Here is a 55,520-nt window from a genome sequence, read left to right as displayed (position 1 = left end):
TAACCTTCCGCGCTTTCTGTTCGGCCAACGCATCCGCAATGTCGCGCGGCGGCAGCCCCTCGGCCAACATCGAATCGCGGATCATCTCTTCATCGACACGGGCGACCTCAACGCGATGCGGAACGCCTGCGTTTTGCAGCAGCCGGTGGCGGATCTCCGAACCAGAGGCGAGGATGATGGGCGCGGACATGTGCGTGAACCTGTGGATCGCTTGGGGTGGATGTGTGTGAAGTTTTGGCCAAATCGGGGATATCTCTCCGCTCTGCCGGAAGTGCGGCTATTTGGCAAGATTACGGGGTGATTTATCCACGGTGGATAATGATAAATCTGATCTGTGCAGAGTGTGCGTATAGCGTTTTGCCCAGAAATTCCCACACGGTTTCATTCACAGGTGCAATATACTAATCCACTGATATTGTTCATATTTACAGAATTATCCAATACCTCAGGAACTTATCCCAATTTTATCCCCATCAAAGAACCTTCTGCATGACTCTGTGGAGGATTCTTTAATCCCAAGATTTCGGCCTCCCTACAAAATCATCATCTTTTCTTTTATATATAATTATTATTAGAAGGGCGCAGACCGTGTATGGGGATAACCGGAATGTCTGACCTTCTTATTGATCTATATCCCTGGACCAAAGTGCTCCATGTGATTTCGGTGATCGCTTGGATGGCCGGGCTGTTCTACCTTCCCCGCCTGTTTGTCTATCACGTTGAAGAGGTCGAACAGGGCTCAACCACCGAAGCGTTGTTTCAGAAGATGGAAGTCAAACTGCTGCGGGTCATCATGAACCCGGCGATGACTGCCGCGTGGGTCTTTGGCCTGCTTTTGGTCTTTACCCCCGGTGTTGTCGATTGGTCGGCCATCTGGCCCTGGACCAAGGCCGCCGCGGTTCTGGCTATGACATGGTTCCATCACTGGCTTGGCTATCGGCGCAAGGATTTCCTGCGCGGCGAAAACACCGTGACCGGGCGACGCTATCGCTTGATGAACGAGGTGCCGACCCTGTTGCTGATTGTCATCGTCGTATCAGTCATCGCGCGACCCTTCTGAGGTCGATTGACTTAAACACCCGTGACGCTTATCTAACATCCAAACCAGCCGTCCGGCTGGGTAGATTCCCATTCAGAAAATATTCCATCGCCGTCAGGCGAGGTCCGAGAGTTTGATATGACCCAAGAACGCCTGTCCCTTGCAGAGCTGAAAGCCCACACGCCGAAAGACCTTCTTTCGATGGCCGAAGAGCTTGAGATTGAAAACGCGTCCACCATGCGGAAGGGCGACATGATGTTCGCCATCCTCAAGGAACGCGCCGACGAAGATTGGGAAATCAGCGGTGATGGCGTGCTTGAGGTTTTGCAGGACGGCTTCGGCTTCCTCCGCTCGCCCGAGGCGAACTATTTGCCCGGTCCGGATGACATCTATGTTTCGCCTGACATGATCCGGAAGTTTTCGCTGCGCACCGGGGATACCGTTGAAGGTGTCATTCAAGCGCCGCGCGACAATGAAAACTACTTCTGCATGACGGGCGTCACGGCGATCAACTTCCAGGAACCGGAAAAGGCCAAGCATAAGATCAACTTCGACAACCTCACACCGCTTTACCCGGATGAGCGTCTGAAGCTTGAGATTGAGGATCCGACAGTCAAAGATAAAACTGCCCGCGTGATCGATCTGGTCGCGCCAATCGGGAAAGGCCAGCGGTCATTGATCGTGGCACCGCCGCGCACCGGTAAAACCGTGATCTTGCAAAACATCGCACATTCGATCGAACGCAATCACCCGGAATGTTACCTGATCGTGCTTCTGATCGACGAACGCCCGGAAGAAGTCACCGACATGCAGCGTTCCGTGAAGGGGGAGGTTGTGTCCTCCACCTTTGATGAACCCGCGACCCGTCACGTAGCGGTTGCGGAAATGGTGATCGAAAAAGCGAAGCGACTGGTCGAACACAAGCGCGACGTTGTGATCCTGCTCGACTCCATCACCCGCCTTGGCCGCGCTTACAACACCGTTGTGCCTTCCTCGGGTAAGGTGCTGACCGGTGGTGTCGACGCGAACGCCCTGCAGCGCCCCAAACGCTTCTTTGGTGCCGCCCGGAATATCGAGGAGGGTGGATCGCTCACCATCGTGTCGACCGCGCTGATCGATACCGGCAGCCGGATGGACGAAGTGATCTTTGAAGAATTCAAAGGCACCGGTAACTCTGAAATCGTGCTGGATCGGAAAGTCTCCGACAAGCGCGTGTTCCCGGCCATCGACATTCTGAAATCCGGCACCCGAAAAGAAGACCTGCTGATCGACAAGATCGACCTGCAAAAAACCTTTGTTCTGCGTCGGATTCTGAACCCGATGGGGACCACGGATGCCATCGAATTCCTGCTGTCGAAGCTGAAGCAAACCAAGACGAACTCAGAGTTCTTCGATTCCATGAACACCTAAATTATCGTTTAATTACAGATAGTTAAATAGATGGATACGATCTACGCCCTTGCAACCGCCCGCGGCAAGGCGGGCGTCGCCGTGGTTCGGATCTCCGGGCCGCGCGCCCGTGCTGTGGCGGCCGATATAGCGGGCGAGATTCCTACACCGCGTGTCGCGACGCTCCGCGTAATCCGGGATGATGAGGGCGGGCGTCTGGATGAGGCGCTGATCCTGTGGTTCGAAGACGGCCACAGCTTTACCGGCGAAGAGGTTGTGGAGCTTCATCTGCATGGCAGTCAAGCCACCGTTGCCGCTGTCCTGCGCGACCTGTCTGGTCGCGATGGTTTGCGCTTGGCTGAACCGGGCGAATTCACCCGCCGTGCGCTTGAAAATGAACGGCTTGACCTTGCCCAGGTCGAAGGTCTCGCCGATCTGATCGATGCCGAAACTGAGGCGCAGCGCAAGCAGGCGCTTCGGGTTTTGTCTGGCGCGCTTGGCGCCCGCGCTGAAGGATGGCGCAGCCAATTGATCCGCGCCGCAGCCTTGATGGAAGCGACGATTGATTTCGCTGATGAAGATGTGCCTGTGGATGTCTCGCCTGAAGTCCTCGACCTGATTGGGGCTGTCCGGGCGGAGTTGATTGAGGAGGTGGATGGCTCCCGCATCGCTGAACGTATCCGCGACGGGTTTGAGGTCGCGATTGTCGGCCCGCCGAATGTTGGAAAGTCCACACTCCTCAACGCGCTTTCCGGGCGAGAGGCTGCGATCACCTCGGAATTCGCCGGAACCACCCGCGATGTGATTGAGGTGCGGATGGACCTCAACGGCCTGCCCGTCACAATCCTCGACACAGCCGGCCTGCGCGCCACGGACGACCATGTCGAAGGTATCGGCATTGCGCGGGCGATTGAGCGGGCGAAGGCGGCAGATTTGCGTGTTTTCCTGATGGATGGCGACAGTTCGTTCTCAGAACTTGAACCAAGTGGCGACGATATTGTTCTTGATGGAAAGGGTGATCTTGGGCGCGGCGATGGCCCGTCCATCTCCGGCAAAACCGGGCAGGGTGTTTCGGATTTGGTCGCGCGGATTACCACAATCCTCGAAGCGCGCGCGGCCACGGCAGCCATCGCTACGCGTGAACGACACAGAATCGCAATCTCTCGCGCGGCGGAGGCTTTAGAATCAGCGCAGGATGAGGTAAGCAGCGGTTCAGAACGCGCAGAACTGGCGGCAGAAGACCTCAGATCAGCGATCCGGGCCCTTGATTCATTGATCGGTCGTGTCGATGTAGAAAACATTCTGGACGAGATTTTCGCCAGCTTCTGCCTTGGAAAATAGAGGATGTTTCACGTGAAACATTTGGATTTTGACGTCATCGTGGTCGGCGGAGGCCACGCCGGAGCAGACGCGGCCCTTGCTGCGAACCGGATGGGTGCGCGCACCGCGCTGGTCACGCTTGGCGTGGATTCCATCGGCGTCATGTCCTGCAACCCGGCGATTGGCGGCCTTGGAAAAGGCCATCTTGTCAGAGAGATAGATGCGCTTGGCGGCGTCATGGGTGAAGCTGCGGATGCGTCTGGCATCCAGTTCCGGCTGCTTAACCGTCGCAAAGGCCCAGCCGTTCAAGGCCCGCGCGCGCAGGTCGATCGGGCGCTGTATAAGCAGGCCGTTCAGAATGAAATCGCCGCCGCCCCAAATATCACCGTTGTTTCTGGTGAGGTGGTTGACCTTATCATGGGCGGTGACCGCGCCGCCGGAATCGTTCTGGCGGACGGGGCCAAGTTGCGGAGCCGGGCAGTCATTCTGACAACCGGCACGTTCTTGCGCGGCGTTATTCATATCGGCGATGTGTCCCGCCCCGGTGGGCGGATCGGCGATAAGCCGTCTGTCCGGCTTGCGGAGCGCATTGACAGTTTCGGCCTCGACCTCGGGCGGCTTAAAACCGGAACGCCGCCGCGCCTGTCCAGCCGGTCGATCAACTGGGACGGACTTGAGATGCAGCCGGGCGACGATGTCCCGACGCTATTTTCCTTCATGTCCGATGCGCCAGCGGCGCGGCAGATCTCTTGCGGGATCACCCATACGAATGAGCGGACGCATGAAATTATCCGTGAAAACCTTGGCCGATCCGCGATGTATGGCGGGCGAATCGACTCCGTCGGGCCGCGCTATTGTCCTTCGATCGAAGACAAGGTTGTGCGGTTTGAGGAGAAGACCTCCCACCAGGTTTTTCTCGAACCCGAGGGGCTGAACGACGACACGATTTATCCGAATGGCATTTCAACCTCGCTGCCGGCCGAGGTTCAGACAGACTACGTTCGATCCATCAAAGGCCTTGAAAACGCTGAGATTTTGCAACCCGGCTATGCGATCGAATACGATTATGTCGATCCCCGCGCGCTACGGGCCACGCTGGAAACCCGCGCAGTGCCGGGGCTGTTCCTTGCCGGGCAAATCAACGGCACGACGGGATATGAGGAGGCTGCGGCCCAAGGCCTCGTCGCGGGCCTGAATGCCGCGTTGATGGTGTCTGGGCGCGATGCGGCAAAGTTTAGCCGCACCACCTCTTATATCGGCGTGATGATCGATGACCTCGTGACGCGCGGCGTGACGGAGCCCTATCGTATGTTCACATCGCGGGCGGAGTTCCGGCTTTCGCTTCGTGCCGACAACGCGGACCAACGACTGACGCCGCTTGGGATTGCGCTTGGTTGTGTGCCCGAAGATCGCCGGGCGCGGTTTTCTGAGAAGATGGAGCGCCTCACATCTGGCCGCGAAAAACTCGGTGCGCTTAGCCTCACGCCAACGGCGCTTGCCGCGCAAGGCGTGAAGATCAAGCAGGATGGCGTTCGCCGCACGGGCTACGACCTGCTGGCTTTCCCGGGCGTCAGCTTTTCGCAGCTTTGCGAACACGACGCCTCACTGGCTGAAATTGACGATGAAACGCGCGAACAGCTTGCCCGCGACGCACTTTACGAAAGCTACATCGACCGGCAAAAGCGCGATGTGGATGCGATGCAGCGGGACGAAGACCAGAAGATCCCCGAAGATTTCGATTACTCGGACCTTCAAGGCCTGTCGCACGAGCTGACAGCGAAGCTCATCAAGACGCAGCCGCAAACGCTGGCACACGCCGCGCGGATCGACGGAATGACCCCGGCGGGCCTCACCGTCATCATGGCAAAGCTTCGGCAGGGCCGGAGGAAGCAAAGCGCCTGATGCCCGTGACCGGAACGGAAGAATTTCAACGACTTGCGAATGTTTCACGTGAAACAATGGAGCGTTTGGCGATTTACGCCGATCTGCTGAAAAAGTGGAATCCGGCAATAAATCTGGTGTCGAACTCATCGCTCGATCATCTTTGGACGCGGCATTTCCTCGACTCGGCGCAGGTCTTCGATCTGGCGCCAGAGGGGGTATCGCACTGGGCCGACTTAGGCGCGGGCGGAGGATTCCCCGGCTTGGTCGTCGCGGTAATTGCGAAGGATCGGACGCCTGACATGGCGATCACCCTCGTCGAAAGCGATCAGCGGAAGGCGACGTTTTTACAATCAGCGGCGCGAGAGATGGGGCTGACTGTCGCAGTTGTTGCCGACCGGATCGAAGCTGTCGCGGCGCTGAACGTTGATATCTTGTCCGCCCGCGCCCTCGCGCCCCTGAAAGCCCTGCTGAATTATGCTGAGCGGCACCTCGCCGCCGAGGGTATCGCGCTTTTCCCGAAAGGCGCCAAAGCGCAGGAAGAGGTCGACGAGGCGCTTGCATCCTGGCGCTTTGTCGTCGAAAGTTTCCCCAGCAAGACAGACGCCAACGCGGCAATTTTGAAAATCGGAGGCATCACCCGTGTCTGACCCCACGCGCCCACATGGGGCGAGAATTATTGCTGTCGCGAACCAGAAAGGCGGGGTTGGCAAGACGACGACCGCCATAAACCTTGGCGCGGGGCTGGCGAAGATTGGGAAAAAGGTGCTGCTGGTCGATCTTGACCCGCAGGGGAACGCCTCGACCGGGCTTGGGGTGGATTCGGATCGGCGCAAATTTACGACCTACGATCTGTTGCTTGGCGATACGTCACTACAAGATGTGGTGCAAAAGACGGAACTGAAACGGCTGTCCATCATCCCGGCAACGACCGACCTCAGCTCTGCGGATATTGAACTTTACTCGAACGAAAAGCGGCTTTTCCTTCTTCACGATGCGCTGCGGCAGAGGGCGATTGATGGGTTTGGCTTTGATTATATCCTGATTGATTGCCCGCCCTCGCTGAACCTTTTGACGGTCAACGCGATGGTTGCCGCGCATTCCGTTCTAGTGCCGCTTCAGTCCGAATTTTTCGCGTTGGAGGGCTTGTCGCAACTGATGCTGACGATCCGCGAAGTGCGTCAGACCGCAAACAAGAACCTCAGGATCGAAGGCGTTGTGCTGACGATGTATGACAGCCGTAACAACCTGTCGCGGCAGGTTGAAAACGACGCGCGCGAAAACCTCGGCGATCTCGTGTTCAAAACCGTCATCCCCCGGAACGTCCGTGTGAGCGAGGCGCCGTCATTCGCCATGCCGGTGCTGGACTACGATCCGACATCGAAGGGCAGCCAGGCCTACCGGGCGCTGGCGAGCGAGCTTTCAAAGCGACATAAATTGGTCAAAGCGTAAGGTAGGGGTAGGGACATGGCAGACAAAAAACAGGAACGCCGGGGCCTGGGGCGCGGGCTGTCTGCGCTGATGGCCGATGTTGACGTGGCAGAGCAAACGTCGGGCGACACCAAACCGCAGCCGCGCCGGGCAGACGATCAGATTCCGATTGAAAAGATCGAACCAAACCCGGACCAGCCCCGGCGTGAATTTTCCGAAGACGACCTGAAAGAGCTCGCCGCATCGATTCGAGAAAAAGGCATCATCCAGCCGCTGATTGTTCGGAAAAACCCAGCAAGATCAAGCGATTACCAGATTGTCGCGGGAGAACGTCGCTGGCGGGCAGCGCAGATGGCGCAGCTTCATGAAGTGCCGGTGGTGATCCGCGAATTTTCGGACACCGAAGTGCTGGAAATCGCGATTATTGAGAATATTCAGCGCGCCGACCTTAACCCGGTTGAAGAGGCGATGGGCTATCGCCAGCTTATGGATCGATTCGGGCATACTCAGGAAAAGCTCGCGACCGCGCTGTCGAAAAGCCGCAGCCACATCGCCAACCTGATGCGCCTGCTGCAGCTGCCGGAAGATGTGCTGGCCTACTTGCGCTCCGGCGCGCTGTCCGCCGGCCATGCCCGCGCGCTGATTACGACGGACGATCCCTCCAGCCTTGCCAAACAGGTCGTCGATCGCGGCCTATCGGTGCGAGAGACGGAGCGTTTGGCAAAGCAACCGACGTCACCGACGCCAAAAGCGAAAACGCGCACCACAGAAAAAGACGCCGACACCAAGGCGCTTGAGGGCGACCTGTCCGCCAACCTCGGCATGAAAGTCACCGTCGATCACAAGCCGGGGCAGGAGGCGGGGAATGTCACGATCCGCTACAAATCGCTTGATGATCTGGATGAGATTTGCCGCGTGCTGACGGCTATGCCTCGGGACGAGTCCAGATAAAGATCAGAACGCAGCACAGCACCGCCGCCTGAATCGTCAGGACCAGCGGTCGCACGCCCATAGTCAGCGGAATGATAAAGGCGATGGCAATCGACACGGTCGCGATCTTCTTGGCGCGTCGGTTGATCGCGCCGCTGCGGTTCCAATCCTCAATCGGCGGGCCAAGCACGGGATGGGTGACCAGCCAATTATGCAACCGCTCGGACGATCGCGCGAAACAGAACGCGGTGAGCAGCAGCAGTGGCACCGTCGGCAAGAACGGCACTGCCATGCCGACAAACCCAAGCGCGAGAGAGACCATTCCGCAAATCGCCCAGACCCAGCGCATCTAGGCGTCCGCCATCAGCGTGCGCAACACGCCGTTTAGGATCGCCCGACCGTTATTTGTGGCGCGGAGCGTTTGCCCCGAATTTTCGACCAGACCCAGATCGGCCAGCTCGGCGATTTTGCCCGGATCAACCGGTGCGCCCGCCATTGCTGCATATCGCGCGGTATCGACACCTTCGGCCACACGCAGACCCATCATCAGATATTCCGCCGCTTGTTCGCTTTGCGGAACGATTGCGCCGCCCGTCTCGCCGGAGCCGTTTTGTTCGACCGCGTTTAGCCAGCTTTGCGGCATCAGATGTGTTTCCGTCGCGCGCTTTTCGCCACCCAAGGTCAGCCGCCCATGCGCACCCGGCCCGATCCCGGCATAATCGCCATAGCGCCAGTAGATCATATTGTGCCGCGATTCATTGCCGGGCGCAGCGTGGTTCGACACCTCGTAAGCGGGCAGGCCGGCATCGGCGCAAAGCGCTTGCGTCAGGTGATACATGTCGGCGGCGGTATCTTCGGCGGGCAGCCCCGGCAAACGCCCCCGTGCGAAGCGGTCACCGAAGGCGGTGCCGTCTTCGACGGTCAGTTGATACAGCGACAGGTGGTCAGGCTGAAATGACAAGGCTGTTGTCAATTCGTTGCGCCAAGCTTCAAGCGTCTGATCCTGCCGCGCATAGATCAGGTCAAAACTGACCCGGTCAAACACCTCACGCGCTACACCCAGCGCCGCGGTTGCCTCTGCCACCGAATGAAGCCGCCCGAGTTTACGCAGCGCCGCGTCATCCAGCGCCTGAACGCCCAGCGACACTCGATTGACTCCCGCGTCGCGATACCCGCGAAAGCGGTCAACCTCCACCGATCCGGGGTTCGCCTCCAGCGTGATTTCCGCGTCGTTCGCCAGCGCCCAGGTCTCGCGCACTTTTTGCAGAATCGCGGCAACAAGGTCAGGCTCCATCAGGCTGGGTGTGCCGCCGCCGAAGTAGATCGTGTTCAGCGCACGGCCTTCGGTTAACGCGCCGACGCGTTCAATTTCGGACAGATACGCCGCCTTCCACCGGGTCTGATCTATCGATTCAGACACATGGGAATTAAAATCGCAGTAGGGGCATTTCGACTGGCAAAACGGCCAATGTAGGTAGAGGCCGAAGCCCCCATTCTGCCAGTCTTCAGTCAAAGCACGCATCGACAAGTTTGCGGAACGCGTCGGCCCGATGGCTCATCCCGTGTTTCTTGTCGGGGTCCATTTCGCCAAAGGTTTCAACCTCGCCATTCGGCAGGAACATCGGGTCATAGCCAAAGCCGCGATCGCCCCGCATTGGCCAGACCAGTCGCCCATCGACCTTACCGACGAACAGTTCTTCGTGCCCGTCGGGCCACGCGAGGCAAAGCGTGCTGTTGAACGTCGCGGTCCGGGGTTCGGGTGCGTTCAGCGCTTCGAGCTTCTCCCAGACCTTTTCCATCGCCATCGCGAAATCGCGGCCATTTGGCGTTTCGGCCCAGTCCGCCGTGTAGACCCCCGGCGCGCCACCCAGCGCGTCAACGGAAATCCCGCTATCGTCCGACAGCGCGGGTAAACCGCTTTCGCGCGCGGCGTAATGCGCCTTGATCCGGGCGTTGCCGGCGAAGTTGTCTTCGGTCTCCTCCGGTTCATCCAGACCCAGCTCTCCGGCGGACACGACCTTGATGCCGTAGGGCTTGAGCAGCGCTGCGATCTCGGTCAGCTTGCCCGCGTTATGGGTGGCAACGACAAGTGTCTTGTCACTAAAGCGCCGCATCAGCTGGTGGCCGCCAATTGCGCGGCGTTGAGTTCCGCCGCGCCCTTTTCGGCGAGGTCCATCAGCGCGTTCATCTGGTCACGGGAAAACGTCGCGCCCTCGGCGGACATCTGCACTTCGATCAATTTCGACGGCCCGGCCATGACAAAGTTGCCGTCAACGCCCGCCTCGGAATCTTCGGGATAGTCGAGGTCAAGCACCGGCTGCCCGGCATAGATGCCGCAACTGATTGCCGACACCGGCGCGATCAGCGGGTCGGAAATCACCTCACCCGATTTCATCAACGCGTTGACCGCCAGCCGCAGCGCGACCCAGCCGCCGGTGATTGACGCGCAACGGGTGCCGCCATCCGCCTGGATCACGTCGCAGTCGATGGTGATCTGGCGTTCGCCCAGCGCGACGCGATCCACTCCGGCCCGCAGGCTGCGCCCGATCAGACGTTGAATTTCAACGGTGCGCCCGCCTTGCTTGCCTGCCGCCGCCTCACGCCGCATCCGTGTGTGGGTTGCGCGGGGCAGCATCCCGTATTCCGCAGTGACCCAGCCAAGGCCGGAGTTCTTCAGAAACGGCGGTATCCGTGATTCAAGCGATGCAGTGCACAGCACATGGGTTTCGCCCATCTTGATCAGGCAAGACCCTTCGGCATGTTTCGTCACGCCTGTTTCGATGGAAACGGGGCGCATTTCGTTGGTTTCGCGGCCAGAGGGGCGCATGACAGATCCTTTCTTTCGGGTTGCACCGGGGATACCTGCCCGCCTGCCGGGAACGCAAGCAGGATTGACGCCGCCGCAACATGGATTTTAATGGCACAGCGCATATATCGGATAGGCTATGACCGACAGCCAGACCATTCTGGAAGAAATGAACGACCGCTCGCGCGAAGTGTTTCGCCGCGTCGTCGAAAGCTACATCGAAAGCGGGGAGCCTGTGGGCTCTCGCACGTTGACGCGTGTTCTGTCGGAAAAGGTCAGCGCGGCGACCGTGCGCAACGTGATGCAAGACCTCGAATTTCTTGGTCTGCTCGACAGCCCGCATATCTCGGCGGGGCGGGTGCCGACGCAGCAGGGCTTGCGGATGTTTGTCGATGGCTTGCTTGAGGTTGGCGATCTTTCGATGGGCGACCGCGAAAAGATCGACGCGACGATGGGGTCGAACGAACGCGATGTCGGATCAATGCTGGATCGGATCGGCTCTGCGCTTTCGGGCCTCACACATGGGGCGAGCCTTGTTTTAGCCCCGAAACATGAGGCCCCGATCAAGCACATCGAATTTGTCCACCTTGGCGCAGACCGCGCGCTGGTCGTGCTGGTTTTTGCCGACGGCCACGTTGAAAACCGCGTTTTCACCCCGCCGGTCGGGCAAACCCCGTCATCCATGCGCGAGGCTGCGAATTTCCTCAATGCGCTGGCCGAGGGTAAAACCCTGTCCGATCTGCGCAAGGCCGTCGAACATGAAATCAAACGCCGCCGTCAGGAAATCGACGTGCTGGCCCGCGACCTCGTCGAAAACGGCATGGCGCTTTGGGAGGGCGAGGGCAGCCCTTACGAACGGCTGATCGTCCGGGGCCGCGCGAATCTCCTCGAAGATGAGTCGGAAGCAGAGGATCTTGAACGCATCCGCAGCCTGTTTGATGACCTTGAACGCAAGCGCGACATCGCTGAATTCCTCGAACTGACCGAAGAAGGCGACGGAGTTCGCATTTTTATCGGGTCAGAGAACAAACTCTTTTCACTTTCGGGTAGCTCTTTGGTGGTGTCTCCCTATATGAACGCTGATCGAAAGATTGTCGGCGCGGTCGGGGTCATCGGCCCCACGCGGCTCAACTATGGGCGGATCGTGCCGATTGTGGACTACACTGCACAACTGGTCGGAAAATTGATATCCGACCGGGGCTAAGGATTGAGAGTTATGGCGGACGCGAAGAAAGACGAATTCCTCGACGATATCGAAGCGGCAGAAGCCGAGATGTTCGAGGATGAGCAGATCGACATCACCGAAGAAGCGGCCGAAGAGGATGAGCTCGCTGCCGTGACCGCAGAGCGGGACGAATACAAAGACCGCTTCATGCGCGCACTGGCGGATGCGGAAAACGCCCGCAAGCGCAGCGAACGCGACCGGCGCGAGGCTGAACAGTACGGCGGCTCCAAGCTGTCGCGCGACATGCTGCCGGTCTATGACAACATGAAACGCGCGCTTGAGGCCGTGACCGAAGAGCAGCGCAAGGAAAACGCTGCGCTGCTCGAAGGGATTGAGCTGACGATGAAAGAGCTTCTGAACGTCTTCAAGAAGCACGGCATCGAACGCATCGCGCCCGAGGTCGGCGACAAGTTCGATCCGCAGCTTCACCAGGCGATGTTCGAAGCGCCCGTGCCCGACACCAAGGCCGGCGACATCATCCAGGTATCCGCCGAAGGGTTCATGCTGCATGACCGCCTGCTGCGCCCGGCGCAGGTCGGCGTTTCGTCAACGCCCAAGGGCTGATCCTAGGACTTCTCGGACAATTCTTTCAGTTCGTAGATCAGGTCGAGCGCGGCTTTCGCCGACAGCTCGTCCGGCTCCACGGACTGAAGTTTTTCCAGCGCGGCTGAGGGTTTCTCGGCGGGCGTAGCGGCTTGCGGCACGGCAGAGAATAGCGGCAGATCGTCGATCAGCGCCTTGTGCGCCTTGCCGCCCTCGCGTTCGCCCTTTTCCAGCGTGTCAAGCACGACCCGCGCCCGCTCAACCACCGCATCCGGCAACCCGGCCAACCGCGCGACCTGCACACCATAAGACCGATCCGCCGCGCCCTTCCTGACTTCGTGCAGGAAAATAACGTCGCCTTCCCATTCCTTCACCGCAACGGTCGCGTTGGCGACGCCCGGCATCTTGTCGGCAAGCTGCGTCATCTCGTGATAATGCGTGGCGAACAACGCGCGGCATTTGTTGACATCGTGCAGATGTTCCAGCGTCGCCCATGCAATTGACAGCCCGTCATAGGTCGCCGTCCCACGCCCGATTTCATCAAGGATCACGAAGGCCCGATCGTCCGCCTGGTTAAGAATCGCGGCGGTTTCGACCATCTCGACCATGAAGGTCGACCGCCCCCGCGCCAGGTCATCCGACGCGCCGACGCGGCTGAACAATTGCGACACCAGCCCGACCCGCGCCTGTGCCGCCGGAACAAAGCTGCCGATCTGGGCGAGAAGGGCGATCAGCGCGTTCTGCCGCAGGAAGGTCGATTTACCGGCCATGTTCGGACCGGTCAGCAGCCAGATCGAAGACCCCTCACCCGGCGCGAAGGCGCAATCGTTGGCGATGAACGGCCCGCCCGCCTGTTTACGCAGCGCGATTTCAACGACCGGATGCCGTCCCGCCGTCACCTTGAACACGCGGCTGTCATCGACCACCGGGCGGCACCAGTTTTCGCCCGCCGCAAGGTCGGCCAGCGCGGCGGACAGGTCAATCTCCGCCAGCGCCGCGGCGCAGGCGTTGATCGCGTCGGCCTCATCCAGAATCTCGCCTTTCAGGGCGGAATAGAGCCGCTTTTCGATCTCCAACGCCCGCCCGCCCGCGTTCAGGATCTTCGTCTCAAGCTCCGACAATTCGACCGTGGTGAACCGGACCGCATTGGCGGTCGTCTGGCGGTGGATAAAGGTCTGTGAGAGTGGTTCGGACAGCATTTTCGCCGCGTGGGTTGCTGTGGTTTCGATGAAATAGCCCAGCACGTTGTTATGCTTGATCTTCAGCGACGAAATCCCGGTCTGCGCGGCAAAGTCGGTCTGCATCGCGGCAATCACACCGCGCCCTTCGTCGCGCAAGCGCCGCGCCTCGTCCAGATCGGCGTCATACCCCGGCGCGATAAACCCGCCATCCCGCGCCAGCAGCGGCGGATCGGCCACAAGCGCGCCCTCCAACAGCGACAGCAGCGTATCATGGCCGACCAGCGCCTCCCCCCCCTCCGAAATAACCTCCGGCGCGTCATACCCCGACAGCATCCCAGAAATCACCGCCGCTTGCGCCAATCCACCCCGGATTGCCGCCATATCGCGCGGCCCGGCCCGGTCGATGGCCAGCCGCGACAGCGCCCGGTCCATATCCGGCGTCTTGCGCAACGCATCGCGCAGCTTCGCCGCCAATCCGGCATGTTCGACACAAAATGCCAACGCATCCTGCCGTGCGCGGATCAAGTCAAGGTTCATCGACGGCCCCGACAGTCGCCGCTCCAACAGCCGCGCGCCGCCTGCCGTCACCGTCCGATCAATCGCCGCGATAAGCGACCCGTCGCGCCCGCCCGATAAGCTTCGTGTCAGTTCAAGGTTACGCCGGGTCGCCGCGTCAATCTGCATGACGCTTTCGGCGCGTTCCTTGACCGGAGGACGCAGCAGCGGCAGTTTGCCCTTCTGCGTAATCTCCAGATATTCGACAATCGCGCCCAGCGCCCCCAGCTCCGCTCGGCCAAAGCGGCCATAAGCATCGAGCGATCCGACATTGAACAGCCCCGCCAGCCGCTTTTCCGCCGAAGTGCTGTCAAACGCCGACCGCGCCAGCGAGGTCAGCGCGACACCCAGATCAGTCACTAAATCGGCGTAATCGCCCTCATCCTCTTCAAGGATCAGCAATTCCTGCGGGGCGAGCCGCGCAAGCTCCGGCCCCAGCCGCACGCGTGGGCAGGCGGCCACATGCAGCGCGCCCGTGGAAATATCCGTCCAGGCCAGCGCCCCTTCATCGCGCACCTCGACGTAAGCCGCCAGAAAGTTATGCCGCCGCGCGTTCAACAGGCTGTCTTCGGTCAGCGTCCCCGGCGTCACCAGACGCACGACGCCGCGTTTCACCACGGATTTCGATCCGCGCTTTTTCGCCTCAGCCGGGTCTTCAAGCTGTTCGCAGACCGCGACGCGAAACCCTTTGCGGATCAGCGTCAGAAAATACCCTTCGGCGGAGTGCACCGGAACCCCACACATCGGAATGTCTTCGCCCAGATGCTTGCCGCGTTTCGTCAGCGCGATATCCAACGCCTCGGCCGCCGCGACAGCATCGTCAAAGAACATCTCATAGAAGTCGCCCATCCGGTAGAACAGCAGCGCATCCTTATGCTCTGCCTTGATTTCAAGGAATTGGGCCATCATCGGCGTCACGTTGCTTGTGGCGCTTTTGGTCATTGCGATGCGTTCTCACTCAATCTCCGTCTGCGCGGGACTGTGCCTTATATCGCGCCGGACTGCATCGCAAAAATGAACCGGGTGTCAGTGGCCGATGAACGGCGCGTTATTGCCCCAAAGCTGCTGCACACGCTGGTCGCGCCCGCAGGCTTGACGATAGGCTTTGTAGGCGTCGGCCTGCCGCTTGATCCCGAACCGGGTCACGACCCGGCTGCGGCCACGGTAGTAATCCTGATGATACTCTTCCGCCGGGTAGAACGTCTGAAGCGGCAGGATCGGCGTGACGATCTGACGGCCCAAGGCCCGCTGCGCTTCGGCCTTTGCCGCCTCTGCCGCCTGGCGCTGGGACTCATTCGCATAGAAAATCGCGGTGCGATAGCTGCTGCCCCGGTCGCAGAACTGCCCGCCCGCATCCGTCGGATCGACCGAGCGGAAGAAAAGCTGCATCAGCTGCGCGTAAGACACCTGATTGGGGTTGAACTGAATCTGCACCGCCTCGTAGTGGCCGGTGCCGCCGCGCGTCACCTGCTTGTAGGTCGGGTTTGCGACGGTTCCGCCGGTATAGCCTGATACGGCTTCGCGCACGCCACGCACGCTTTCAAAGTCCGACTCAACACACCAAAAGCAGCCCCCGGCGACCACCGCCGTGTTGCCGGATTGGGCGTGAGCGTTGCTGCATGACAGCGCAAGACCCAGCATGATGGCCAATGAAAGAACCAGTATTTTCGGTGTTTTAAACGATGCAGTCATGGTTTTTCTCCTGTTGGCACGACACTGCGCCTTGCGGCCATTCGCGGGCAAGACGCAGTTGCGTGATCTCACGCGAAGGTGAGCGTATTTTATCGCTTGGCCTCTGCCCGCACCGGCACTAACGTCCGCCGAAGGAGGAGCCGATGACCGAACACGTAACCACCCACCAGGCGGAGGAAGACGCCCGCAACGACAGCATCCTGATCTATGTCGACGGGAAGATCTTGCCGAAACACGAGGCGACGGTCAGTGTCTATGACAGCGGCTTCATGCTGGGGGACGGTGTGTGGGAAGGTCTGCGGCTTTACGACGGGCGCTGGGCGTTTCTCGACGAACACATGGACAGGCTGTTCGAGGCGGCGAAGGCGATCGACCTTGATATCGGCATGGATCAGCAAGGCGTGATCGACGCGCTGGAGGCAACCCGCACCGCGAACGGGATGGAAACCGACGCCCATGCCCGGCTGATGGTGACGCGGGGCGTGAAGGTGAAGCCGTTTCAGCATCCGTCGTTGTCCCGCTCCGGCCCGACGATGGTGATTATCGTTGAACATTCGATGCCGAAGATTCCGCGCCCGATCCGGCTGGCCACCGTGCCGCATCTGCGCGGGCTACCGATGACGCAGGACCCGAAGCTGAACAGCCATTCCAAGCTCAACTGCATCCTCGCCTGCATCGCCGCCGAAAAGGCCGGCGCGGACGAGGCGCTGATGCTTGACATCAATGGCTTCGTGAACACCACCAACGCCTGCAACTTCTTCATCGTCCGCAAGGGCGCGGTTTGGACCAGTACGGGCGATTACTGCATGAACGGCATCACCCGGCAAAAGGTGATCGACCTCTGCCGCGCCGACGGCATCCCGGTTTTTGAACGGAACTATTCGCTCGTCGATACCTACGGCGCGGATGAAGCATTCCTGACCGGCACGTTCGGCGCGCAGACTCCGGTCGGCGAAATCGACGGTCGGGTGATCGGGACCGGGCAGATGGGGCCGATGACCGAACGCATCCGCGCGCTTTACAAATCTCACGTGGCCGAAACGTTGGCGCGGTGATGTGCACAAAAGTCCGACACATGTCCGACAGGAATCATATGTGAATCATACGAGGAAAATTGCATGAAAATCGCCATGTGGTCCGGCCCCCGGAACCTGTCGACCGCGATGATGTATGCTTTTGGCAACCGCCCGGATTGCTCCGTGGTGGATGAACCGCTCTACGCCGCCTACCTCACCGCAACCGGGATTGAACACCCGATGCGCGAGGAAATCCTGGCCTCCCAACCCGCCGATCCTGCAGAGGTTATTCGCCAGATAACAGGCTCTAATCCAGCCGGAAAGCCGCATTTCTACCAAAAACACATGGCGCAGCATATGGTCGATGGGGTGGATCGCGGCTGGTTGACCGATGTCACGAACGTCTTTCTCATCCGCCATCCTGCCCGCGTTGTCGCAAGCTACGCCGCGAAACGCGAAGCGCCGAGCTTTGATGATATAGGATTCTGGCAACAGACTGAATTATATGACGAAATCACCGCTCGCGGTGGCAGACCCGTTGTGATTGACAGTCACGACATCCGCGAAAATCCCGAGGCGATGCTGCGAAAGCTCTGCGACGCGATCGGCTTGCCCTTCGATCCCGCCATGCTGCACTGGCCCGCCGGGGGCCATGCTGACGACGGAGTCTGGGCCGCCCATTGGTATGGCGCAGTTCACCGCTCCACCGGCTTCGCCGGGGCCGAGGGGCCGCTGCCGGAACTCGATGGCGCCTATACCGAAATCGTCGATCAGGCGATGCCGCATTACAAGACGCTACAGGCGCTTGCCCTATAGGTCGCGGATCAATTCAACCTCGTCATAGGCGATACGCCCGGTGCGTCGATAGCCCTGATTTTCATAGTATTTTACCGCGCTTCCCGGCCCGTCAACCGATGTCAGGTTGATCCGCGTAAAGCCCCAATCCCGCGCCTGTTGCTCGGCAAACGCCAGCGCCGCGCGGCCGTATCCTTTGCCCTGATGTCTGGTATCAATCAGCAACCGCCAGACATGCGCCGCGTCGTTTAAGCAGCAATCGTCGGCTTCTTCCGCCTGACCGGGATGCACCATTCCAAGCAACCCAACAGCGGTTTCGCCATCCCACAACCCCCAGACATAGGCGCCGCGATCATAGGCGGCTTCGGCGATTGTGTATTCGGTGCCTGCGATCAGGTGTCGCCGATCCTTAGCCACGTTGAGTTGAAAGAGCGCCCGCAAATCTTTCCGTTCGACCGGGCGCGCCTCCATCACTTCAACCGACGATTCCGCATCGCGATCAGTCTCAAACGCAGGGCATTTAGCTTGATAAAGCCCGCTGCGTCCTTCTGATCGTAGGCGCCTGCGTCATCCTCAAACGTGACGTGCTCTTCGGAATAAAGCGAGTGATCCGACCACCGTCCGACCGTCCGTGCGGAGCCTTTGTAAAGCTTCAGGCGCACGGTTCCGGTGACGTGTTGCTGGCTGTGATCGATGGCCGCCTGCAGCATTTCACGCTCCGGGCTGAACCAAAACCCGTTATAGATCAGCTCCGCGTATTTCGGCATCAGCTCATCCTTCAGGTGCATCGCGCCGCGATCCATCGTGATCGATTCAATGCCGCGATGCGCCTCAAGCAGCAGGGTGCCGCCGGGGGTTTCGTAAATGCCGCGGGATTTCATGCCAACGAAGCGCCCTTCGACAAGGTCCAGACGTCCGCAGCCGTGTTTGCCGCCAAGTTCGTTGAGCTTTGTCAGGATCTCAGCCGGGGACATTGCTGCGCCGTTGATCGAAACCGCATCGCCCTTCTCAAAGCCGATTTCGATGAATTCAGGCTCGCTCGGGGCATCTTCCGGGTGCACGGTCCTTTGGTAGACATAGTCGGGCGCGTCAATCGCCGGATCTTCCAGCACTTTGCCCTCGGAGGATGTATGCAGCAGGTTGGCATCCACGCTGAACGGCGCTTCGCCGCGCTTGTCTTTGGCGATCGGAATCTGGTTCTGTTCGGCAAAATCAATCAGCTTGGTGCGGCTGGTCAAATCCCATTCCCGCCATGGCGCGATCACCTTGATGTCGGGGTTCAGCGCATAAGCGGCGAGTTCGAACCGCACCTGATCGTTGCCCTTGCCGGTCGCGCCATGCGCAACGGCATCCGCGCCGGTGGCCTCGGCAATTTCGATCAGCCGCTTGGAAATCAAGGGCCGCGCGATTGACGTGCCAAGCAGGTAAAGCCCTTCGTAAACCGCATTGGCGCGGAACATCGGAAAGACGAAATCACGCACGAATTCTTCGCGCAGGTCTTCGATATAGATGTTGTCCGGCGCGATCCCCAGCAGTTCGGCTTTCTTGCGCGCGGGGTCAAGTTCTTCGCCCTGGCCCAGGTCGGCGGTGAACGTCACGACCTCGCACCCGTATTCGGTTTGAAGCCATTTCAGAATGATCGACGTATCCAGTCCGCCGGAATAGGCCAGGACAACTTTTTTGGGCGCGGACATCGGCGGGCTCCTGCATGAAAACAATCGCTCGGCGATTAACTTGTTTCGCTAAGAAGGGCAAGCGCCCGCGCCAGCCTGTCAGCTATGCGCGGTGTCCCTGTGTTTCAGGAATTCAACGCGCGATGCTTCGTAGACTTCGACAAGCTTTCGAAGGTCGACAAGATCAGGCCGCCCGCCCGCTGCCGCGCGTTCGCCATCTTCGCACACAGCCGTCATCGCCTTGAAGCCAAGGTTCAGCGCGCTTCCCTTCAAGAAATGCATGTCATCCTCTAGCTGCGCCATGTCTGGCAGGCGTTTCAGGCGGGCGACGGTTTCATCGACCTCTTCCAGAAACACCTCAACAACTTCGCTAAAATCATCTTCGCCAACTTCCGACCTCAGGTCGGCGACCCTATCCCAACTAATCAACTCAAACTCCAACACCAATAAACGCCCCCGATGCTGACCCTAGCGATGAGAGTGTTAACGGTTGGTAAGTGTGGCCAGAGAAGCGCCGCGCATTTTAGGCTTCACCGGCTGTTAAACGATTGCGGGCTAGATCGGGGTGGGATCGAACGCGATAGGACCAGGGATGGCGGCCTCCGTAGATGCCGGGCCGACACCGGCGGACAATGACGAAACACCTGACATGCGGCCGGAACGCTCTGTTCTGGTCGTCGATGACAGCCGTGTGCAGCGAAAGATTCTGTCGGCCTTGCTGAAACGCTGGGGCTACCGGGTTCTAGAGGCCGCATCGGGCGCCGAGGCGTTGGAGATTTGCAAGGCCGATACGCTCGATCTGATTATCAGCGATTGGATGATGCCGGGGATGAATGGCCTCGATTTCTGCCAAGCCTTTCGGCAGCTTGATCGCGGCGGATACTGCTATTTCATCCTGCTCACCTCAAAAAGCGAGAAGGGGGAGGTCGCGCATGGCCTCGACATGGGGGCCGATGATTTTCTGATCAAACCGGTGAACGCGAGTGAGCTTCGATCGCGCATGGCCGCGGGTGAGCGTATTCTGGCGATGGAGCGGGAGCTGACCCGGCAGAACCGGCTGGTGAGTTCGACGCTCGCCGAGCTGCGCACGCTTTACGACACGATTGATCGCGATCTGATCGAGGCGAAAAAACTGCAGCAATCGCTGGTGCGGGAACGGTTCAAGGATTTCGGAACCGCGCAACTGTCGCTGGTCCTGCGGCCCAGCGGGCATGTGGGGGGTGATCTGGTTGGGATGTTTCCGATCAATGACGGGCACGTGGGGTTTTTCGGCATCGACGTGTCGGGGCACGGGATTACTTCGGCGCTGATGACGGCGCGGCTGGCCGGGTATTTGTCAGGTGCGTCCCCCGAACAGAACGTGGCGCTTGAGGGGGACGAGGGCGGCGGTTTCAGGCCGCGCAAAACCTCTGACGCGGTCGCGCATCTCAACGCGCTGGTGTTGGAGGAGATGGACACAGAACACTACTTTACGCTGATATTGGGTCACATTGATTTGGGTTCGGGCACTGTCCGCATCACGCAAGCAGGCCACCCCTATCCCGTGGTTCAGCGCCTCGACGGGGCGGTCGATAGTGTTGGGCCGGGCGGGATGCCCGTCGGCCTGATCGCAGGTGCGCAGTATGAGGAATTCAGCGTGACCCTTTCACCCGGCGATCGCATCTTTGTTCCGTCCGACGGCATCACCGAATGTCCGGTGGCGGAGGGGGAGATGTTAGACGACGCAGGACTGCGCGACATGCTTCGCGTGCGGGCGGATGCCGCAGGCGAACCGCTGCTTGAGTCGGTGATATGGGAGCTTGCGGCGAAATGCGGAACGCAGGATTTCCCCGATGATGTCTCGGCGATTCTGGTCGAGTTCAGCGGTCCCGACTGATCTGCTGGAAAAGCATCGTTGCAAAATGTCGATCCCCCGGATTGGCGAGCAAATCCGCCGCAGCCTCGACCGGTATCCAATGGGCGCTGTGCCCGTTTTCAGTGGGTGGGCCAAGACGCCGAACCGGGCGGGCGATATAAATCTGGCAAAGCTTTTCGGCCCATAGATCGTATTCCGGCATGTAGACGAACCGCCGGAACGTGCCGAAATGACGGGGTGCCGCGATGCGCCAGCCGGTTTCCTCCATCACCTCGCGGTGAAGCGCGGTAACAGGCGACTCACCGGGATCAATGCCACCGCCGGGCAGTTGAATTTCGGGCTGCGGTTCATCCTGCAACGTCACCAACAGGCGCGTGCCGAGCGGCAGCAGGGCGTAGGCACCGGGGCGTCTGGCATAGCGAATGTCGTGCCGCACCGCCTCTCCGAATCGTCTGATCATCCGCGCCCTCTTGTTTCGTGCGGTTGCTCCGCCTTTATAGTCGCGGTATGCCAAGCCCAAACACCTAAGGAAACCCCATGACACTCAGCACACAGATCGCGTGGGACGATACCGTTCTGCCGTTCCAGCTTGACCGCTCCGATATTCGGGGACGGGTCGCGCGGCTGGATGGCGTGCTCGACAATGTTTTGGCGCAGCACGACTACCCGCCGCAGATCGAAGCGCTGGTGGCCGAAATGGCATTGCTGACCGCGCTGATCGGCCAGACGATCAAGCTGCGCTGGAAGCTGTCGCTGCAAGTGCGTGGCGATGGGCCGGCACGGCTGATCGCGACCGATTATTACGGCCCAACCGCCGTTGGGGAGCCTGCCCGCATCCGCGCCTATGCCAGCTTTGATGAGGAGCGGATCGATCCATCCGTCACGCCTTACGACCTGATTGGGTCCGGCTATTTCGCGATTCTGATCGACCAAGGCGAAGGCATGGTGCCCTATCAGGGCATTACCCCGATTGCTGGCGGATCGCTGGCAAGCTGTGCGGAAACCTATTTCGCCCAGTCCGAACAATTGCCGACGCGGTTTGAACTCACCTTTGGCCGTTCAACGCTTGCCGGTGGACCTGAAAGCTGGCGGGCCGGGGGTGTGATGCTTCAGGCGATGCCGAAGGCCTCGCCCCACGCAACCGGCGAAGGCGGCAGCGGTGAGGATGGCGTTCTGACTGCCGATGACCTGCTGTCCGACGACGCGGCGGAAAACTGGAACCGCGCCAATATCCTGCTCGATTCCGTTGAGGATATGGAGCTGATCGGCCCCTCGGTCCACCCGACAGACCTGCTGGTGCGCCTGTTCCACGAAGAAACGCCCCGCGTTTTTGATCCGCAATCCGTCACCTTCGGCTGCACCTGTTCCGAACAGCGCGTGCGCGAAAGCCTGTCGATCTATTCCGCCAAAGATATCGCGCATATGACGACGGACGAAGGCACCGTGACCGCCGATTGCCAGTTCTGCGGCGCGCATTACGTGCTCGACCCCGCGACGGTTGGATTCGAAGCCGGGACCGATGACTGATCTGCGCAACCGCTTGCTTACCGCGCTGGGCGGTGAGGGTGCCGGATCGTCGGATTTTGACCTGAACCCGGATGTCGTGCTGCCAGAGGATAGGAAGCTGCGCGACGCTGGCGTGCTGATCGCGATCAAGCCGGGCACAGAGCCGAGCGTTCTGCTGACCAAACGTGCATCGGGGCTGAAGCACCATCCGGGGCAGATCGCATTTCCTGGCGGTAAGGTCGATCCGACGGACGCCGACGTTGTTGCCGCGGCATTGCGGGAAGCGTCGGAAGAGGTGGGTTTGTCGCCGGATAACGTCGATATCCTCGGCTGTCTTCCCTCCCATGAGACAGTGACTGGGTTCACCGTCACGCCCGTTTTGGCCTTTATCAGAGATGATTTTGACCCGATTCCTGAGCGTGGCGAGGTCGAAGAGGTCTTCTCTGTCCCGCTGGCGCATGTGCTCGCTACCACGAAATACGCGGTGGAATATCGGCGGTGGCGGGGACAACGGCGCTACTATTACATCGTGCCATACGGCCCCTATTACATCTGGGGCGCTACCGCGCGTATTCTGCGCGCCCTTGCGGAACGGATGCAGGCATGACCCGGATCAGCGGAGAGTGGCTAAAGCAGCCCAACACGCAATCGGTCATGCGGATGCTGACCGGTGCGGGTCACGCGGCCTATTTCGTTGGCGGTTGTGTGCGGAACGATCTGCTTGGCGTTGCCGTGGCCGATGTGGATATCGCGACGGATGCAAAGCCCGAAACGGTTATCGAACTGACCGAGGGCGCAGGCCTGCGCGCCGTTCCGACGGGAATCGACCACGGAACGGTCACGGTGGTCGCCGACAGCATCCCGCATGAGGTCACGACGTTCCGAAAAGATGTTGAAACCGACGGTCGCCGCGCGATCGTGGCCTATTCCAAAAGCGTGGAGGAGGATGCCCGCCGTCGCGATTTCACCATGAACGCGCTTTATGCCGATGCCGAAGGCCAGATCATTGATCCGCTTGGCGGCCTGCCGGACCTCACCGCCCGCCGGGTGCGGTTCATCGACGATGCGGGCGCGCGCATCCGCGAAGACTACCTCCGCATCCTCAGATTCTTCAGGTTTCATGCTTGGTATGGCGACGTTTCGCAGGGGATCGACCCCGAGGGCCTCGCGGCCTGCGCGGCGAATTTGGGCGGGTTAGAGACGCTTTCGAAAGAACGCGTCGGTGCAGAGATGTTGAAACTCCTCGCCGCGCCGGACCCTGCGCCGTCAGTTGCCGTAATGGCGCAATCGGGGGTTTTGACGACGATCCTGCCCGGCGCGGATGCCCGTGCGCTGCCGGTTTTGATCCATCTTGAGGGCGCACAGGGTATCGCCCCTAACCCGATCCGCCGCTTGGCGGCGCTTGGCGGCGAAGATGTGGATGCCGCGCTTCGCTTGTCAAAAGCCGACGCTCGGAAACGGACCTTGCTGCGCGATGCCGCAACGGACGGCGCATCAGCAGCGGAGCTCGGCTATCGGATCGGCCACACTTCGGCGATGGACGCACTGCTGTTGCGCGCGGCACTGTTGGAACAACCGTTGCCCGACAATACCGTGCAAGACGTCTCCCGAGGCGCGAGAGCGACCTTCCCAATCTCAGCCGCAGACCTGATGCCCGACTACTCCGGCCCCGCCTTGGGGGAACGTCTGCGGATGCTTGAGGCACGCTGGATCGACTCCGGCTTTACCCTCAGCAAATCCGACCTGTTGGCCTGACCTTGCCACTGCGGGTTTTCCGGCCTTGCGATCGGGGCCGTCTTGGTGTTCCTTTGGGCGTCTGCAACCACCCGCATCATGACTCATGGAAAGGCACTTGTTGTGCTGAGCTTCTTTGAACGTCTGGTCGACCCCTACGTGGCATACCCGGAGAAAGACGCGCCGCCGCAAAAGCTCTGGCCGTTTCTGCGTGGCTTTGCTGCACCGTTTCGCAAGGTCTTCTGGGCGGCGGGGATAACCTCGGTTGTCGTTGCAGTGGTTGAGGTTGCGCTGATCGCCTATATGGGCCGGATCGTTGACCTGCTGTCGACGAACACCCCGGCAGAGATCGCGCAGGACCACGCGGTCGAACTGATCGGCGTTGCGCTGTTCATTCTGGTGCTGCGCCCGATTGTTCAGGCGGTGGATGTCGCGCTGCTGAATAACTCCATCCTGCCGAATTTTGGCACGATCATCCGGTGGCGCGCGCATAAGCACGTCTTGCGGCAGTCCGTTGGCTGGTTTGAAAACGACTTTGCCGGACGCATCGCGAACCGGATCATGCAGACGCCCCCCGCCGCCGGAGAGGCTGTGTTTGAGGTGTTCGATGCCATCACTTTCGCGCTTGCCTATATCGTCGGCGCGTCGATCCTGTTAATCGATGCCGATCCGCGATTGGTTCTGCCGCTGCTGATCTGGCTGGTGCTTTACGGAATGCTTGTCCGGTGGACGATGCGCCGCGTCGGGCCCGCATCAAAGGCGGCATCGGACGCCCGCAGTCAGGTCACGGGCCGGGTCGTTGACAGCTACACCAACATCCATTCCGTCAAGCTGTTCGCGCATTACGACACCGAAGTGAACTACGCCAAGGATGCCATCGAGAATGCCCGCCGGACCTTCCAGGCAGAGATGCGGATTTTCACGATCATGGATGTTACGCTGGTCGTTCTGAACGGCATCCTGATCGTCGGCGTTGTCGGTTGGGCGATTGCGCTGTGGATGAACGACGCGGCGAGTGTTGGGGTGGTGGCGGCGGCAACGGCCCTGACACTGCGGCTGAACGCGATGACCGGGTGGATCATGTGGGCGCTGTCCGGGTTTTTCCGCAACCTCGGCATCGTGTCCGAGGGGATGGAGACGATTGCCCAGCCGATCACACTGATTGACGCGCCGGATGCGAAAGCGCTTGATCTGACATCCGGCGCGATTGAACTGCGCGGTCTGACCCATCACTACGGTCGGGAAAGCGGCGGGCTGTCCGATATCAACCTGACGATCCCGGCCGGTCAGAAAGTTGGGCTTGTCGGGCGGTCCGGGGCGGGGAAAACGACGCTCGTCAAGCTGCTTTTGCGGTTTTACGACGCGGATCGCGGGCAGGTATTGATCGATGGGCAGGATATCTCGCACGTGTCCCAAGACAGCTTGCGGCACGCGATTGGTATGGTGCAGCAGGATAGTTCCCTCCTGCATCGGTCGGTGCGGGATAACATCCTTTACGGTCGCCCGGATGCGTCCGAGGCTGAGATGATCGAGGCCGCCAAACGCGCCGAGGCGCATGAGTTCATCCTCGACCTTGAAGACCCCGAGGGGCGGCAGGGGTATGAGGCGCATGTTGGCGAGCGTGGTGTCAAACTGTCCGGCGGACAGCGCCAGCGCGTCGCGCTTGCCCGCGTGATCCTGAAGGATGCGCCGATCCTGTTGTTGGATGAGGCGACAAGCGCGCTCGACAGCGAGGTTGAGGCGGCGATTCAAGACACGCTTTATGGAATGATGGAGGGCAAGACGGTCGTCGCCATCGCCCACCGCCTGTCCACCATCGCGCATATGGACCGCATTTTGGTGCTGGAAGACGGGCAGATCATCGAAGACGGAAGCCATGCCGAATTGCTAGCCGAAGATGGCCTTTACGCCCGGTTCTGGAACCGGCAATCCGGTGGGTTCATCGGCACGGATCAGGAAGCGGCAGAGTGACAATAGCGTCTCTGATAAACGGGTTTCAGCCGGCGGACGGTCCGCCACCGCGCACGCTTGGCCGGTTTCTGGCGTGGTGCCTGCGCGGCGCGTTTCCGATCCTGATCCTTGCGGCGACGGTGTCCGCGCTTGCCGGGTCGCTTGAGGTGATGACTGCCTACCTGCTGGGCCTCGTGATCGACGGCGCGGTTGAAATGGGGCCGGAGTTTATCAGCGAAGCGTGGTTGACGCTGCTTGGGGTCGCCGCGTTCTTCGTGATCCTGCGGCCTGCCGTCTTTGGCGCGTCTGCGGCGATGCAATCGCTTGCCGTGGGGCCGAATATCACGCCTTTGGTTCTGTCGCGCCTGAACCGTTACACGCTTGGCCACGATGTCAGCTTCTTCGACAACGACTTCGCCGGGCGCATTGCGCAGAAGCAGATGCAAACCTCGCGCGCTGTCACGGATATCGTGATTGAATCGATTAACGCGGTGGCCTTCGCGCTGGCTTCGCTGGTCGGGTCGGCCTTGCTGTTGACGACGATCGACTGGCGGGTCGCGCTGGCGCTTGCGATTTGGGTTGTGGGTTATCTTGCGCTGATCCGCTGGTTTATGCCGCGCATTCGGGTGCGGTCCGCGAAACGGGCCGGGGCGCGGGCGAACCTGACCGGGCAGATTGTCGATACGGTGACGAATATCAAAACCGTCAAACTGTTCGCTCACCACGCGCACGAAGACCAGGCGGCGCTGGGCGCCATGGCCCATTGGCGCGAAACGGCGGTGGATTTCGGCCACCTTGCGACGGCATTCCGGTTTTCGCTGATGGCGCTCGCCGGGGCGCTGCCGGTGATCCTTGTCGGCGGTGCGCTTTGGCTGTGGTCCTTGGGTCAGGTCAGCGCGGGTGACATCGCGGCAACCGGTGCCGTGTCGATCCGCATCGCGCAGATGACCGGCTGGGTCAGCTTTGTCCTGATGGCGATCTACGCGAATATCGGTGAGGTCGAGGATGGAATGCGGACCCTGACGCCCGCCCATGGGTTGACCGATACGGCAGACGCAAAAAAGCTTGAGGTGCCGACCGGAGAGATCCGGTTTGACAACGTCACGTTTTCCTATGGGCGCGAGGAAGGTGGGATTGAAGGCGTCGACCTGACCGTCGCGCCGGGCGAAAAGCTTGGCATTGTCGGGGCGTCGGGGGCGGGGAAATCGACCTTGGTCGCGCTGCTGCTCAGGCTCTATGACACCGAAAAAGGCGCGGTTTTGATCGACGGGCAGGATGTGCGTGGCGTGACGCAGGAAAGCCTGCGCGCCGAAATCGGGATGGTCACGCAGGACACTGCAATGTTCAACCGCTCCGCCCGCGCCAATATCCTTTACGGTCGCCCCGACGCGAGCGAGGAGGAGATTGTCGCCGCCGCCAAACGCGCCGAGGCGCATGCGTTTATCCTCGATCTGCAAGACTACGCCGGGCGCACCGGCTATGATGCATATCTTGGCGAACGCGGAGTGAAATTGTCCGGCGGACAGCGCCAGCGGATTGCCCTGACGCGAACGATCCTGAAAGACGCACCGATCCTCGTGCTGGATGAGGCGACAAGCGCGCTCGACAGCGAGGTTGAGGCCGCGATTCAGGATTCGCTTGAGGGCGTGATGGAGGGCAAAACCGTCCTTGCCATCGCGCACCGCCTGTCGACCATCGCGCGGATGGACCGGATCGTCGTGCTGAACTCAGGTGAGGTGGCCGAGGTCGGGACACATAGCGAATTGCTGCGCAAAGGCGGGCTATATGCGCGGTATTGGGATCGGCAATCCGGTGGCTTTATCGGCATCGAAGAGGCCGCGGAATGACCGAAGTGACGATTGAACGCCTTGGCCACCAAGGGGACGGGATCGCCGCGGGGCCGATCTTTGTTCCCGGAACGCTGCCGGGTGAGGTGGTTGAGGGCGATATCGTTGAGGGCCGCATCGCCGCGCCGAAGATCGTCAAACCATCATCCGAGCGGGTCGCGCCGCCGTGCCGCCACGCGAAATCCTGCGGCGGGTGTTCGTTGCAGCACGCCTCGGACCCGTTTGTTGAGGCATGGAAACGGCAGGTTGTTGAAACGGCGCTGGCCGCGCAGGGCATTGCCGCGCCCATCCGGGGTATCCACACCTCTCCTCCCCAGTCACGCCGCCGGGCGACCCTGTCCGCGCGACGCACGAAGAAAGGCGCGCTGGTCGGCTTTCATGCGCGGGCGTCTGACACGATTATTGAAATTCCGGGCTGTCAGTTGCTGCAGCCGGAGCTGATTGCAGCGATCCCCGCGCTTGAGGCGCTGACGGTCGCCGGTGGATCGCGAAAGGGCGAAATAAGTTTTACCGTCACCCAAAGCAGCGCCGGGCTGGATGTCGTTGCGCTGGGTGGCAAGCCGACCGATGTGGCCCTACGCGCCGAACTTGCCCAGATTGCCGGGAAACACGGGCTTGCCCGCCTAACGTGGGAGGATGAGTTGATCGCGCAACGCGCCGCCCCGGTTCAGAGCTTTGGCAATGCCCCCGTCACGCCGCCGCCGGGTGCTTTTCTTCAGGCAACGCCGGATGGTGAATCCACGCTCTGTTCCGCTGTGTTAGAGGCTGTTTCGGGTCAAAAACACGTCGTGGACTTGTTCGCCGGCTGCGGGACATTCACGCTCCCCGTCGCGACGAAGGCGGACGTGCACGCGGTTGAGGGAGAGGGCGATATGCTCTCAGCGCTCGACAAGGGCTGGCGCCACGCGATCGGTCTGAAAACCGTCACGACCGAAACGCGTGATCTGTTCCGCCGTCCACTGATGTCAGACGAATTCCGCGCTTACGACGCAATAATCATCGACCCGCCCCGCGCCGGGGCCGAGGCGCAATCGCGCGAACTGGTCGCGTCCTATGTTCCGGTTGTCGCGATGGTTTCGTGCAATCCTGTGACATTCGCGCGCGATGCCAAGATCCTGATCGACGGCGGGTTTGCCCTTGATTGGATCGACATCGTAGATCAATTCCGCTGGTCGCCGCATGTCGAACTTGCCGTGCGGTTTTCCCGCAAGGTTGAGGTGAAGCGCCGATAGCGCGCTCACATTTGTGTGAGGATCAGGCGCGATCATTCAACTGTGCAAGACCTGCCGGATGCTGTAACTTGCCGCAAAAGAAAACCTCCGAAGGGGTAAAGGGCAGATGAATCGAGCGACTTTTTTGAAAGGTCTGGCAGCGCTGACGGTGCTGGGGGCCTGCTCCTCCAAGTTCAAAAGGTATAACGGGCCGGAAGTGACGCGCATCCTTGTTTATAAGGAGCGTCGGCGCATGTATTTGCTGCACAACGATCAGGTGCTTAAGGCGTATGACATCGACCTTGGCTTTGCCCCCGTCGGGCACAAGCAGGTCGAAGGCGACGGGAAAACGCCCGAGGGTGAATATTTCATCGACCGCCGGAATCCGGAAAGTTCGTTCCATCTGTCGCTGGGCCTGTCTTATCCGAACGACGCGGATCGCGCCGCTGCAAAGGAGCTGGGGAAGTCCCCCGGCGGTGACATCTTCATCCACGGCGCGCGCCGCCGTCAGGACCGGCGCGGTGCCGATTGGACATGGGGTTGCATTTCGGTCAGCAACCGCGAGATGGAAGATATCTATTCGATGGTGCGGACCGGGACGCCGATCTCGCTTTACCCCTAGCTGCCGGGCAGGGCTGAGGCGGTCGATTGCGCCCCACCCATAATCAGCGTCCACCAGATCTTGCCGTTTGATTCCTGATGCCAGGAAAAGCCCATGTTGCTGGCTCCGGGCGCAAGGATCACGTCGCGGGTGTCGGATTTTTCCATCCAAGCGGCCAGTGTCTCAAGCTCTGTCTCGTAGGTTTCCGAAATATTTTCGCCCAGCATCACACCGCGATAGCCGACCCGCGCAACCCGATCGAGAGGGGAGGAGCCGTCAGAGCCGAAGTGCCACGGACGGTTCTGAACCGCCATGTCGCGGGAATGTGTTGCCGCCGCTGCGTTCAGTTCGCTATTAAGCTGAACTTCGCCGACGCCAGCCGCGCGGCGCAGGGCGTTGACCGAATCAAGCATACGGAATTGCACCTTGGAGGCATTGCCGATCCGGTAGGCTTGCGGCAATGGGCGGCCATCGGGGCCAAGCCGTGGACCGGGGTCAGCACACCCTGCAAGCCCCAGAACAACAACAAGAATCAGGCCAAAAAAACGAGTCATTTGTACGTGCCACCCCATGATTAGCAGTTGGCTTGGTCTAGCCGTTTGCGCGTTCCAGTTCAAACCCACATATTAAGGAGCAACGAATCTGACGGTTGTTTGAGTTGCGACTGCGACTTTCGGGCCATAAAATAGCGGTTGAAGCATCGTTTGACCGGAACTGGAGTGAAAAGATGAGTGCAGACACCAAACGCGGCCTGAACCGGCGGCGCTTTCTAAGTACCACCGTCGCTTCTGTCGGTGTGCTTGCTTCGCCGGCATTGGCGCAATCGACCGGGGCCACTGTTGAGATTGAGAGCGATATCACCTCGACGACACGGCGCAATATCTCAAGCTTCCGCTCTTTGCGTTGGCAGCCCTATTTCCAGACGCTCCGCAAAGGCGCGATTTTGGTCGATACGACATCCCGTGCCGCCCATTATTGGAGTGAGGACGGGTCGACCTACAAGCTCTATCCGACCTCTGTGCCGCTGTCTGAGGAACTGACCCGCCGTGGCCGCACCTCGGTCGTGCGCAAGGTCGAAGGCCCGGATTGGCGCCCGACACCGTCGATGAAGCGGCGTAACCCGGAATGGCCCGACTATGTGCCGCCGGGGCCGGACAATCCGCTTGGCACCCACGCGCTTTACCTTGGTTGGACGTATTACCGGATTCACGGCACCCACGACACACGCAAAATCGGGCGCAGATCATCGAATGGCTGCATTGGTCTTTACAATCAGCACATTGCAGAACTGTTCGCGCTTGCGAGGGTTGGCACACAAGTGTTGCTTATTTGACGACATTTACACTAAGTCAGCGGCTTAACTGTGCGGAGACAATTGCATTAGCCAAGTTTTGCTGGTTATAGAAAAACTACGAAATACAGTCTTGTGTGTCCGTTGGCGCAACAATTGTGTCTGCGGATGTTTACTGGAGGATAACATGAAGAAACTCGTACTCGCTGCTGCACTTTCGGCTGCTGCTTCCACTGCTTTCGCAGGCAACATGGCAGAGCCGGTAATGGAACCGGAAATCATCGTTGAAGAGCAAACCTCTTCCTCGAACGGCGGCATCCTGATCCCGCTGCTGCTGGTTGTTCTTCTGGCTGCTGCTGCATCCAGCTAAGAACCGGCACAGGTTTAATACGGGAAAGGGCGGTGCGAGTGCGCCGCCTTTTTTCGTGTCTGCCCTTCGGATCGCGGGTTTAGTCGATCCACCCTTGCAGATTTTTCGTGACGATCCCGGCCAGCGCCGCGATATGCGCCGCGTCGTCGTTCAGGCACGGGATATAGGTGAAGGTTTCGCCGCCGGCCTCGACAAATGCGTCTTTTATTTCCTCGTTGATTTCCTCAAGCGTTTCAATGCAGTCGGCTGAAAACGCCGGGGCGATCACCGCGATATTTCGCTTGCCGTCCTTGGCAAGCCGCGCGACCTCTTCGACCGTGTAGGGCTTCAGCCATTCTTCCGGCCCGAACCGGGATTGGAACGTGGTCACGATTTCATCGTCCGCCCAACCTAGCCGTTCTTTCAGCAGGCGGGAGGTTTTCTGGCACTGGCAGTGATAAGGATCACCCTGCATCAGATACCGTTCCGGCATCCCGTGATAGGAGGCGATCAGGTGGTCCGGGCGGGTGTCCATTCCGGCATAGGCGCGTTCGACCGATTGGGCCAAGGCATCGATGTAATCCGTATCATCGAAATAGGCGGGAACGGTGCGGATCGCCGGTTGCCAAGGCAAGTCACCAAGCGCCTTGAAGAAGGAATCGTTGGCCGTCGCTGTCGTCGCGCCCGCGTATTGCGGGTAAAGCGGAAAAAACAGTATTTTCGTGCAGCCTGCCGCAACCATCGCGTCAACTTTGGATTTCGTTGATGGATTTCCGTAGCGCATACAGAAATCGACCATGACGGTTTCGCCGTGTTTTTTGGTCAATTCCGCGCGCAGCGCCTCGGTCTGCGCTTTGGTGATTGTCATCAGGGGGCTTTCGCCCGCCTCTTCATTCCAGATGCTTTTATAGGCCGCGCCCGAGCTAAATGGCCGCTTCGTCAGGATGATGGTTTGCAAAAGCGGCTGCCACTTCCACGCTGGGTAGTCGATCACCCGCTGGTCCGACAGAAATTCGTTCAAATAGCGCCGCATCGACCAATAGTCATACCCATCCGGCGTGCCGAGGTTTGCGACCAGCACCCCGATCTTGGGTGAGGGCACAGGGGGATGGTTGGCTGGCAAGGGGTCAGTCGTCATGCGGGCGTTCCTGTCAGGAGTGTATATTACGGCTTAATCCGGTTTCGGGATCACTGTATCGGTCAATGGTGTTTCGTCTGTCCCAAGCGCATCGGCAAGCCGCGATTGCGCCGATCCGGGGCGGAGCGGTTTTTGCTGGCTCGCGTCAGGTGCCCAGCCGGTGAGGTAGACAATTTCAAACGTCGCGGGAACCCGGCCAGACGCGTCGGCATAGGTGCTTTCATAGATCCGGGCGGCCTCGATAAACAATTGACGCGGCGGCGTTTCCCGGCGCCGGGTTGCCAGCGCGTTGGTTTCCCCCATCGCGCGAAGATCGTGCATCAGATGGGCAGTGTCGCGATAGCTGACCTGTCGCTTCGTCGAATCCGCGACGGGCAGCGCAAATCCGGCCCGCTGTAGAAGCGCGCCGAGGTCGCGGATTTCGCCCATAGGGGCGACGCGGGGGGACAGGCCGCCTGTCAGGGTAATCTCAGCCTCCGCCAAAGCGCCGCGCAGTTCGTATAGGGTCTGCCCGCCGAACAATGCGCCGATAAACAGCCCATCGGGGGCCAGCGCCCGCTGGCATTGGATCAGTTGGCCGACCGGGTCATTCGCCCAATGAAGGGACAGTGCGTGGATCACCAGATCGTGCGCACCGGTCTGTAACGCCAGCGTTTCGTCATCCGCGACGATCTTGGCGTTGATGGGTCGCCCCGCCCACAGCTCGGGAAAGCCGGTGACGATGACCGGGTTCGTAAACGTCCTGTTAACCTCGTTCAGTCTTTCCTCGACCTCGTCTGCCACGTCTTCTTGCAGGAACAACGCGGGCGCGGTTCTGGCGCGCTGCCGGTGCTGGGTCAGCGCGGCGGTGTCGGTCAGCTGGGTGGGCGTGGTCATCTGGCGTCCTTAATGTCCCGCGCAATCTAGGGAAGGACTGTCAAAGATGCAAAGCGCGTTGCGCATGATTTTTCCGCCGCAATGTATGACCTGCGGTGTGCTCGTCGACAGTGAATTCGGGCTATGCAGCACATGCTGGCGCGATACGCCGTTTGTGTTCGGATTGGTCTGCGACAAATGCGGCCTGCCCCTGCCCGGGGAGGAGGCGGATAGCAGCGGCGTCCTGTGTGACGATTGCCTTCGGATCGCCCGCCCTTGGGTGCAGGGCCGCGCGGCCTTGTTATACGCCGGAAACGCGCGGCGTTTGGTGCTGGCGCTGAAACATGGGGATCGCCAAGAACTCGCCCGACCGGCCGCGGAATGGATGGCGCGGGTGGCGGAGCCGATCTTGTCGCCCGATATGCTGATCGCCCCGGTGCCGCTTCATTGGACGCGGCTCGCCCGGCGGCGATATAATCAGGCGGCGCTGCTTGCGCAGCGGCTTGCGGCGCGAACGGGTTTGGATTGTGAACCGACCCTATTACAGCGCAAAAAACGCACCAAGCCGATGGAGGGCGTGACGCGCGACGCCCGCTTTGCGCTGCTTCAAGGGGCGATCACCTGCGGCCCCCAACACGCTAACCTGACTGGGCGGGACGTGCTTTTGGTCGATGATGTCATGACCTCCGGCGCGACGCTCGCCGCCTCGGCCGAGGCGTGCATTGCCGCTGGCGCAAGGCAGGTTTCCGTTCTTACACTGGCACGCGTTGCGAAGGATGCCTAAATCCCTATAGTTCGCGAAAATGAGGGAATTGGGTTATGCAAACGGTTGAGATTTATACGACGCAGCTTTGCGGCTATTGCCATGCCGCGAAACGCCTTCTGACGAAGAAAGGTGTTTCATATCAGGAGTTTGACGTATCTGGCGATATGGAAAAGCGGCAGGAAATGATGAAGCGTTCGAATGGCCGCCACACGGTGCCGCAGATTTTTGTCGGGGCCGAACATATCGGCGGCTATGACGACCTGTCGGCCCTTGATCGGCGCGGCGCGCTTGACGTGATCCTCGCGGGGTAAAACATGCGCGCTGGCCTCATCCAACTTTGTGCCTCTGACGATCCGGCGGAGAATCTGCCGGTCACGGTTGGATATATCCGCAAGGCGGCGCAGGCGGGTGCCGAGTTTATCCTGACGCCCGAAGTCACCAATTGCGTGTCAAACAGCCGAACCCACCAGCAGGGCGTCTTGCAAAGCGAAGCGGACGACATCACGCTGGCTGCCCTGAGGGCCGAGGCGCGGGCGCTTGGCGTTTGGCTGCTGATCGGGTCGCTGGGGCTGCAAACGACGGACGCCGACGGGCGTTTTGCCAATCGGTCATTCCTGATCGCCCCGGATGGAGAGATCGCCGCGCGGTATGACAAGATCCATATGTTCGACGTGGATATCGACGAAACGGAGTCGTTCCGTGAATCCGCCGGGTATCGGCCGGGCGATCAGGCCGTTGTCGCCCAGACGGATTTCGGCGCGGTCGGTCTGACCATTTGCTACGACGTGCGCTTTCCGCATCTGCACCGGACGCTGGCTAAGGCCGGGGCGCAGATATTGACCGTGCCCGCCGCGTTCTCTCCGGTTTCGGGGGCGGCACATTGGCGTACGCTGCTGCAAGCGCGGGCAATTGAAACCGGGTGTTTCGTTCTGGCGCCTGCGCAATGCGGCGATCATCCGATCAGCCGGGGTGCACCCAGAAAAACCTATGGCCATAGCCTTGCCGTGTCCCCATGGGGTGAAGTGCTTGCGGATGGTGGTGAGGCGCCCGGCGTGACGCTGGTTGACCTTGACCTGAGCGATGTTGAGGCGACCCGAAAGAAAATCCCATCGATCACCCATGATCGCCCGTTCAAAGACCCCACCGATGTCTGACAGCACCGATCAGCTTGCCGTCGCGCTGTTTTCCGAGATGTTTGTCGCGGACCAATTGGTGCGCAACCGACTGTCGAAGGTGTTGCCGAAGGGAATGGAACTTTCGCATTTCTCGGTTCTGAATCATCTGGCCCGCGTGCGCGAAGAAAAATCGCCCGCCCAGCTTGCCAAGCTGTTTCATCTGACCAAGGGCGCGATGACCAACACGCTGGCCAAACTTGAATGGGCGGGTCACGTCCACATCCGCCCCGATTGGGATGATGCGAGGCGAAAGTTCGTGACGATCAGCCCGTCAGGTGTTGCGGCGCGCGATGCCGCGCTTCAGGCGATCACGCCGATTATCAGTGACGTCGTGCGGTCGGTCGGCGAGGAGCGCCTGAAAAATGTGCTGCCAATCCTGCGGGAAATCCGCATCCGGCTGGACGATGATTCCTAGCGTTTGATGCTGGCCGTGACGTAGTTGACCGACAGGTCGCGGTCGGACAGTGACCAACTCCATGCAATCGGATTAAAGACGAAACCCTTGCGATCGACCGGGTCCAGTCCAGCCTCGCGGATCAGGTCGAACAGCTCATCCGGTGTGATGAATTTTTGCCAGTCGTGGGTGCCCTTCGGCAGCCAGCGCATGACGATCTCTGCGCCGACAATCGCCATCATATAGCTTTTCGGATTGCGGTTGATCGTGGAACACACCATCAGCCCACGGGGTTTCAGCAGCCGTTGGCAGGCGGTCAGATAGTCCTGCGGGTCTGCGACGTGTTCGACCACTTCCATGTTCAGGACGATATCGAATGCTTCGCCCGCATCCGCCAACGCCTCGGCCGTCGTGTTGCGATAGTCGATGGTCAGTCCGGACTGCTTGGCATGAAGCTCTGCCACCGGGATGTTGCCCGCTGCCGCATCTGCGCCCACAACCTCGGCCCCCAGCCGCGCCATCGGTTCGGATAGCAGCCCGCCGCCACAGCCGATATCAAGGATGCGCAGACCAGCGAAGGGCGCGCGGTCGTTCAGGTCGCGGTCGAACTCCACCGCGATTTGCGATGTGATATAATCCAACCGACACGGGTTCAGCATATGAAGCGGCTTGAACTTGCCGTTCGGATCCCACCATTCTGCGGCCATCGCTTCGAATTTCGCGACCTCATCGGGGTCTATGCTGGTCTTCTGGTCCGACGGAGCGGCTTGCATTCTGAACTCCATATGCTTTTCTGGGCGCTGACCGGGTCAGCCCATCACGTTCTATATAGGTCTTACATGGATAAATACGCAGGCCAAATGAACGCAGCCCAAAAACTTTTCCCGCCGAGCGATCCGTTCGCCCGACATATGATGGATGTGGGCGATGGGCATCAGGTCTATGTCGAACAATGTGGGCGGCCTGACGGTGTTCCGGTCGTCGTGCTGCATGGCGGTCCGGGGGGCGGATGCAGCCCGGCGATGCGGCGGTTCTTTGATCCTGACATCTATAATGTCATCCTGTTCGATCAGCGTGGTTGTGGGCGGTCGCGCCCTTATGCCAGCGTTGAGGCGAATACGACCTGGCACCTTGTCGCCGATATCGAACACATCCGCGAAGCGCTTGGGATTGACGCGTGGATCGTATTCGGCGGCAGTTGGGGCGCGACGCTGGCGCTGATCTATGCGCAAAGCTGGCCGGAGCGGGTTAGGCATCTGGTGCTGCGCGGCGTGTTCCTTGCGACGGAGTCCGAGCTTCGTTGGTTCTACGGTGGTGGCGCGGCCCGCTTCTGGCCCGAACGCTGGGCGGAGTTTGAATCGCTGGTCCCGGAAGACGAACGCGACGACCTGATCGGCGCCTATCACAAACGCCTGTTTTCCGGCAACTCGGCGCAAGAAACCCGGTTTGCGCGGGCGTGGACGGCGTGGGAAAACGCGCTTGCATCACTCGGCAACGGTGGTCGGCCATCAGAAAGCCCTGCCGAATATGCGCGGGCCTTTGCGCGGCTGGAAAATCATTATTTCACGAACAAGGCGTTTCTGTCGGTCGATGGCCAGATCATGCGGGATGTCGACAAGATCGCGGGCATCCCCGGCGACATCGTTCAGGGCCGCTATGACATGATCTGCCCGCCCGAGGCCGCGATGCGCCTTGCGGGAAAGTGGGGCAAGAAGGCCGCGCTTCAGATCATTCCGAACGCCGGTCATGCGCTGTCAGAACCCGGCATCGCCGCCGCGTTGGTCGCTGTGATGAACCGGATCGGGCGCAGAGCGTGATTTGACGCGAACCCGCCCCGTAGGTCACACTGGACAAAGTCAGCCAGGAGGCCCGCCATGTCAGACGATACCCATCCGAAAATCGAACTCCGCGAAAACGGCCCGCTTGTTGTGAAGGGTCTGCGCAGTATGAAAGGCAGAGACGGGCGAGAGGTGGAAGCCAAGCCCGTCATGGCGCTGTGTCGCTGCGGCCATTCAAAGAACAAACCGTTCTGCGATGGCAGTCATGAGGCCGCAGGGTTTCAGTCAAGCGGTGGAAAACCTGCCGGGCCTGACAAGCTGATCGCGTATGAGGGCGCCGACGTCACAGTTACCTACAACCCGCGCCTGTGTTCGCACGCGGCGGAATGCGGGCGGATCGCCGGGCACATCTTCAATCCGAAGCAGAAACCTTGGGTGCAGCCTGATAAGGGGTCTCGCGCCGAGGTGGACGCAGTGATCGCGGCCTGCCCGTCCGGTGCGCTCGCGATCCAGGGGCCGGAACATCACTTCGCCGAACGCGCGGATGTCGAGGTTGAACCGAACGGCCCCTATTGGGTGATGGGCGTCGATATCGATGCAGGATCACCCGGCGAAGGCGCTTGTGCGGAAAAATACGTGCTGTGCCGCTGTGGGTTGTCGGGCAACAAACCCTATTGTGACGGCACCCATAGCGACGAAGGGTGGACCGAGGACGGCTGACGCGCCGCCCACAAAACATCAATCGCTTGCAGACTCGGATTGAAGGGCGTATATCCCCCTCAACAGCGGTGCCTTGGCTTCCAACCCCAACGCTCCACCGGGAAATAGCAACGGGCCGCGCGCCCGTTTTTTTGTGCTTGGAACAAAGATGTCTGACTTGATTGCCAGAGCTGCGATAGACCGCCGACTCGCCTCAATCATCCAACCGGTGATTGAGGGGCTGGGCTATGAACTGGTGCGGGTGCGTCTGATGACAGGCAAGGCATCGACCGTGCAGATCATGGCGCAAAAGCCCGATGGCAGCATGGAAGTCGATGACTGCGCTGAAATTTCGACCGCCGTGTCCGCGGTTCTGGATGTCGAAGACCCGATTTCTGACGCCTACACGCTTGAGGTGTCCAGCCCCGGCATCGACCGCCCCCTGACCCGGTTGAAGGACTTTGACCAGTGGGAAGGCTATGAGGCGAAGATCGAAACCGAAGAACTGATCGACGGCCGCCGCCGCTTTAAGGGGATGTTGGCCGGGACCGAAGGGTCCGAAGTGCTGATCGAGATTGAAGAGGGCACAGTTGGGCTACAATTCGACTGGCTGTCTGACGCAAAGCTTGTGCTGACGGACGATCTGATCCGCGACATGCTGAAAGACCGCAAGGATGCGGGCCAGATCGACGAAAGCCAATTTGACGAAGTTGAGACCATCATTGATGGCGGTGATGAAAACTAAACGCGCGATTATGCGCGATGAGGAGAAGAACTGATGGCGATTACCTCTGCCAACCAGCTTGAGTTGCTGCAAACCGCCGAAGCGGTGGCACGCGAAAAGATGATCGACCCGGCGCTGGTCGTCGAGGCGATGGAAGAATCCCTCGCCCGTGCGGCAAAGTCCCGCTACGGGTCCGAAATGGACATCCGCGTGTCAATCGATCGCAAGACGGGCCGCGCGACCTTTACCCGCGTCCGCACCGTGGTCGAGGACGAAGAGCTGGAAAACTACCAGGCAGAGATGACTGTCGAACAGGCCAAGCAATACCTTGAAGACCCAAAGGTTGGCGACACGTTCGTTGAAGAAGTCCCGCCCGTCGAAATGGGCCGGATCGCAGCGCAATCCGCTAAGCAGGTGATTTTGCAGAAGGTCCGCGAAGCTGAACGCGACCGTCAATACGAAGAATTCCAAGACCGCGCCGGCACGATCATCAACGGTCAGGTCAAGCGGGAGGAATACGGCAACGTCATCGTCGATGTGGGCCGTGGCGAAGCGATCCTGCGCCGCAACGAAAAGATCGGTCGCGAAAGCTATCGCCCGAACGACCGTATTCGCTGCTACATCAAGGATGTGCGCCGCGAACAGCGCGGGCCGCAGATTTTCCTCAGCCGGACCGATCCGCAGTTCATGGCCGAATTGTTCAAGATGGAAGTGCCGGAAATCTATGACGGCATTATTGAAATTAAGGCGGTTGCCCGTGATCCGGGATCGCGTGCGAAGATCGCTGTGATCTCTTACGATAACTCCATCGACCCTGTCGGCGCCTGTGTCGGTATGCGCGGCAGCCGGGTTCAGGCCGTTGTGAACGAGCTGCAAGGCGAAAAGATCGACATCATTCCGTGGAATGAAGATCAGCCGACCTTCCTCGTTAACGCGCTACAACCAGCCGAAGTCACCAAGGTGGTTCTGGACGAAGAGGCCGAGCGGATCGAAGTCGTCGTGCCGGACGAACAGCTTTCGCTTGCAATCGGTCGCCGCGGTCAAAACGTGCGGCTTGCATCGCAACTGACCGGGCTCGACATCGACATCATGACGGAGGCGGAAGAATCCGAACGCCGTCAGGCCGAATTCGCCGAACGCACCAAACTGTTCATGGATACGCTCGACCTTGATGAGTTCTTTGCGCAGTTGCTTGTGTCCGAAGGGTTCACCAATCTGGAAGAGGTCGCCTATGTCGAGCGTGACGAACTGCTGGTGATCGACGGCGTTGACGAAGGCACCGCAGAGGAGTTGCAGGCCCGCGCTAAGGATTGCCTCGATGCGCAAAACAAGAAGGCGCTCGATCACGCGCGCGAGCTTGGTGTTGAGGACAGCCTGGTTGAATTTGAGGGCCTGACGCCCCAAATGTTGGAGGCACTTGCCGAAGACGGCGTGAAGACGCTGGAAGACTTCGCCACCTGCGCTGACTGGGAATTGGCTGGCGGCTGGACAACGGTGGATGGCGAGCGCGTTAAGGATGATGGTGTGTTGGAAAAGTTTGAGGTGTCTCTGGAAGAGGCGCAGCATTTGGTGATGACCGCCCGCATCCAGCTTGGCTGGGTCGACCCGACAGAGCTTGAGGCCGAAGAAGAAGAGGCCGAAGCAGACGCTGACGGCGAAACCACAGAGGAGGCCGAGGCCTGATCGCAGGCCTCGGAGAGACGCCATGTCGCGCGGTGGGCAAGCCAAGACGCGGGAAGAACCAGAACGCCGCTGCATCGCAACCGGAGAGGTGCAGCCAAAGGCTGGCCTGATCCGGTTCGTGGTCGGCCCGGGCGATGAAGTGGTTCCCGACGTTCTGGGCAAATTGCCCGGGCGTGGGATATGGGTCGCCGCAGACCGTGCCGCGCTTGAAAAGGCGGCGAAGAAGGGGCTGTTTTCGCGGGCAGCGAAACGCCCGGTAAAGGTGCCGGACGGGATGATCGCGGGGTTGGAGCGCCAGCTTGCGCAGCGGGTCGTCGACCTGATCTCTCTCGCGCGGAAGGGCGGCTATGCGGTCGCCGGGTATGAGAAAGCAAAGGACTGGTTGGCAAAGGAACATGCCAAGGTTCTTGTTCAGGCCATGGATGGATCTGAACGCGGAAAGACAAAGCTGCGGACCCCTGAAGGGGGACGCTTTATCGGCGTTTTGACGGCCCAAGAATTGGGTTTGGCATTCGGCCGGGAAAATGTGATACATGGCGCGCTTGCGGCTGGTGGACTCACGACACGTGTTGTAGAGGAAGCCGATAAGTTAAAGGGCGTGCGCGAAACGGCGGTGGAAGGGTCCACCGGAAAGGTACGAAGACCAGATGAGCGATAATGACGGCAAAAAGACTCTCGGCCTGCGTGGCGGCCCCCGAGCGGGCAACGTGAAGCAAAGCTTCAGCCACGGACGGACGAAGAATGTCGTGGTTGAAACCAAGCGCAAACGCGTTGTGGTTCCCAAGCCCGGTGGCGCCAAGCCATCGACGGGCGGTGCAGCTGCGTCTGGTGGTGATCCCTCGAAGCGCCCGGCCGGTATCTCTGATGCAGAGATGGAGCGTCGCCTGAAGGCGCTGAAAGCCGCCAAAGCCCGCGAAGTTGATGAAGCCGCGGAGCGTGAGGCCGAAGAAAAGGCCCGCGCCGAGGAGCGTGAGCGTCGCAAGGCCGAGATTGAAGCCAAGGAACGCGAAGAACAGGAGCGTGAAGACGCCCTGCGCGCCAAGGCCGAAGAAGACGAGCGCAAGAAGCGCGAAGCGGAAGATGCGAAGAAAGCGGCGGATGCAGCGGCTGCGATGCCGGCACCCGAAGCCGAAGCGCCGCGCGCGGCCAAGCCGTCCTCTGCCCCGCGCAAAGCGCCGGAGCGTGACAACAAAAACGACCGCAACTCAAAAGGCAAAGCCGCCCGTGACGATGGTCGCCGGTCCGGCAAGCTGACGCTGAACCAGGCGCTTCGCGGTGGCGAAGGCGGCCGTCAGCGGTCAATGGCGGCGATGAAACGCAAACAGGAACGTGCCCGGCAGAAAGCCATGGGCGGCCCGGTTGAGCGTGAAAAGGTCGTGCGTGACGTGCAGGTTCCGGAGACGATTCTTGTTCAGGAACTCGCGAACCGGATGGCTGAACGCGTTGCCGACGTTGTGAAGTCGCTTATGAACATGGGCATGATGGTCACGCAGAACCAACCGATCGACGCCGACACGGCGGAACTGATCGTTGAGGAGTTCGGCCACAAGATCGTGCGCGTCTCTGACTCTGATGTTGAAGACGTGATCCAACAGGTCGATGACAAAGACGAAGAGTTGCAAGCGCGGCCTCCGGTCATCACCGTGATGGGCCACGTTGACCACGGTAAAACCTCGCTGCTGGACGCGATCCGCAATGCGAAGGTCGTATCGGGCGAGGCTGGCGGCATCACCCAGCATATCGGTGCCTATCAGGTGAAAACCGATGACGACACGCTGCTGACTTTCCTCGACACCCCCGGCCACGCGGCGTTTACCTCGATGCGGGCCCGTGGTGCGCAGGTCACCGATATCGTCGTGCTTGTGGTTGCGGCAGATGACGCCGTGATGCCCCAAACGATTGAGGCGATTAACCACGCCAAGGCGGCGGGTGTTCCGATGATCGTTGCGATCAACAAGATCGACCGCCCCGAGGCCGACCCGGACAAGGTGCGGACCGACCTGCTGCAACACGAAGTGATCGTTGAAAAGATGTCAGGCGACGTGCTGGATGTCGAAGTGTCCGCGATCAACGGTACCGGCCTTGATACGTTGCTTGAGAATATCGCGTTGCAATCCGAATTGCTCGACCTCAAGGCCAATCCTGATCGCGCCGCCTCTGGCGCTGTGATCGAGGCGCAGCTTGACGTGGGCCGCGGCCCGGTTGCGACGGTTCTGGTTCAGAACGGCACATTGCGCCAGGGCGACATTTTTGTTGTTGGCGAACAGTGGGGCAAGGTGCGGGCGCTTATCAACGACAAGGGCGACCGCGTCGAAGAGGCTGGCCCGTCCGTCCCGGTCGAAGTTCTTGGCCTCAACGGCACACCCGAAGCGGGCGACGTTCTGAACGTCGTCGACACCGAAGCGCAAGCGCGTGAAATCGCGGAATACCGTGAAAAGGCCGCGAAGGACAAACGCGCCGCAGTTGGCGCTGCGACAACGCTCGACCAGATGATGGCGAAGGCGAAGGAAGACCAAGCCGTTTCCGAGCTGCCGATCTTGGTCAAGGCCGACGTGCAAGGCTCTGCCGAAGCGATCGTTCAGGCGATGGAGAAAATCGGCAACGACGAGGTGCGCGTTCGCGTTCTGCACTCCGGCGTTGGGGCGATCACCGAATCCGACATCGGCCTGGCCGAAGCCTCGGGCGCGCCGGTCATGGGCTTTAACGTCCGGGCCAATGCGACCGCACGGAACGTCGCCAACCAGAAGGGTGTGGAGATCCGCTATTACTCCGTCATCTACGATCTGGTCGACGATGTGAAAGCGGCGGCCTCTGGCCTGCTGTCTGCCGAGGTTCGCGAAAACTTCATCGGCTACGCCGAGATCAAGGAAGTCTTCAAGGTTACGGGTGTCGGCAAGGTCGCCGGGTGCCTTGTTACCGAAGGCATCGCTCGCCGCTCTGCCGGTGTTCGTTTGCTGCGCGACGATGTGGTGATCCACGAAGGCAGCCTGAAAACTCTCAAACGTTTCAAGGACGAAGTGAAAGAGGTTCAGAGCGGTCAGGAATGCGGTATGGCCTTCGAGAACTACGATGACATTCGTCCCGGCGACGTGATCGAGATCTTTGAGCGGGAAGAGGTTGAGCGTCAGCTCGACTAATTTCACCGCTGAACACCAGATGCAAAAAGGGACGATCCGAAAGGATCGTCCCTTTTCACAGTTTACGAGGGTATTCTACGCAGCGGTTTGCAGAACCGGATAGCCTTCAAAAGTCCTTCCGCCGACGTCAACGACAATTCTGCCGTCTCCCAATTCGCGCAGGAATTTCCCTTGAACAGATACACAACTTCCAAGTGTGATCGTGCGAAGCATCAACGATTCCTCCCCAGGTAGAATCAGTGCTCAAAGCCTACACAATCGGCAAAAAACTGCAAAAATTTCATCGTGGTCGGCAACAATGCGCGTAAAGCCGCCTAAAACGCCTTTACAACCAATCCCTTAGAATCGGGATCAGGGGGATATCCGCTGGCGGCATCGGATAGTTTCGCAAGTCGTTCGGGCGCACCCATTTCAGGGCTTGACCTTCGTTCGATTGCGGCTGCCCTTGCCATTTTCTACATGCAAACAAGGGCATGAGCAGATGGAAGTCATCATAGCTGTGACTGGCGAAGGTCAGCGGCGCAAGGCAACTTTCCCAAGTGTCGATGCCCAGTTCTTCCTGCAATTCGCGGATAAGCGCGTGTTCGGGCGTTTCGCCCGGTTCGACCTTGCCACCGGGAAATTCCCAGAGGCCCGCCATTGATTTTCCTTCGGGACGCTGAGCGATCAGAACGCGCCCGTCGACGTCAATCAGCGCAACGGCAGAGACGAGGACGGTTTTCATCGGCGCAGCACCCGGGCGACGATCACGACCGGTAATCCGCGTTGATTTCGATGTAGCGATTGGTGAGGTCACATGTCCAAACGGTCGAAGCGCCTTCGCCAAGCCCCATGTCAACCGCGATCAGCAGGTCATCGCCCTTCATATGCGCGGCGGCGTCTTCTTCGCGATAATCGGGCGACACCCAGCCGTTTTCGGCGACCAGTACATCGCCAAAGCGGATTGTAAGCGTATCGCGATCCGCCTTCGCGCCGGATTTGCCGACAGCCATCACGACGCGGCCCCAGTTCGGGTCTTCGCCGGCCACGGCGGTCTTGACGAGGGGGGAGTTCGCAATTGCCAGCGCAACCTTGCGCGCGTCGCCGTCATCCGCCGCGCCGGTAACGCGCACTTCGACGAACTTGGTCGCGCCTTCGCCATCGCGCACGACTTGGTGGGCGAGGTCCAGCATGACGCCGTGCAGCGCATCGCGGAACGCCTTTGCCGCGTCGGTCCCCGCCGTGATTTCCGGCGCTTCGCTTTGCCCGGTCGCAGCCAGCAGCAGCGTGTCCGAGGTCGAGGTGTCGCTATCCACCGTAATGCTGTTGAAGGTCGGGTCGGTCAGGTCGGACAGCATGTCTTGCAGCAGCGGCTGCGCGATCTTCGCGTCGGTAAAGATATAGACCAGCATTGTCGCCATATCGGGCGCAATCATGCCGGACCCCTTGGCGATCCCGGCGATCTTGATGGGGCCGCCTGCGTCAATCTCAGCCGAAGCGCCCTTGGGGAAGGTGTCGGTCGTCATGATCGCCTTTGCGGCGTCGGCAATGGCGCCTTCGTTTAGCGCATTTTTCAATTCGCCAATCTTGGCCGTGACGCGGTCGTGGGGCAGTGGTTCACCAATCACCCCGGTTGAGGATGTGAAAACCCGCGCCTCGGAGACGGACAGCGTATCGGCCACCGTGTTCGTGATCGCCCTGACCGCTTCGATCCCGTTGGTTCCGGTAAAGGCGTTTGCGTTGCCTGAGTTGACGACAATCGCCGCCCCGTCCTTTGTATCGCCGCCGATCTTGGCCTGACAGTCAAGCACCGGGGCCGCGCGGGTGGCGGATTGGGTAAAGACCCCGGCAATTGCCGTGCCGGGCGCCAGTCGGGCGAGCATGACATCCGCCCGACCCGCATAACGCACCCCGGCAGCAACAGCGGAAAACGTGACCCCCGCAATTGGGCGCAGTTTGGGAAAACCGGATTTCGGCGCGAGCGGCGAAACCGTCGACCCTTTCGGCTGTGCGCCCGCAAGCTGCGCCTTCAGCTTGCGGACTTTCTTTTTCAGCTTCCTGATCTTGTCCGATTTTCCCATCGTCGCGCCTGACGTTTATTCGGCTTCGACGTTGTTCAGGATAGCCGGGTCGATTGAGCCTTCTTCGGCCTTTTCGACATCGGCTGCTGCCACAAGCTCTTCAATCTTGGCGGCGACGGCTTGCTGCTGGATCTCAGCTGTCAGGTCGTCTTTGACCTCGTCCAGCGTGGGCGCTTCCTGATCGCGGGTTTCGTTCAGCTTCACCACATGCCAGCCGAACTGCGTTTGAACCGGGGCAGAGACACCGCCGACCTCAAGCGATACGACGGCTTCTTCAAACTCCGGCACCATCATGCCTTTGCCGAACCAGCCAAGATCACCGCCATTCGGGCCGGATGGCCCTGTCGAATGTTCGCGGGCGAGGTCGGCGAAATCGGCGCCGCCTTCAAGCTCGGTCACAAGCTCCTGCGCTTTTTCCTCGGTTTCGACAAGGATGTGCGATGCGTTGAACTCGGTCGACGGTTCGGCGTCTGCGAATCTTTCGTCATAGGCGGCCTGCACGGCTTCGTCTGACACGGCGTTGTCTGCGACCTGTTCCAGCACGATGCCCGCAAGGATCGCGCGGGTTTCATTATCGATCATCCGCTGTGCGGGTGCCGACACTTCGCCGTTAAGCGATCCGGCCAGAACGGTTTGCTGGATCAACTGGTCGAGGATGCCGTTGAACAGCACCTCATCCGGCAGCGATTGATACTGCGCCGGCAGTTGCGCTTTCGTCGCCATCATATGGCCCAGCGTGATGTCCTTGCCGTCGACCGTGGCGACAACCGTGTCGGGCGTCGTATCCTGTGCGGCAACCGGGGCGGCGAGGGCCAGCATCAGTGCTGCACCGGTCAAAATCGTATTGCGTTTGAACATCTTTCTATCCTTTGCGTATATCGCGCAGGCGCGCGACGTTGACACTATCAGGTCAGCCCCTTACATCGCCAAAGGATCATAAAGGAAGCCAAGCTCTTTCTTACTGCCCTATCTATGGAAGGTGGCAGGCACGGGCAAGGCATCCTCTTCACGATCATATCAGGAACGCATCAGGCGGAGACATCATGCTGGGTATCGGAACAATTGCCAAAAAAGTCTTTGGCACGCCGAATGATCGAAAGATCAAGGCCACCCGCCAGATCGTAGAGCAAATTAACGCGCTAGAGCCTGAATTCGAAAAGCTGTCCGATGACGGGATCAAGGACAAGACCGAGGCACTTGCCCAACGCGCGATGGGCGGAGAGCCGCTTGACGCGCTGCTACCCGAAGCCTTCGCCAACTGCCGTGAAGCCGCGAAACGGGCGCTGGGTCTACGTGCGTTTGACGTTCAGTTGATGGGCGGCATCTTTCTACACGAGGGCAATATTTCGGAGATGAAGACCGGTGAAGGTAAAACGCTTGTCGCGACCTTCCCCGCCTACCTGAACGCGCTGACCGGCAAGGGCGTTCATATCGTCACCGTGAACGACTACCTCGCCAAGCGCGACGCTGAGTGGATGAGCAATGTTTACGGTGCGTTGGGCCTGACCACCGGTGTCGTTTATCCGCAGCAGCCCGAGGACGAAAAGAAAGCGGCCTACGCCTGTGACGTGACCTACGCCACCAACAACGAACTTGGCTTCGATTACCTGCGCGACAATATGAAATCGAGCCTGAAGGAGATGAACCAGCGCGACCACCACTATGCGATTGTGGACGAGGTCGACTCTATCCTGATTGATGAGGCGCGGACGCCGCTGATTATCTCTGGTCCGGCGCAGGATCGCTCAGAGCTTTATGTGACCATCGACAAGCTCATCCCGGAAATCACGGATGAGCATTACACGCTGGACGAAAAGACCCGAAACGTGACCTTCACCGATGAGGGGAACGAGTTTCTGGAAGAGCGCCTGTTGGCCGAAGGCATCTTGCCTGAGGGCCAATCGCTGTATGACCCCGAATCGACGACCATCGTTCATCACGTCAATCAGGGTCTTCGGGCGCATAAGCTGTTTCAGCGCGACAAGGATTACATCGTCCGCGATGGTGAGGTGATGTTGATCGACGAATTCACTGGCCGCATGATGGCCGGGCGGCGTTTGTCCGATGGGCTGCATCAGGCGATTGAGGCGAAGGAAGGCTGTGCGATTCAGCCGGAAAACGTGACGCTCGCCTCGGTCACGTTCCAGAACTACTTCCGCCTTTACGACAAGCTGGCCGGGATGACCGGCACGGCGTCGACCGAGGCGGAGGAATTTTCGGAAATCTACGGCCTTGGCGTGGTCGAGGTGCCGACGAACCGTCCGATTTCGCGCCACGACGAACATGACGCGGTCTATCGCACGGCCAAGGAAAAGTACGACGCGATTGTCGAGACGATTCAAGAGGCGACCGAGAAGGGTCAACCGGTTCTGGTCGGCACGACCTCAATCGAGAAATCCGAACTGCTGTCGCAACTGCTGACCACGGCCAAGGTCAAGCACAACGTCCTGAACGCCCGCCAGCATGAAAAAGAAGCGCAGATCGTCGCCGACGCGGGTAAGTTCGGCGCCGTCACGATCGCCACCAACATGGCCGGTCGCGGCACCGACATTCAGCTTGGCGGCAATGTCGACATGAAGGTGATGGAGGCGATGCAATCCGACCCGGACGCGGACCCCGAAGCCCTGCGCGCCAAGATCGAAGCCGAACACGCCGACGAAAAAGCCAAGGTGCTTGAAGCGGGCGGCCTGTTCGTTCTGGCGACCGAACGCCACGAATCCCGCCGGATCGATAACCAGCTGCGTGGCCGTTCTGGTCGGCAGGGCGACCCCGGTCGGTCAGCGTTCTTCCTGTCGCTGGAAGATGACCTGATGCGCATTTTCGGCTCCGAGCGGCTTGATAAAGTGCTGTCATCCCTCGGCATGAAAGAGGGCGAGGCGATTGTGCACCCGTGGGTCAACAAGTCGCTTGAAAAGGCCCAGGCCAAGGTCGAAGGCCGCAACTTTGACATCCGCAAGCAGTTGCTGAAATTCGACGATGTGATGAACGATCAGCGGAAGGTGATCTTCGCCCAGCGGCGCGAGATTATGGAAGCGGCGGACCTGTCCGAAATCGTGCAGGACATGCGCCATCAGGTGATCGAAGACCTTGTCGATTTCCATATTCCGCCGAAAACCTACGCCGACCAGTGGGACACCGAAGGGCTGCAAGAGGCCGCGAAGAAACACCTTGGCGTTGAGGTGCCCGTCGTCGAATGGGGCGACGAAGAAGGCGTCGATGACGAAGTGATCCGCGAGCGGCTGGAAGAAGCAGCAGACGAATTTATGGCATCGAAGGCCGCGAAATTTGGACCGGAAAACATGCGCATGATCGAAAAGCAGATCCTGCTGCAAACGATTGACGGCAAGTGGCGCGAACATCTTTTGACGCTGGAACACCTCCGCTCTGTCGTTGGGTTCCGTGGCTATGCCCAGCGCGATCCGTTGAACGAATACAAGACCGAAAGCTTCCAGCTGTTTGAATCGCTGCTGAACACCCTGCGCGAAGAAGTGACCGAGAAGCTGTCGCAGATCAGGCCGCTGACCGAAGAAGAACAGCAGCAGATGCTGTCACAAATGGCTGCCCAGCAGAAAGCACAGCAACAACAGATTGACGCCGCCGCCGATGCGGCAGTGGCCGAAGCCGAAGGGCCGACCGACGGGTTTGATGAGAACAACCCGGAAACCTGGGGCAACCCCGGCCGGAACGAACCCTGCCCGTGCGGGTCCGGTAAAAAGTTCAAGCACTGCCACGGGCGACTCGCGTAAACAATCACGAGTCGTTTGACGGCTGGATCGTGACACATTTCGTTGGCGGGGCTTTGGACGGGCGGGAAAATTCGCGATCAGGCCGCCACTATCCGTTGCGAGCCAAAATACCGACCCCACCAGATATAGGTGATTTTTGCCCCTTTTTTCGACCCGTGCAAATTGTCCTATTCGGGTCGGAAATTCGCCTTGATTGATTAATATTGTTTCTCCACTGGAGATAACCTGTGGGACAGAAATGATTTTCCAAAGCAAATACGCACTGGCTGCCGCCACCTTTGCGACTGCGTTTGGCGCCGGATACATTATGCAGAACGGTGACAGCCTTTCCGCGTTTTTCACCGGCGAGAACATCGCGCCAGATTCCGTGCAGTTGGCCTCCGCCTCAATCCCTTTGACGACAGCCACCGACGCATCGAGCGTTATGCAGGTGCCGCGTTTAACGGCCGCCGCGCTTGAACCGGTGCCGCGCCTTCCGAACCCCGGACCACTTGTGCGGGCTGGCAGCGCCGACCGTGTGCTTCCGCGCACGGACAAAACCGAACGCAGCGCATTCGGGATGGAGTGTGATGTTACCTTCCGCGTCACCAAATCCACCGCCGCGATGGCCGCGCTTTCAATCTCTGCCCCCTGTCACTTGGATGAACGGGCCGTGATAACGCATGAGGGGCTGACCTTCGCCGTGCAAACCTCAAACACCGGAACGCTCGACGTGTCCGTGCCCGTTTTGGCGATGGACGCGAGCTTTACCGTCCGCTTCGCTGATGGCAGCTTTCACACGGCCGACCTGACTGTCGACGAACTGCGCGAATACGACCGCGTTGCGTTGAACTGGACGGGCCGGGGCGCATTTCACATTCACGCGCTGGAGTTCGGCGCGGCTTATGGCGATACCGATCATGTTTCCGCGGTTAAGCCGCGCAGCGCTGATACTGCCGGCGGGCGCGGTGGGTTCCTGACATTGCTAGGAGATCCGACAATCGAAAATCCGGTTCTGGCCGAGGTTTACACCTTCCCGACCCAAGGAACGCGCCGCTACGGCGTCGTGCGCCTGAACGTCGAGGCCGAGATCAACGCCTACACTTGTGAAAAAGACGTCGACGCCCGCGCGCTTCAACTGAACACCGGGGTGACCCCGCAATGGGTCGATCTGACGCTTGCGATGCCCGGCTGCGATGCAATCGGTGATTTTCTGGTGTTGAAAAATTTGCTGCGAGACCTGAAGATCGCGCAGAACTGAACCAGCGACCGGATAACATATGTTCCAGCTTCGTGCGGCGGTGATCGCCGCACTTTTCTGTTTGGCGACGGGCCTGCCCGCATCCGCGCAGGATGTGACCCTGACGTCGCGCGATGGCGCGATTGAGGTCGCAGGCACGTTGTTGGGCTATGACGGCGAATTCTACCGCGTCGACACCGTCTATGGTGCGCTGACCTTTGACGGCAGCGCGGTGGTCTGTTCCGGCCCCGGTTGCCCCGACCCCGAAGCCTACATTGCCGAAGTGCGCATCGCTGGTGCGCGCAGCATCGGGCGCACGCTGCTTCCGGTGCTGCTGGAACGCTTCGCCAGCCAGCGTGAGATGTCGGTCAGGCGCGTTGTGTCGGGTGATGACCAGTTTCGCTATGACATGACAAGCGATAGCACCGGCCAGATCGTCGCGCGGTTTATCTTTGACCTTAGCCGAACCGCCGATGGCTTTGCGGCCCTTATCGCGGATGAGGCTGACATGATTCTGGCGACGCGAGAGGCGACTCCCGCCGAAATCCGTGCGGCAGAGGCGAATGACGTCGGTGACCTAACCGCCAGTCGACGCAGTAGGATCATCGCACTCGACGCGCTGGTGCCGGTCGTGGGGCGGGGCAATACGCTGGCGACGATCACCCCGGAAACACTGTCTGGCGTGCTTGAGGGACAGATCACCAACTGGGCCGACCTCGGCGGCCCGGATGAGGCGATCATCCTGCACCGATTGTCGGAAGAGGCGGATTTAGGCTCTGACCGCTGGGCGGCGAAAACGGGGGCGGAAACCTATGACGACATCGCGACGCTTGTCGATGCGATCGCGCCGGACCCGTTCGCGATCGGGGTCACGCGGTATTCGGAAATCGGCAACGCCCGCCCGCTGGCGCTGGTCGGCGCGTGCGGCTTCGATCTGGTGGCGTCGCCCCTGTCGCTGAAGACCGAGGACTATCCGCTGACAACGCCGCTGTTTCTTTACACGCCCGCACGGCGCTTGCCCAAGACCGCCCGCGATTTCCTGCGATACCTCGGGACGCCTGACGCCCAGCGGTTTGTGCGCCGGGCCGGGTTCGTTGGGCAAAACGTCGTTCCAATCTCTGTCGCGGCGCAGGGGGAGCGGTTGGCGAACGCCATTTCCCGCGCGGGGGAGGAGGTTGGGCTGGCCGATCTGCAACGCATGACAGCAGCGCTCGTCGGGCGCGCTCGTCTGTCGCTAAGCTTCCGGTTCCGGGCAGGCTCCACCGCGTTGGACGCACAGTCAGAGGCGAACGTGCACCAACTGGCGGAGCTGCTTGAAGGCGGGCAGTTCGACGGGAAAGAACTGCTGTTCGCCGGTTTCAGTGATGGTGACGGCCCCGCGGCTGCGAACCAATCCATAGCGCTGAAACGGGCCGATGCGGTGATGGCCGCCGTGCGTGACGCCGCGCCGATGATGGATGGCGAACGGGTGGCGCTGACAGCGGACGGGTTTGGCGAAGCGATGCCGATGGCCTGCGATGACAGTGAATGGGGCCGGCAGGTCAACCGCCGGGTCGAACTGTGGATCGGCCCTGGTCAAAGATAGCCGGACGACCGGAAGCTAAGCTCACACGATCTTCCGACGATCAGATGATCGTGAAGCGTCAGGCCCAGCGCCTCTGCGGCGTCGCGGATTTGGTTCGTCATGGTGATATCCGCGTCAGACGGGGTCGGGTCGCCCGACGGGTGGTTATGCACGAGAATGAGGGCCGAGGCGTTGAGCTCAAGCGCGCGTTTCACGACCTCGCGCGGATAGACGGGAACGTGATCGACGGTGCCGCGGGCCTGTTCCTCATCCGCGATCAGGACGTTCTTTCGGTCAAGGTAAAGCACGCGAAACTGTTCGGTTTCCCGATGCGCCATCGTGGTGTGGCAGTAGTCTAGCACCTGGTCCCAACTTGAGATCACCGGACGATGGATCACCTTCGACCGCGCCATGCGATGCGCCGCAGCCTCAACAATTTTTAGTTCCTGAACGACAGCCTCACCCACCCCTTTGACTTGTCGCAGTCGGTCCGGGTTGGCCGATAGCACGCGGTTGAAGTCGCCGAACGTATCGAGAAGCAGCCGCGCGATTGGCTTCACGTCCTGACGGGGAATTGCGCGAAACAGGACGAGTTCAAGAAGCTCGTATTCCGGCATCGCGTCCGCGCCGCCCTCCATGAACCGTGTCCTCAGACGTTTGCGGTGGTCCTTGATATAGGAAGGCAATTTTTCGGTGCCCGCCGGATGAATCACGACCTCGTCCTGCTCAAACAGAGGCATTGGCATTTCGGAGAAGTGGTGATTGCGGGCCATGTCCGCAGATTTGCGGAAGATTGGTGAAGAAGCGGTTAACATCTTGCGAGGTGAGATGCCCCGCCGAAGAAATAAGCCTCCCCTAACGGCGGGAAACCCGCCTGTCGGGCGACGGGCGGGATATTTTTGGAAAATGGTTAGGCGTGCGCCCTAGCTTTTCATGCTGTCCCAGAAACTGCGGACCTTTTTGAAGAAGCCGGAGCTTTCGGGGTTGTTGTCTGCAGCGATGCCGTCGAATTCCTTCAGGATTTCTTTCTGACGGCTGGTGAGGTTCACCGGCGTTTCAACGGCTAGTTCGATAAACATGTCGCCCTGACCACCACCGCGAAGCGCGGGCATCCCCTTGTTGCGCAGGCGCATTTGGCGGCCGGATTGGCTGCCTGCCGGGATCTTCACGCGGGACCGTCCGCCGTCAATCGTCGGCACCTCAATGTCACCGCCAAGCGCGGCTGAGGTCATGGAGACCGGAACCCGGCAGAACAGGTTTGTCCCGTCGCGTTGGAACAGGGCGTGGTTCTGCACCTCGATGAAGATGTAAAGATCGCCCGAGGGACCGCCACGCAGCCCGGCTTCGCCCTCGCCGCCAAGGCGGATGCGGGTGCCGGTTTCGACACCAGCGGGGATGTTCACGCTGAGGGCGCGGTCTTTTTCGATGCGCCCGGCGCCGCCGCAGGACTGACACGGGTTCTTGATGGTTTGCCCCGCGCCGTGGCAGGTCGGACAGGTCCGTTCAACGGTGAAAAAGCCCTGCTGCGCGCGAACCTTGCCCATGCCGGAACAGGTCGGGCAGGTGACGGGTTCCGCGCCGCTTTCCGCGCCAGTGCCGCTGCACGCTTCGCACGCGACAGAGGTCGGCACGTTGATGGTTTTCTGAAGGCCTGCATAGGCCTCCTCCAGGGTGACGCGCAGATTGTAGCGCAGGTCAGAGCCGCGCGTCGCGCGTTGACGTCCGCCGCCCCCGCCGCTGAACCCGGCACCACCAAACAGGTCTTCGAAAATATCGGAGAAGGCCGAGGCGAAATCGCCCTGACCGCCCGGATGCCCACCACGACCGCCGCCCATGCCGCCTTCGAATGCGGCGTGGCCGAAACGGTCATAGGCCGCCTTCTTCTCGGCGTCCTTCAGAACTTCGTAGGCGTTGTTTGCTTCCTTGAACTGGGCTTCGGCCTCGGGGTTGTCGGCGTTGCGGTCGGGATGAAGTTCCTTGGCTTTCTTGCGATAAGCCTTTTTGATTTCATCGGCCGACGCGCCTTTTTCGACGCCCAGCACCTCGTAGAAATCGCGCTTTGCCATAGTCTATCCCCTTTGGGAACGCAAAGGCCGACCCGTCATGAAACAGGTCGGCCGCAGGGTCGTCATCCGCCCTTATGCGCGTTTGTCGTCGTCCAAGTCTTCGAAGTCCGCATCGACGATATCCTCGTCAACGCTGCTGGCCTGATCGTCGTCCGCCTCGGCCCCTTCTGCGGCCTCGGCCTGCGCCTTATAGATCGCCTCGCCCAGCTTCATCGCGGATTCCTGCACGTTCTGGATGCCGGATTTGATCTTGCCGGTATCTTCGGTTTCCAGCTGATCCTTGAGCGCGGAAATGGCCAGTTCGATGGCTTCGATCGTGGTCGGGTCGACCTTGTCGGAGTGTTCTTCCATCGACTTTTCGGTCGCGTGGATCAGGCTTTCGGCTTGGTTCTTCGCCTCAACTAGTTCCTTACGCTCTTTGTCCGCGTCGGCGTTTGCTTCTGCGTCCTTGACCATTTGTTCGATCTCGTCATCCGACAGACCACCAGAGGCCTGGATCGTGATCTTCTGTTCCTTGCCGGTGCCCTTGTCCATCGCGCCGACCGAAACGATGCCGTTGGCGTCGATGTCGAAGGTCACTTCGATCTGCGGCAGGCCGCGCGGAGCGGGCGGGATTTCCTCAAGGTTGAACTGCCCGAGGATCTTATTGTCCGCAGCCATTTCACGTTCGCCCTGGAACACCCGGATCGTCACCGC

The 55,520-nt window shown here is 60.2% G+C and carries 56 protein-coding genes (1 of these 56 running past the window's edge); 34 read left to right on the top strand and 22 right to left on the bottom strand.

All coding sequences use genetic code 11. The features are described from left to right. Window positions 1-190 carry the beginning of a Maf family protein gene (locus ACEWPJ_RS00280; RefSeq protein ID WP_416510155.1) on the bottom strand. 410 nt of this gene lie to the left of the window's left edge, so only the first 190 of its 600 coding nucleotides appear in the window; it begins with the start codon at window positions 188-190; its stop codon lies off the left edge, out of view. Between the two features lie 417 nt (window positions 191-607). Between ACEWPJ_RS00280 and ACEWPJ_RS00275 the strand changes: the two genes are divergently transcribed. The 7 genes from ACEWPJ_RS00275 to ACEWPJ_RS00245 all read left to right on the top strand — a co-directional run bounded on the left by ACEWPJ_RS00275 (window position 608) and on the right by ACEWPJ_RS00245 (window position 8,011). After that, window positions 608-1,060, top strand: a complete 453-nt coding sequence (locus ACEWPJ_RS00275) for a CopD family protein (protein ID WP_416510154.1) — start codon at window positions 608-610, stop codon at window positions 1,058-1,060. A gap of 117 nt (window positions 1,061-1,177) precedes the next feature. Next, a complete protein-coding gene (gene rho / locus ACEWPJ_RS00270; RefSeq protein WP_416510153.1) occupies window positions 1,178-2,449 on the top strand; it encodes a transcription termination factor Rho in 1,272 nt (423 codons plus the stop codon). 30 nt (window positions 2,450-2,479) lie between these two features. After that, complete coding sequence (gene mnmE, locus ACEWPJ_RS00265) at window positions 2,480-3,769, top strand: tRNA uridine-5-carboxymethylaminomethyl(34) synthesis GTPase MnmE (RefSeq protein WP_416510152.1); 1,290 nt, start codon at window positions 2,480-2,482, stop codon at window positions 3,767-3,769. A 3-nt stretch (window positions 3,770-3,772) separates the two neighbouring features. Further along, window positions 3,773-5,650: a tRNA uridine-5-carboxymethylaminomethyl(34) synthesis enzyme MnmG gene (mnmG, locus tag ACEWPJ_RS00260; RefSeq protein ID WP_416510151.1), complete on the top strand. Its 1,878-nt coding sequence runs from the start codon at window positions 3,773-3,775 to the stop codon at window positions 5,648-5,650. Window positions 5,651-5,706: 56 nt separating this feature from the next. Then, window positions 5,707-6,279, top strand: a complete 573-nt coding sequence (gene rsmG, locus ACEWPJ_RS00255; protein WP_416510150.1) for a 16S rRNA (guanine(527)-N(7))-methyltransferase RsmG — start codon at window positions 5,707-5,709, stop codon at window positions 6,277-6,279. After that, complete coding sequence (locus tag ACEWPJ_RS00250) at window positions 6,272-7,081, top strand: ParA family protein (RefSeq protein WP_416510149.1); 810 nt, start codon at window positions 6,272-6,274, stop codon at window positions 7,079-7,081. The genes rsmG and ACEWPJ_RS00250 overlap by 8 nt, the downstream gene beginning before the upstream one ends. Before the next feature lie 15 nt (window positions 7,082-7,096). Next, on the top strand, window positions 7,097-8,011 hold the full coding sequence (locus ACEWPJ_RS00245; RefSeq protein WP_416510148.1) for a ParB/RepB/Spo0J family partition protein: 915 nt from the start codon (window positions 7,097-7,099) through the stop codon (window positions 8,009-8,011). On the opposite strand, the gene ACEWPJ_RS00240 is transcribed toward ACEWPJ_RS00245, so the two are convergent. Genes ACEWPJ_RS00240 through rph form a run of 4 tightly spaced genes read right to left on the bottom strand, consistent with a single transcriptional unit; the run spans window position 7,986 to window position 10,817 of the window. Further along, window positions 7,986-8,339: a YbaN family protein gene (locus ACEWPJ_RS00240; protein ID WP_416510147.1), complete on the bottom strand. Its 354-nt coding sequence runs from the start codon at window positions 8,337-8,339 to the stop codon at window positions 7,986-7,988. The two genes, ACEWPJ_RS00245 and ACEWPJ_RS00240, sit on opposite strands and share 26 nt — an antisense overlap. After that, a complete protein-coding gene (gene hemW / locus ACEWPJ_RS00235; protein ID WP_416510146.1) occupies window positions 8,340-9,512 on the bottom strand; it encodes a radical SAM family heme chaperone HemW in 1,173 nt (390 codons plus the stop codon). Next, window positions 9,496-10,104 carry an RdgB/HAM1 family non-canonical purine NTP pyrophosphatase gene (gene rdgB, locus ACEWPJ_RS00230; protein WP_416510145.1) on the bottom strand — a complete coding sequence of 203 codons (609 nt, stop codon included), beginning with the start codon at window positions 10,102-10,104 and terminating at the stop codon, window positions 9,496-9,498. Before rdgB ends, hemW begins: the two co-directional genes overlap by 17 nt. Beyond that, window positions 10,104-10,817: a ribonuclease PH gene (gene rph / locus ACEWPJ_RS00225; protein ID WP_416510144.1), complete on the bottom strand. Its 714-nt coding sequence runs from the start codon at window positions 10,815-10,817 to the stop codon at window positions 10,104-10,106. The genes rdgB and rph overlap by 1 nt, the downstream gene beginning before the upstream one ends. A 118-nt stretch (window positions 10,818-10,935) precedes the next feature. Here rph and hrcA point away from each other — a divergent pair, with 118 nt between their 5' ends. Both hrcA and ACEWPJ_RS00215 read left to right on the top strand, forming a co-directional pair. After that, window positions 10,936-12,000, top strand: coding sequence for a heat-inducible transcriptional repressor HrcA (gene hrcA / locus ACEWPJ_RS00220; protein ID WP_416510143.1), 1,065 nt, complete (start codon window positions 10,936-10,938; stop codon window positions 11,998-12,000). 12 nt (window positions 12,001-12,012) lie between these two features. Beyond that, window positions 12,013-12,585: a nucleotide exchange factor GrpE gene (locus tag ACEWPJ_RS00215; protein ID WP_416510142.1), complete on the top strand. Its 573-nt coding sequence runs from the start codon at window positions 12,013-12,015 to the stop codon at window positions 12,583-12,585. Between the two features lie 2 nt (window positions 12,586-12,587). On the opposite strand, the gene mutS is transcribed toward ACEWPJ_RS00215, so the two are convergent. Both mutS and msrA read right to left on the bottom strand, forming a co-directional pair. Beyond that, window positions 12,588-15,242 (bottom strand): DNA mismatch repair protein MutS, encoded by a 2,655-nt coding sequence (gene mutS / locus ACEWPJ_RS00210; RefSeq protein ID WP_416510141.1) that lies wholly within the window; start codon window positions 15,240-15,242, stop codon window positions 12,588-12,590. 84 nt (window positions 15,243-15,326) lie between these two features. Then, window positions 15,327-15,992, bottom strand: a complete 666-nt coding sequence (gene msrA, locus ACEWPJ_RS00205; protein ID WP_416510140.1) for a peptide-methionine (S)-S-oxide reductase MsrA — start codon at window positions 15,990-15,992, stop codon at window positions 15,327-15,329. A 143-nt stretch (window positions 15,993-16,135) separates the two neighbouring features. On the opposite strand from msrA, the gene ACEWPJ_RS00200 reads away from it, so the two are divergent. Beyond that, window positions 16,136-17,047 (top strand): D-amino acid aminotransferase, encoded by a 912-nt coding sequence (locus ACEWPJ_RS00200; protein ID WP_416510139.1) that lies wholly within the window; start codon window positions 16,136-16,138, stop codon window positions 17,045-17,047. A 63-nt stretch (window positions 17,048-17,110) separates the two neighbouring features. Continuing rightward, window positions 17,111-17,824, top strand: coding sequence for an HAD family hydrolase (locus ACEWPJ_RS00195; RefSeq protein WP_416510138.1), 714 nt, complete (start codon window positions 17,111-17,113; stop codon window positions 17,822-17,824). Here the strand turns inward: ACEWPJ_RS00195 and ACEWPJ_RS00190 are convergent. From ACEWPJ_RS00190 to ACEWPJ_RS00180, 3 genes are all read right to left on the bottom strand, one after another. Continuing rightward, window positions 17,819-18,274: a GNAT family N-acetyltransferase gene (locus tag ACEWPJ_RS00190; protein WP_416512973.1), complete on the bottom strand. Its 456-nt coding sequence runs from the start codon at window positions 18,272-18,274 to the stop codon at window positions 17,819-17,821. The genes ACEWPJ_RS00195 and ACEWPJ_RS00190 overlap by 6 nt on opposite strands. Beyond that, window positions 18,274-19,497 carry an argininosuccinate synthase gene (locus ACEWPJ_RS00185; protein WP_416510137.1) on the bottom strand — a complete coding sequence of 408 codons (1,224 nt, stop codon included), beginning with the start codon at window positions 19,495-19,497 and terminating at the stop codon, window positions 18,274-18,276. The genes ACEWPJ_RS00190 and ACEWPJ_RS00185 overlap by 1 nt, the downstream gene beginning before the upstream one ends. 78 nt (window positions 19,498-19,575) lie before the next feature. Then, the gene (locus ACEWPJ_RS00180; RefSeq protein WP_416510136.1) at window positions 19,576-19,905 is read right to left on the bottom strand and encodes an Hpt domain-containing protein; all 330 of its coding nucleotides are present in this window, start codon (window positions 19,903-19,905) and stop codon (window positions 19,576-19,578) included. A 163-nt stretch (window positions 19,906-20,068) separates the two neighbouring features. Here ACEWPJ_RS00180 and ACEWPJ_RS00175 point away from each other — a divergent pair, with 163 nt between their 5' ends. Then, window positions 20,069-21,352 carry a PP2C family protein-serine/threonine phosphatase gene (locus tag ACEWPJ_RS00175; protein WP_416510135.1) on the top strand — a complete coding sequence of 428 codons (1,284 nt, stop codon included), beginning with the start codon at window positions 20,069-20,071 and terminating at the stop codon, window positions 21,350-21,352. Here ACEWPJ_RS00175 and ACEWPJ_RS00170 read toward each other — a convergent pair. After that, a complete protein-coding gene (locus ACEWPJ_RS00170; protein ID WP_416510134.1) occupies window positions 21,336-21,791 on the bottom strand; it encodes an NUDIX hydrolase in 456 nt (151 codons plus the stop codon). The two genes, ACEWPJ_RS00175 and ACEWPJ_RS00170, sit on opposite strands and share 17 nt — an antisense overlap. Before the next feature lie 77 nt (window positions 21,792-21,868). On the opposite strand from ACEWPJ_RS00170, the gene ACEWPJ_RS00165 reads away from it, so the two are divergent. The 7 genes from ACEWPJ_RS00165 to ACEWPJ_RS00135 all read left to right on the top strand — a co-directional run bounded on the left by ACEWPJ_RS00165 (window position 21,869) and on the right by ACEWPJ_RS00135 (window position 30,201). Then, window positions 21,869-22,858, top strand: a complete 990-nt coding sequence (locus tag ACEWPJ_RS00165; protein ID WP_416510133.1) for an Hsp33 family molecular chaperone HslO — start codon at window positions 21,869-21,871, stop codon at window positions 22,856-22,858. After that, window positions 22,851-23,444, top strand: a complete 594-nt coding sequence (locus tag ACEWPJ_RS00160) for a CoA pyrophosphatase (RefSeq protein WP_416510132.1) — start codon at window positions 22,851-22,853, stop codon at window positions 23,442-23,444. Before ACEWPJ_RS00165 ends, ACEWPJ_RS00160 begins: the two co-directional genes overlap by 8 nt. After that, on the top strand, window positions 23,441-24,592 hold the full coding sequence (locus ACEWPJ_RS00155; RefSeq protein ID WP_416510131.1) for a CCA tRNA nucleotidyltransferase: 1,152 nt from the start codon (window positions 23,441-23,443) through the stop codon (window positions 24,590-24,592). The genes ACEWPJ_RS00160 and ACEWPJ_RS00155 overlap by 4 nt, the downstream gene beginning before the upstream one ends. A 102-nt stretch (window positions 24,593-24,694) precedes the next feature. Then, a complete protein-coding gene (locus tag ACEWPJ_RS00150; RefSeq protein WP_416512972.1) occupies window positions 24,695-26,542 on the top strand; it encodes an ABC transporter ATP-binding protein in 1,848 nt (615 codons plus the stop codon). Beyond that, on the top strand, window positions 26,539-28,368 hold the full coding sequence (locus ACEWPJ_RS00145) for an ABC transporter ATP-binding protein (RefSeq protein ID WP_416510130.1): 1,830 nt from the start codon (window positions 26,539-26,541) through the stop codon (window positions 28,366-28,368). The genes ACEWPJ_RS00150 and ACEWPJ_RS00145 overlap by 4 nt, the downstream gene beginning before the upstream one ends. Continuing rightward, window positions 28,365-29,600: a class I SAM-dependent RNA methyltransferase gene (locus ACEWPJ_RS00140; RefSeq protein ID WP_416510129.1), complete on the top strand. Its 1,236-nt coding sequence runs from the start codon at window positions 28,365-28,367 to the stop codon at window positions 29,598-29,600. Before ACEWPJ_RS00145 ends, ACEWPJ_RS00140 begins: the two co-directional genes overlap by 4 nt. Window positions 29,601-29,706: 106 nt before the next feature. Continuing rightward, window positions 29,707-30,201, top strand: a complete 495-nt coding sequence (locus tag ACEWPJ_RS00135; protein ID WP_416510128.1) for a L,D-transpeptidase family protein — start codon at window positions 29,707-29,709, stop codon at window positions 30,199-30,201. On the opposite strand, the gene ACEWPJ_RS00130 is transcribed toward ACEWPJ_RS00135, so the two are convergent. Continuing rightward, complete coding sequence (locus tag ACEWPJ_RS00130; protein ID WP_416510127.1) at window positions 30,198-30,734, bottom strand: CAP domain-containing protein; 537 nt, start codon at window positions 30,732-30,734, stop codon at window positions 30,198-30,200. The two genes, ACEWPJ_RS00135 and ACEWPJ_RS00130, sit on opposite strands and share 4 nt — an antisense overlap. A gap of 173 nt (window positions 30,735-30,907) precedes the next feature. On the opposite strand from ACEWPJ_RS00130, the gene ACEWPJ_RS00125 reads away from it, so the two are divergent. Both ACEWPJ_RS00125 and ACEWPJ_RS00120 read left to right on the top strand, forming a co-directional pair. Further along, window positions 30,908-31,513, top strand: a complete 606-nt coding sequence (locus ACEWPJ_RS00125; RefSeq protein ID WP_416510126.1) for a L,D-transpeptidase — start codon at window positions 30,908-30,910, stop codon at window positions 31,511-31,513. A 145-nt stretch (window positions 31,514-31,658) separates the two neighbouring features. Next, window positions 31,659-31,841: a hypothetical protein gene (locus tag ACEWPJ_RS00120; protein WP_416510125.1), complete on the top strand. Its 183-nt coding sequence runs from the start codon at window positions 31,659-31,661 to the stop codon at window positions 31,839-31,841. A 79-nt stretch (window positions 31,842-31,920) separates the two neighbouring features. Here the strand turns inward: ACEWPJ_RS00120 and hemH are convergent, their stop codons facing one another. Together hemH and ACEWPJ_RS00110 are read right to left on the bottom strand one after the other, a co-directional pair. Further along, on the bottom strand, window positions 31,921-32,958 hold the full coding sequence (gene hemH / locus ACEWPJ_RS00115) for a ferrochelatase (protein ID WP_416510124.1): 1,038 nt from the start codon (window positions 32,956-32,958) through the stop codon (window positions 31,921-31,923). A gap of 33 nt (window positions 32,959-32,991) precedes the next feature. Continuing rightward, window positions 32,992-33,834, bottom strand: a complete 843-nt coding sequence (locus tag ACEWPJ_RS00110; protein WP_416510123.1) for a methyltransferase domain-containing protein — start codon at window positions 33,832-33,834, stop codon at window positions 32,992-32,994. A 46-nt stretch (window positions 33,835-33,880) separates the two neighbouring features. Here ACEWPJ_RS00110 and ACEWPJ_RS00105 point away from each other — a divergent pair, with 46 nt between their 5' ends. Genes ACEWPJ_RS00105 through ACEWPJ_RS00090 form a run of 4 tightly spaced genes read left to right on the top strand, consistent with a single transcriptional unit; the run spans window position 33,881 to window position 36,169 of the window. After that, the gene (locus ACEWPJ_RS00105) at window positions 33,881-34,597 is read left to right on the top strand and encodes a double zinc ribbon domain-containing protein (RefSeq protein WP_416510122.1); all 717 of its coding nucleotides are present in this window, start codon (window positions 33,881-33,883) and stop codon (window positions 34,595-34,597) included. 35 nt (window positions 34,598-34,632) lie between these two features. After that, window positions 34,633-34,890, top strand: a complete 258-nt coding sequence (gene grxC, locus ACEWPJ_RS00100) for a glutaredoxin 3 (protein WP_416510121.1) — start codon at window positions 34,633-34,635, stop codon at window positions 34,888-34,890. A gap of 3 nt (window positions 34,891-34,893) precedes the next feature. Continuing rightward, entirely contained in the window at window positions 34,894-35,733 is an 840-nt protein-coding gene (locus ACEWPJ_RS00095; RefSeq protein ID WP_416510120.1) for a carbon-nitrogen hydrolase family protein, read from the top strand. Beyond that, window positions 35,726-36,169: a MarR family winged helix-turn-helix transcriptional regulator gene (locus ACEWPJ_RS00090; RefSeq protein WP_416510119.1), complete on the top strand. Its 444-nt coding sequence runs from the start codon at window positions 35,726-35,728 to the stop codon at window positions 36,167-36,169. The genes ACEWPJ_RS00095 and ACEWPJ_RS00090 overlap by 8 nt, the downstream gene beginning before the upstream one ends. Here the strand turns inward: ACEWPJ_RS00090 and ubiG are convergent. Then, window positions 36,166-36,921 carry a bifunctional 2-polyprenyl-6-hydroxyphenol methylase/3-demethylubiquinol 3-O-methyltransferase UbiG gene (gene ubiG / locus ACEWPJ_RS00085; RefSeq protein WP_416510118.1) on the bottom strand — a complete coding sequence of 252 codons (756 nt, stop codon included), beginning with the start codon at window positions 36,919-36,921 and terminating at the stop codon, window positions 36,166-36,168. The genes ACEWPJ_RS00090 and ubiG overlap by 4 nt on opposite strands. 66 nt (window positions 36,922-36,987) lie before the next feature. On the opposite strand from ubiG, the gene pip reads away from it, so the two are divergent. From pip to infB, 6 genes are all read left to right on the top strand, one after another. Then, a complete protein-coding gene (gene pip / locus ACEWPJ_RS00080) occupies window positions 36,988-37,965 on the top strand; it encodes a prolyl aminopeptidase (protein WP_416510117.1) in 978 nt (325 codons plus the stop codon). 57 nt (window positions 37,966-38,022) lie between these two features. Continuing rightward, on the top strand, window positions 38,023-38,646 hold the full coding sequence (locus ACEWPJ_RS00075) for a CDGSH iron-sulfur domain-containing protein (RefSeq protein ID WP_416510116.1): 624 nt from the start codon (window positions 38,023-38,025) through the stop codon (window positions 38,644-38,646). A gap of 148 nt (window positions 38,647-38,794) precedes the next feature. Beyond that, window positions 38,795-39,370 carry a ribosome maturation factor RimP gene (gene rimP, locus ACEWPJ_RS00070; RefSeq protein WP_416510115.1) on the top strand — a complete coding sequence of 192 codons (576 nt, stop codon included), beginning with the start codon at window positions 38,795-38,797 and terminating at the stop codon, window positions 39,368-39,370. 33 nt (window positions 39,371-39,403) lie between these two features. After that, complete coding sequence (gene nusA / locus ACEWPJ_RS00065) at window positions 39,404-41,032, top strand: transcription termination factor NusA (protein ID WP_416510114.1); 1,629 nt, start codon at window positions 39,404-39,406, stop codon at window positions 41,030-41,032. 22 nt (window positions 41,033-41,054) lie between these two features. Beyond that, window positions 41,055-41,690 (top strand): RNA-binding protein, encoded by a 636-nt coding sequence (locus ACEWPJ_RS00060; RefSeq protein WP_416510113.1) that lies wholly within the window; start codon window positions 41,055-41,057, stop codon window positions 41,688-41,690. Next, entirely contained in the window at window positions 41,680-44,169 is a 2,490-nt protein-coding gene (gene infB / locus ACEWPJ_RS00055; RefSeq protein ID WP_416510112.1) for a translation initiation factor IF-2, read from the top strand. The genes ACEWPJ_RS00060 and infB overlap by 11 nt, the downstream gene beginning before the upstream one ends. A 75-nt stretch (window positions 44,170-44,244) precedes the next feature. On the opposite strand, the gene ACEWPJ_RS00050 is transcribed toward infB, so the two are convergent. The 4 genes from ACEWPJ_RS00050 to ACEWPJ_RS00035 all read right to left on the bottom strand — a co-directional run bounded on the left by ACEWPJ_RS00050 (window position 44,245) and on the right by ACEWPJ_RS00035 (window position 47,087). Further along, complete coding sequence (locus ACEWPJ_RS00050) at window positions 44,245-44,382, bottom strand: hypothetical protein (RefSeq protein ID WP_416510111.1); 138 nt, start codon at window positions 44,380-44,382, stop codon at window positions 44,245-44,247. A gap of 112 nt (window positions 44,383-44,494) precedes the next feature. Next, complete coding sequence (mutT, locus tag ACEWPJ_RS00045; RefSeq protein WP_416510110.1) at window positions 44,495-44,893, bottom strand: 8-oxo-dGTP diphosphatase MutT; 399 nt, start codon at window positions 44,891-44,893, stop codon at window positions 44,495-44,497. A 22-nt stretch (window positions 44,894-44,915) separates the two neighbouring features. Then, entirely contained in the window at window positions 44,916-46,229 is a 1,314-nt protein-coding gene (argJ, locus tag ACEWPJ_RS00040; protein WP_416510109.1) for a bifunctional glutamate N-acetyltransferase/amino-acid acetyltransferase ArgJ, read from the bottom strand. Between the two features lie 15 nt (window positions 46,230-46,244). After that, window positions 46,245-47,087 carry a peptidylprolyl isomerase gene (locus ACEWPJ_RS00035; protein WP_416510108.1) on the bottom strand — a complete coding sequence of 281 codons (843 nt, stop codon included), beginning with the start codon at window positions 47,085-47,087 and terminating at the stop codon, window positions 46,245-46,247. 185 nt (window positions 47,088-47,272) lie between these two features. Here ACEWPJ_RS00035 and secA point away from each other — a divergent pair, with 185 nt between their 5' ends. The 3 genes from secA (at window position 47,273) to ACEWPJ_RS00020 (ending at window position 52,779) form a co-directional block, all read left to right on the top strand. Further along, entirely contained in the window at window positions 47,273-49,975 is a 2,703-nt protein-coding gene (secA, locus tag ACEWPJ_RS00030) for a preprotein translocase subunit SecA (protein ID WP_416510107.1), read from the top strand. A 238-nt stretch (window positions 49,976-50,213) separates the two neighbouring features. Next, window positions 50,214-51,215: a hypothetical protein gene (locus ACEWPJ_RS00025; RefSeq protein WP_416510106.1), complete on the top strand. Its 1,002-nt coding sequence runs from the start codon at window positions 50,214-50,216 to the stop codon at window positions 51,213-51,215. A gap of 19 nt (window positions 51,216-51,234) precedes the next feature. Further along, on the top strand, window positions 51,235-52,779 hold the full coding sequence (locus tag ACEWPJ_RS00020; RefSeq protein WP_416510105.1) for a phosphate ABC transporter substrate-binding/OmpA family protein: 1,545 nt from the start codon (window positions 51,235-51,237) through the stop codon (window positions 52,777-52,779). Here ACEWPJ_RS00020 and radC read toward each other — a convergent pair. The 3 genes from radC to ACEWPJ_RS00005 form a co-directional block, all read right to left on the bottom strand. Next, window positions 52,770-53,504, bottom strand: a complete 735-nt coding sequence (gene radC, locus ACEWPJ_RS00015; RefSeq protein WP_416510104.1) for a RadC family protein — start codon at window positions 53,502-53,504, stop codon at window positions 52,770-52,772. The two genes, ACEWPJ_RS00020 and radC, sit on opposite strands and share 10 nt — an antisense overlap. Window positions 53,505-53,681: 177 nt before the next feature. Beyond that, on the bottom strand, window positions 53,682-54,824 hold the full coding sequence (gene dnaJ, locus ACEWPJ_RS00010) for a molecular chaperone DnaJ (protein ID WP_416510103.1): 1,143 nt from the start codon (window positions 54,822-54,824) through the stop codon (window positions 53,682-53,684). Window positions 54,825-54,896: 72 nt separating this feature from the next. Then, window positions 54,897-55,520, bottom strand: a 624-nt coding sequence (locus tag ACEWPJ_RS00005) for an Hsp70 family protein (RefSeq protein ID WP_416510102.1), incomplete at its 5' end; no start/stop codon positions are given.

This window comes from Aliiroseovarius sp. YM-037, from assembly GCF_048060095.1.
In the GTDB taxonomy this organism is placed as follows: domain Bacteria; phylum Pseudomonadota; class Alphaproteobacteria; order Rhodobacterales; family Rhodobacteraceae; genus JBLUOA01.
Note: the sequence above shows the minus strand (reverse complement) of the source record. Positions and strands in the feature narration are given on the sequence as shown.

Bases quoted from the DNA above. Each gene is read 5' to 3' on its own strand.
- ACEWPJ_RS00110 (WP_416510123.1), bottom strand. From the start codon at position 33,834: ATGACCACGCCCACCCAGCTGACCGACACCGCCGCGCTGACCCAGCAC.
- mnmG (WP_416510151.1), top strand. From the start codon at position 3,773: ATGTTTCACGTGAAACATTTGGATTTTGACGTCATCGTGGTCGGCGGA.
- ubiG (WP_416510118.1), bottom strand. From the start codon at position 36,921: ATGCAAGCCGCTCCGTCGGACCAGAAGACCAGCATAGACCCCGATGAG.
- ACEWPJ_RS00130 (WP_416510127.1), bottom strand. From the start codon at position 30,734: ATGACTCGTTTTTTTGGCCTGATTCTTGTTGTTGTTCTGGGGCTTGCA.
- ACEWPJ_RS00060 (WP_416510113.1), top strand. From the start codon at position 41,055: ATGTCGCGCGGTGGGCAAGCCAAGACGCGGGAAGAACCAGAACGCCGC.
- ACEWPJ_RS00240 (WP_416510147.1), bottom strand. From the start codon at position 8,339: ATGCGCTGGGTCTGGGCGATTTGCGGAATGGTCTCTCTCGCGCTTGGG.
- dnaJ (WP_416510103.1), bottom strand. From the start codon at position 54,824: ATGGCAAAGCGCGATTTCTACGAGGTGCTGGGCGTCGAAAAAGGCGCG.
- radC (WP_416510104.1), bottom strand. From the start codon at position 53,504: ATGCCAATGCCTCTGTTTGAGCAGGACGAGGTCGTGATTCATCCGGCG.
- ACEWPJ_RS00160 (WP_416510132.1), top strand. From the start codon at position 22,851: ATGACTGATCTGCGCAACCGCTTGCTTACCGCGCTGGGCGGTGAGGGT.
- ACEWPJ_RS00245 (WP_416510148.1), top strand. From the start codon at position 7,097: ATGGCAGACAAAAAACAGGAACGCCGGGGCCTGGGGCGCGGGCTGTCT.
- msrA (WP_416510140.1), bottom strand. From the start codon at position 15,992: ATGACTGCATCGTTTAAAACACCGAAAATACTGGTTCTTTCATTGGCC.
- secA (WP_416510107.1), top strand. From the start codon at position 47,273: ATGCTGGGTATCGGAACAATTGCCAAAAAAGTCTTTGGCACGCCGAAT.
- ACEWPJ_RS00140 (WP_416510129.1), top strand. From the start codon at position 28,365: ATGACCGAAGTGACGATTGAACGCCTTGGCCACCAAGGGGACGGGATC.
- rho (WP_416510153.1), top strand. From the start codon at position 1,178: ATGACCCAAGAACGCCTGTCCCTTGCAGAGCTGAAAGCCCACACGCCG.
- ACEWPJ_RS00195 (WP_416510138.1), top strand. From the start codon at position 17,111: ATGAAAATCGCCATGTGGTCCGGCCCCCGGAACCTGTCGACCGCGATG.
- ACEWPJ_RS00185 (WP_416510137.1), bottom strand. From the start codon at position 19,497: ATGTCCGCGCCCAAAAAAGTTGTCCTGGCCTATTCCGGCGGACTGGAT.
- ACEWPJ_RS00135 (WP_416510128.1), top strand. From the start codon at position 29,707: ATGAATCGAGCGACTTTTTTGAAAGGTCTGGCAGCGCTGACGGTGCTG.
- rimP (WP_416510115.1), top strand. From the start codon at position 38,795: ATGTCTGACTTGATTGCCAGAGCTGCGATAGACCGCCGACTCGCCTCA.
- hemW (WP_416510146.1), bottom strand. From the start codon at position 9,512: ATGCGTGCTTTGACTGAAGACTGGCAGAATGGGGGCTTCGGCCTCTAC.
- hemH (WP_416510124.1), bottom strand. From the start codon at position 32,958: ATGACGACTGACCCCTTGCCAGCCAACCATCCCCCTGTGCCCTCACCC.
- ACEWPJ_RS00190 (WP_416512973.1), bottom strand. From the start codon at position 18,274: ATGGAGGCGCGCCCGGTCGAACGGAAAGATTTGCGGGCGCTCTTTCAA.
- grxC (WP_416510121.1), top strand. From the start codon at position 34,633: ATGCAAACGGTTGAGATTTATACGACGCAGCTTTGCGGCTATTGCCAT.
- ACEWPJ_RS00155 (WP_416510131.1), top strand. From the start codon at position 23,441: ATGACCCGGATCAGCGGAGAGTGGCTAAAGCAGCCCAACACGCAATCG.
- mutS (WP_416510141.1), bottom strand. From the start codon at position 15,242: ATGACCAAAAGCGCCACAAGCAACGTGACGCCGATGATGGCCCAATTC.
- ACEWPJ_RS00105 (WP_416510122.1), top strand. From the start codon at position 33,881: ATGCAAAGCGCGTTGCGCATGATTTTTCCGCCGCAATGTATGACCTGC.
- ACEWPJ_RS00170 (WP_416510134.1), bottom strand. From the start codon at position 21,791: ATGATCAGACGATTCGGAGAGGCGGTGCGGCACGACATTCGCTATGCC.
- ACEWPJ_RS00125 (WP_416510126.1), top strand. From the start codon at position 30,908: ATGAGTGCAGACACCAAACGCGGCCTGAACCGGCGGCGCTTTCTAAGT.
- ACEWPJ_RS00095 (WP_416510120.1), top strand. From the start codon at position 34,894: ATGCGCGCTGGCCTCATCCAACTTTGTGCCTCTGACGATCCGGCGGAG.
- pip (WP_416510117.1), top strand. From the start codon at position 36,988: ATGGATAAATACGCAGGCCAAATGAACGCAGCCCAAAAACTTTTCCCG.
- infB (WP_416510112.1), top strand. From the start codon at position 41,680: ATGAGCGATAATGACGGCAAAAAGACTCTCGGCCTGCGTGGCGGCCCC.
- ACEWPJ_RS00165 (WP_416510133.1), top strand. From the start codon at position 21,869: ATGACACTCAGCACACAGATCGCGTGGGACGATACCGTTCTGCCGTTC.
- rsmG (WP_416510150.1), top strand. From the start codon at position 5,707: ATGGAGCGTTTGGCGATTTACGCCGATCTGCTGAAAAAGTGGAATCCG.
- ACEWPJ_RS00175 (WP_416510135.1), top strand. From the start codon at position 20,069: ATGGCGGCCTCCGTAGATGCCGGGCCGACACCGGCGGACAATGACGAA.
- ACEWPJ_RS00200 (WP_416510139.1), top strand. From the start codon at position 16,136: ATGACCGAACACGTAACCACCCACCAGGCGGAGGAAGACGCCCGCAAC.
- ACEWPJ_RS00025 (WP_416510106.1), top strand. From the start codon at position 50,214: ATGATTTTCCAAAGCAAATACGCACTGGCTGCCGCCACCTTTGCGACT.
- rdgB (WP_416510145.1), bottom strand. From the start codon at position 10,104: ATGCGGCGCTTTAGTGACAAGACACTTGTCGTTGCCACCCATAACGCG.
- ACEWPJ_RS00075 (WP_416510116.1), top strand. From the start codon at position 38,023: ATGTCAGACGATACCCATCCGAAAATCGAACTCCGCGAAAACGGCCCG.
- ACEWPJ_RS00020 (WP_416510105.1), top strand. From the start codon at position 51,235: ATGTTCCAGCTTCGTGCGGCGGTGATCGCCGCACTTTTCTGTTTGGCG.
- nusA (WP_416510114.1), top strand. From the start codon at position 39,404: ATGGCGATTACCTCTGCCAACCAGCTTGAGTTGCTGCAAACCGCCGAA.
- ACEWPJ_RS00275 (WP_416510154.1), top strand. From the start codon at position 608: ATGTCTGACCTTCTTATTGATCTATATCCCTGGACCAAAGTGCTCCAT.
- ACEWPJ_RS00035 (WP_416510108.1), bottom strand. From the start codon at position 47,087: ATGTTCAAACGCAATACGATTTTGACCGGTGCAGCACTGATGCTGGCC.
- ACEWPJ_RS00050 (WP_416510111.1), bottom strand. From the start codon at position 44,382: ATGCTTCGCACGATCACACTTGGAAGTTGTGTATCTGTTCAAGGGAAA.
- rph (WP_416510144.1), bottom strand. From the start codon at position 10,817: ATGCGCCCCTCTGGCCGCGAAACCAACGAAATGCGCCCCGTTTCCATC.
- mnmE (WP_416510152.1), top strand. From the start codon at position 2,480: ATGGATACGATCTACGCCCTTGCAACCGCCCGCGGCAAGGCGGGCGTC.
- mutT (WP_416510110.1), bottom strand. From the start codon at position 44,893: ATGAAAACCGTCCTCGTCTCTGCCGTTGCGCTGATTGACGTCGACGGG.
- ACEWPJ_RS00090 (WP_416510119.1), top strand. From the start codon at position 35,726: ATGTCTGACAGCACCGATCAGCTTGCCGTCGCGCTGTTTTCCGAGATG.
- hrcA (WP_416510143.1), top strand. From the start codon at position 10,936: ATGACCGACAGCCAGACCATTCTGGAAGAAATGAACGACCGCTCGCGC.
- ACEWPJ_RS00215 (WP_416510142.1), top strand. From the start codon at position 12,013: ATGGCGGACGCGAAGAAAGACGAATTCCTCGACGATATCGAAGCGGCA.
- argJ (WP_416510109.1), bottom strand. From the start codon at position 46,229: ATGGGAAAATCGGACAAGATCAGGAAGCTGAAAAAGAAAGTCCGCAAG.
- ACEWPJ_RS00120 (WP_416510125.1), top strand. From the start codon at position 31,659: ATGAAGAAACTCGTACTCGCTGCTGCACTTTCGGCTGCTGCTTCCACT.